Annotated in this window: 43 protein-coding genes and 1 tRNA gene (2 of these 44 cut by a window edge); 19 read left to right on the plus strand and 25 right to left on the minus strand. The window is 29.2% G+C overall.

Features of this window, described 5'->3' with window-relative positions; translation table 11 throughout:
* From MPF13_RS00285 to rimP, 4 genes are all read right to left on the minus strand, one after another.
* A protein-coding gene (locus tag MPF13_RS00285) for a leucine--tRNA ligase (RefSeq protein ID WP_249980222.1) crosses the window boundary here: on the minus strand, positions 1 to 1,567 show its 5' portion. It extends 1,796 nt beyond the left edge of the window; 1,567 of the gene's 3,363 nt are visible here — the first part of the coding sequence; the start codon lies at positions 1,565 to 1,567; its stop codon lies off the left edge, out of view.
* Between the two features lie 147 nt (positions 1,568 to 1,714).
* Complete coding sequence (gene infB / locus MPF13_RS00290) at positions 1,715 to 4,588, minus strand: translation initiation factor IF-2 (RefSeq protein WP_249980223.1); 2,874 nt, start codon at positions 4,586 to 4,588, stop codon at positions 1,715 to 1,717.
* Between the two features lie 60 nt (positions 4,589 to 4,648).
* Positions 4,649 to 5,905, minus strand: coding sequence for a transcription termination factor NusA (gene nusA, locus MPF13_RS00295; RefSeq protein ID WP_249980224.1), 1,257 nt, complete (start codon positions 5,903 to 5,905; stop codon positions 4,649 to 4,651).
* A gap of 11 nt (positions 5,906 to 5,916) precedes the next feature.
* Complete coding sequence (gene rimP, locus MPF13_RS00300) at positions 5,917 to 6,378, minus strand: ribosome assembly cofactor RimP (RefSeq protein ID WP_249980225.1); 462 nt, start codon at positions 6,376 to 6,378, stop codon at positions 5,917 to 5,919.
* A gap of 175 nt (positions 6,379 to 6,553) precedes the next feature.
* Between rimP and MPF13_RS00305 the strand changes: the two genes are divergently transcribed.
* A complete protein-coding gene (locus MPF13_RS00305; protein ID WP_249980226.1) occupies positions 6,554 to 7,381 on the plus strand; it encodes a universal stress protein in 828 nt (275 codons plus the stop codon).
* 88 nt (positions 7,382 to 7,469) lie between these two features.
* Here the strand turns inward: MPF13_RS00305 and MPF13_RS00310 are convergent, their stop codons facing one another.
* The 9 genes from MPF13_RS00310 to MPF13_RS00350 all read right to left on the minus strand — a co-directional run bounded on the left by MPF13_RS00310 (position 7,470) and on the right by MPF13_RS00350 (position 19,499).
* Entirely contained in the window at positions 7,470 to 9,062 is a 1,593-nt protein-coding gene (locus tag MPF13_RS00310; RefSeq protein WP_249980227.1) for an NADP-dependent glyceraldehyde-3-phosphate dehydrogenase, read from the minus strand.
* A gap of 163 nt (positions 9,063 to 9,225) precedes the next feature.
* Positions 9,226 to 10,488, minus strand: a complete 1,263-nt coding sequence (gene ilvA / locus MPF13_RS00315; protein WP_249980228.1) for a threonine ammonia-lyase IlvA — start codon at positions 10,486 to 10,488, stop codon at positions 9,226 to 9,228.
* 56 nt (positions 10,489 to 10,544) lie between these two features.
* Positions 10,545 to 11,015 carry a DUF3592 domain-containing protein gene (locus tag MPF13_RS00320; RefSeq protein ID WP_249980229.1) on the minus strand — a complete coding sequence of 157 codons (471 nt, stop codon included), beginning with the start codon at positions 11,013 to 11,015 and terminating at the stop codon, positions 10,545 to 10,547.
* 142 nt (positions 11,016 to 11,157) lie between these two features.
* Positions 11,158 to 12,633 (minus strand): ketol-acid reductoisomerase, encoded by a 1,476-nt coding sequence (gene ilvC / locus MPF13_RS00325; RefSeq protein WP_249980230.1) that lies wholly within the window; start codon positions 12,631 to 12,633, stop codon positions 11,158 to 11,160.
* A 10-nt stretch (positions 12,634 to 12,643) separates the two neighbouring features.
* Entirely contained in the window at positions 12,644 to 13,174 is a 531-nt protein-coding gene (gene ilvN, locus MPF13_RS00330; RefSeq protein ID WP_249980231.1) for an acetolactate synthase small subunit, read from the minus strand.
* A gap of 1 nt (position 13,175) precedes the next feature.
* Entirely contained in the window at positions 13,176 to 14,909 is a 1,734-nt protein-coding gene (gene ilvB / locus MPF13_RS00335; RefSeq protein ID WP_249980232.1) for a biosynthetic-type acetolactate synthase large subunit, read from the minus strand.
* 12 nt (positions 14,910 to 14,921) lie between these two features.
* Entirely contained in the window at positions 14,922 to 16,598 is a 1,677-nt protein-coding gene (gene ilvD / locus MPF13_RS00340) for a dihydroxy-acid dehydratase (protein WP_249980233.1), read from the minus strand.
* 496 nt (positions 16,599 to 17,094) lie between these two features.
* On the minus strand, positions 17,095 to 18,216 hold the full coding sequence (gene leuB, locus MPF13_RS00345; RefSeq protein ID WP_249980234.1) for a 3-isopropylmalate dehydrogenase: 1,122 nt from the start codon (positions 18,214 to 18,216) through the stop codon (positions 17,095 to 17,097).
* Between the two features lie 107 nt (positions 18,217 to 18,323).
* The gene (locus MPF13_RS00350; RefSeq protein ID WP_249980235.1) at positions 18,324 to 19,499 is read right to left on the minus strand and encodes a 2-isopropylmalate synthase; all 1,176 of its coding nucleotides are present in this window, start codon (positions 19,497 to 19,499) and stop codon (positions 18,324 to 18,326) included.
* A 132-nt stretch (positions 19,500 to 19,631) separates the two neighbouring features.
* On the opposite strand from MPF13_RS00350, the gene MPF13_RS00355 reads away from it, so the two are divergent.
* The 5 genes from MPF13_RS00355 to MPF13_RS00375 all read left to right on the plus strand — a co-directional run bounded on the left by MPF13_RS00355 (position 19,632) and on the right by MPF13_RS00375 (position 28,934).
* Complete coding sequence (locus MPF13_RS00355) at positions 19,632 to 21,191, plus strand: hypothetical protein (protein WP_249980236.1); 1,560 nt, start codon at positions 19,632 to 19,634, stop codon at positions 21,189 to 21,191.
* A 318-nt stretch (positions 21,192 to 21,509) separates the two neighbouring features.
* Positions 21,510 to 23,948, plus strand: a complete 2,439-nt coding sequence (gene thrA, locus MPF13_RS00360; RefSeq protein ID WP_249980237.1) for a bifunctional aspartate kinase/homoserine dehydrogenase I — start codon at positions 21,510 to 21,512, stop codon at positions 23,946 to 23,948.
* A 4-nt stretch (positions 23,949 to 23,952) separates the two neighbouring features.
* Complete coding sequence (locus tag MPF13_RS00365; protein ID WP_249980238.1) at positions 23,953 to 24,882, plus strand: homoserine kinase; 930 nt, start codon at positions 23,953 to 23,955, stop codon at positions 24,880 to 24,882.
* 69 nt (positions 24,883 to 24,951) lie between these two features.
* Positions 24,952 to 26,235, plus strand: coding sequence for a threonine synthase (gene thrC / locus MPF13_RS00370; protein WP_249980239.1), 1,284 nt, complete (start codon positions 24,952 to 24,954; stop codon positions 26,233 to 26,235).
* Positions 26,236 to 26,831: 596 nt separating this feature from the next.
* Positions 26,832 to 28,934, plus strand: a complete 2,103-nt coding sequence (locus MPF13_RS00375) for a thioredoxin domain-containing protein (RefSeq protein WP_249980240.1) — start codon at positions 26,832 to 26,834, stop codon at positions 28,932 to 28,934.
* Between the two features lie 357 nt (positions 28,935 to 29,291).
* Here the strand turns inward: MPF13_RS00375 and MPF13_RS00380 are convergent.
* Positions 29,292 to 29,363 (minus strand) — tRNA-Gln (locus MPF13_RS00380).
* Positions 29,364 to 29,532: 169 nt separating this feature from the next.
* Here MPF13_RS00380 and MPF13_RS00385 point away from each other — a divergent pair.
* Positions 29,533 to 32,610: a glycosyltransferase family 117 protein gene (locus tag MPF13_RS00385; RefSeq protein WP_249980241.1), complete on the plus strand. Its 3,078-nt coding sequence runs from the start codon at positions 29,533 to 29,535 to the stop codon at positions 32,608 to 32,610.
* 42 nt (positions 32,611 to 32,652) lie between these two features.
* Complete coding sequence (locus MPF13_RS00390) at positions 32,653 to 33,261, plus strand: polysaccharide deacetylase family protein (RefSeq protein WP_502924022.1); 609 nt, start codon at positions 32,653 to 32,655, stop codon at positions 33,259 to 33,261.
* A gap of 143 nt (positions 33,262 to 33,404) precedes the next feature.
* On the opposite strand, the gene MPF13_RS00395 is transcribed toward MPF13_RS00390, so the two are convergent.
* Both MPF13_RS00395 and MPF13_RS00400 read right to left on the minus strand, forming a co-directional pair.
* Positions 33,405 to 33,698: a thioredoxin family protein gene (locus MPF13_RS00395; RefSeq protein ID WP_249980242.1), complete on the minus strand. Its 294-nt coding sequence runs from the start codon at positions 33,696 to 33,698 to the stop codon at positions 33,405 to 33,407.
* An 86-nt stretch (positions 33,699 to 33,784) separates the two neighbouring features.
* Positions 33,785 to 35,008, minus strand: a complete 1,224-nt coding sequence (locus MPF13_RS00400) for a metallophosphoesterase (RefSeq protein ID WP_249980243.1) — start codon at positions 35,006 to 35,008, stop codon at positions 33,785 to 33,787.
* A gap of 145 nt (positions 35,009 to 35,153) precedes the next feature.
* Between MPF13_RS00400 and polA the strand changes: the two genes are divergently transcribed.
* The 5 genes from polA to MPF13_RS00425 all read left to right on the plus strand — a co-directional run bounded on the left by polA (position 35,154) and on the right by MPF13_RS00425 (position 41,878).
* Positions 35,154 to 38,003, plus strand: a complete 2,850-nt coding sequence (polA, locus tag MPF13_RS00405; protein WP_249980244.1) for a DNA polymerase I — start codon at positions 35,154 to 35,156, stop codon at positions 38,001 to 38,003.
* A gap of 8 nt (positions 38,004 to 38,011) precedes the next feature.
* Positions 38,012 to 38,398, plus strand: a complete 387-nt coding sequence (locus tag MPF13_RS00410) for a hypothetical protein (RefSeq protein WP_249980245.1) — start codon at positions 38,012 to 38,014, stop codon at positions 38,396 to 38,398.
* 103 nt (positions 38,399 to 38,501) lie between these two features.
* Positions 38,502 to 39,146 carry a hypothetical protein gene (locus MPF13_RS00415; RefSeq protein ID WP_249980246.1) on the plus strand — a complete coding sequence of 215 codons (645 nt, stop codon included), beginning with the start codon at positions 38,502 to 38,504 and terminating at the stop codon, positions 39,144 to 39,146.
* Between the two features lie 91 nt (positions 39,147 to 39,237).
* Positions 39,238 to 40,197, plus strand: coding sequence for an L-threonylcarbamoyladenylate synthase (locus tag MPF13_RS00420; protein WP_249980247.1), 960 nt, complete (start codon positions 39,238 to 39,240; stop codon positions 40,195 to 40,197).
* 10 nt (positions 40,198 to 40,207) lie between these two features.
* Complete coding sequence (locus tag MPF13_RS00425) at positions 40,208 to 41,878, plus strand: RluA family pseudouridine synthase (protein WP_284041115.1); 1,671 nt, start codon at positions 40,208 to 40,210, stop codon at positions 41,876 to 41,878.
* Here MPF13_RS00425 and MPF13_RS00430 read toward each other — a convergent pair.
* On the minus strand, positions 41,875 to 42,411 hold the full coding sequence (locus MPF13_RS00430) for a hypothetical protein (RefSeq protein ID WP_249980248.1): 537 nt from the start codon (positions 42,409 to 42,411) through the stop codon (positions 41,875 to 41,877). The genes MPF13_RS00425 and MPF13_RS00430 overlap by 4 nt on opposite strands.
* A 63-nt stretch (positions 42,412 to 42,474) precedes the next feature.
* Complete coding sequence (gene aat, locus MPF13_RS00435; protein ID WP_249980249.1) at positions 42,475 to 43,101, minus strand: leucyl/phenylalanyl-tRNA--protein transferase; 627 nt, start codon at positions 43,099 to 43,101, stop codon at positions 42,475 to 42,477.
* Positions 43,102 to 43,456: 355 nt separating this feature from the next.
* Here aat and MPF13_RS00440 point away from each other — a divergent pair, with 355 nt between their 5' ends.
* Together MPF13_RS00440 and MPF13_RS00445 are read left to right on the plus strand one after the other, a co-directional pair.
* Positions 43,457 to 44,089 carry a YqaA family protein gene (locus MPF13_RS00440; RefSeq protein WP_249980250.1) on the plus strand — a complete coding sequence of 211 codons (633 nt, stop codon included), beginning with the start codon at positions 43,457 to 43,459 and terminating at the stop codon, positions 44,087 to 44,089.
* 20 nt (positions 44,090 to 44,109) lie between these two features.
* Positions 44,110 to 44,355, plus strand: coding sequence for a DUF1456 family protein (locus tag MPF13_RS00445; protein ID WP_249980251.1), 246 nt, complete (start codon positions 44,110 to 44,112; stop codon positions 44,353 to 44,355).
* Positions 44,356 to 44,439: 84 nt separating this feature from the next.
* On the opposite strand, the gene MPF13_RS00450 is transcribed toward MPF13_RS00445, so the two are convergent.
* A complete protein-coding gene (locus MPF13_RS00450; protein WP_249980252.1) occupies positions 44,440 to 44,808 on the minus strand; it encodes a DUF3127 domain-containing protein in 369 nt (122 codons plus the stop codon).
* 254 nt (positions 44,809 to 45,062) lie between these two features.
* Between MPF13_RS00450 and MPF13_RS00455 the strand changes: the two genes are divergently transcribed.
* Complete coding sequence (locus MPF13_RS00455) at positions 45,063 to 46,214, plus strand: sensor histidine kinase (RefSeq protein WP_249980253.1); 1,152 nt, start codon at positions 45,063 to 45,065, stop codon at positions 46,212 to 46,214.
* Here MPF13_RS00455 and MPF13_RS00460 read toward each other — a convergent pair.
* The 3 genes from MPF13_RS00460 to greA form a co-directional block, all read right to left on the minus strand.
* The gene (locus tag MPF13_RS00460) at positions 46,211 to 46,675 is read right to left on the minus strand and encodes a DinB family protein (protein ID WP_249980254.1); all 465 of its coding nucleotides are present in this window, start codon (positions 46,673 to 46,675) and stop codon (positions 46,211 to 46,213) included. The two genes, MPF13_RS00455 and MPF13_RS00460, sit on opposite strands and share 4 nt — an antisense overlap.
* 4 nt (positions 46,676 to 46,679) lie before the next feature.
* Positions 46,680 to 47,066 carry an HIT family protein gene (locus MPF13_RS00465; protein WP_249980255.1) on the minus strand — a complete coding sequence of 129 codons (387 nt, stop codon included), beginning with the start codon at positions 47,064 to 47,066 and terminating at the stop codon, positions 46,680 to 46,682.
* A 108-nt stretch (positions 47,067 to 47,174) separates the two neighbouring features.
* Positions 47,175 to 47,648 (minus strand): transcription elongation factor GreA, encoded by a 474-nt coding sequence (gene greA / locus MPF13_RS00470; protein ID WP_249980256.1) that lies wholly within the window; start codon positions 47,646 to 47,648, stop codon positions 47,175 to 47,177.
* 107 nt (positions 47,649 to 47,755) lie between these two features.
* Between greA and MPF13_RS00475 the strand changes: the two genes are divergently transcribed.
* The 3 genes from MPF13_RS00475 to purE all read left to right on the plus strand — a co-directional run bounded on the left by MPF13_RS00475 (position 47,756) and on the right by purE (position 49,956).
* Positions 47,756 to 48,181 (plus strand): Rieske (2Fe-2S) protein, encoded by a 426-nt coding sequence (locus tag MPF13_RS00475; RefSeq protein WP_249980257.1) that lies wholly within the window; start codon positions 47,756 to 47,758, stop codon positions 48,179 to 48,181.
* Between the two features lie 53 nt (positions 48,182 to 48,234).
* Positions 48,235 to 49,398 (plus strand): 5-(carboxyamino)imidazole ribonucleotide synthase, encoded by a 1,164-nt coding sequence (locus MPF13_RS00480; protein ID WP_249980258.1) that lies wholly within the window; start codon positions 48,235 to 48,237, stop codon positions 49,396 to 49,398.
* 78 nt (positions 49,399 to 49,476) lie between these two features.
* Entirely contained in the window at positions 49,477 to 49,956 is a 480-nt protein-coding gene (gene purE, locus MPF13_RS00485; protein ID WP_249980259.1) for a 5-(carboxyamino)imidazole ribonucleotide mutase, read from the plus strand.
* A 59-nt stretch (positions 49,957 to 50,015) separates the two neighbouring features.
* On the opposite strand, the gene MPF13_RS00490 is transcribed toward purE, so the two are convergent.
* The 3 genes from MPF13_RS00490 to MPF13_RS00500 form a co-directional block, all read right to left on the minus strand.
* Entirely contained in the window at positions 50,016 to 53,123 is a 3,108-nt protein-coding gene (locus MPF13_RS00490; protein ID WP_249980260.1) for a RemA C-terminal-like gliding motility protein, read from the minus strand.
* A gap of 100 nt (positions 53,124 to 53,223) precedes the next feature.
* The gene (locus tag MPF13_RS00495) at positions 53,224 to 55,689 is read right to left on the minus strand and encodes a RemA C-terminal-like gliding motility protein (protein ID WP_249980261.1); all 2,466 of its coding nucleotides are present in this window, start codon (positions 55,687 to 55,689) and stop codon (positions 53,224 to 53,226) included.
* 180 nt (positions 55,690 to 55,869) lie between these two features.
* Positions 55,870 to 57,671 carry the 3' portion of a RemA C-terminal-like gliding motility protein gene (locus tag MPF13_RS00500; protein ID WP_249980262.1) on the minus strand. It continues 715 nt past the right edge of the window, so only the last 1,802 of its 2,517 coding nucleotides appear in the window; its start codon lies off the right edge, out of view; it ends in the stop codon at positions 55,870 to 55,872.

Here is a 57,671-nt window from a genome sequence, read left to right on the forward strand (position 1 = left end):
TTCCATAACTTGCTAAAACGTAATCTCCAATCCAAATTTGAACTTTTTCTCCAGAAAAAGGATGAATTGCATAAGCACCTGTAAATGCTCCAGAAATGGTTTTTACATCTGCCATTCTATCACGTTCAGAACGTTTTGCTGTAGCTTCTACATAAGCTTCAACTTCTGCTTTTTGTGCTTCTGTTGTAATTTTTGCAACCAATTCATGTTCTGGTGCTAAAGTCATAAAACTAACTCCAAAAATAGTATCTGGTCTTGTTGTAAAAACATCTATTTTGTGAGATTTTTCGACTTCGCTCGAAATGACATTCTGCTTGCTTTGTGTTTGCTCTACTTTTGGAAATTGAATTGCAAAATTAATTTCAGAAACAACTTTCACAACATTTTGTAGAACCTCTTCATTGGTAAAACGAATTACATTGAATCCTTCTTTATGAAAAAACGCTGTTCTTTCTGCTTCATCTTCCTTTCCTTCAAACTCTACAATTAAATTCTTTGCAACACAAACAAAATCTACTAAATAAGAACCTACTGTATATTTTTTTCTAAATTTTGTTGCGCCCTTTTTACCTTTTAATTCATCCCAAAGTGTTGTTTCTGCTTTCGATAAATTTTGACGTAATTCCTTTAATTCTTCTAACTCTTTGTAAGATAATTTTACATCAGAAGAAGTTTTTGTTGCATTATTTTCAACTTCAAAAGAAACCATAGCTCCTTGAGATCTACCAATCCAGTTGGTTTGAGAATCTTTTAAAGGTTGTGGCCAATCTATATTTTCTAAACCATCTAACAAACGTTGTGCATATGCAGAAATTCGCATAGACCATTGTGTCATTTTTTTACGAACAACAGGATGACTTCCACGTTCTGAAACTCCGTTTACAATTTCATCATTTGCTAAAACTGTACCCAATGCAGGACACCAATTTACTTCTGTATCTGATAAAAAAGTTAAACGATATTGTAGTAATATTTCTTCTTGTTCTTTCGTTGAAAAAGCTTTCCATTCATCAGCAGAAAAAACGGTAATATCTTCATCAGAAACCGCATTTACTGTTGCATTTCCTTCTTTTTTAAAGATTTTTTCTAAAGTAGAAATATCTTCTGCTTTATCTGAATCTTTATTATACCAAGAATTAAAAAGTTGAATAAAAATCCACTGAGTCCATTTATAATACTCAGGATTTGAAGTTCTTACTTCTCTGCTCCAATCAAAAGAAAAACCAATATTATCTAATTGTCTTCTATAAGTTGCTACATTTTCTTCTGTAGTTTTTGCAGGATGTTGACCTGTTTGTATTGCATATTGTTCTGCAGGTAATCCAAAAGAATCATACCCTTGTGGATGCAATACATTAAAACCTTTATGACGTTTATAACGTGCATAAATATCACTTGCAATATAACCTAAAGGGTGACCAACATGTAAACCTGCTCCAGAAGGATAAGGAAACATATCTAACACATAATATTTAGGTTTCTCAGAATTATTACTAGCTTTAAAAGTTTGGTTTTCTGCCCAAAATTTTTGCCATTTCTTTTCTATCTCTAAGTGATTGTATTGCATTTGTTTTTCTTTTAGAAGCTGCAAATTTACGTTTATTATAATAAAGATTAAAGTAAATTAATTGTTCATTATTTTGAATTTATTGCATAAAAAAAGTCGAGATTTCAACATTATGAAATCTCGACTTATATTTAAGTTTAGAAATTATTATTTTAATTTCTTTTTAACTGCTACTTCAGTATAAGCTTCAATTATATCTCCTTGAGCAATATCATTGTAGTTCTTAATTTGAATACCACAATCAAATCCTTTTTTAACTTCTCTTACATCGTCTTTAAAACGTTTAAGAGCTGTTAAAGAACCATCATGAACAACAATTCCTTCTCTAATAATTCTAATTTTAGAATCTCTTTGAATTTTACCAGACATTACCATACAACCTGCAATGTTACCAACTTTAGAAATTTTATAGATCTCTCTAATTTCTACGTTACCAGTAACTTCTTCTTTCATTTCTGGAGATAACATTCCTTCCATGGCATCTTTAAGGTCATTAATAGCATCATAAATAATAGAGTATGTTCTAATATCTACTTCTTCTTTGTCTGCTATTGTTCTTGCATTTCCTTGAGGACGTACATTAAATCCAACAATAATTGCATCTGAAGCTGTTGCTAATAACACATCACTTTCAGTAATTGCTCCTACACCTTTATGTAAAATATTTACTTGAATTTCTTCAGTAGATAATTTTTGGAAAGAGTTTGTTAATGCTTCTACAGAACCATCTACATCTCCTTTAAGAATAATGTTTAATTCTTTAAAGTCCCCTAAAGCAATTCTACGTCCAATTTCGTCTAACGTTAATGTTTTCTGAGTTCTTACAGATTGCTCACGTTGTAATTGAGATCTTTTTGATGCAATTTGTTTTGCTTCACGTTCATCATCAAATACATTAAATTTATCTCCTGCTTGAGGTGCTCCATCTAAACCTAAAATTGATACTGGAGTTGATGGTCCAGCTTCTTTTAAGTTATTTCCTTTATCATCAAACATGGCTCTTACTTTACCACTGTTTTTTCCTGCAAGAATATAGTCTCCAATTTTTAAAGTACCTGCTTGTACCATTATTGTAGATACATAACCTCTTCCTTTATCTAAAAGCGCTTCTACAACTGTACCAACAGCATTTTTATTAGGATTTGCTTTTAATTCTAAAATTTCGGCTTCTAATAAAACTTTTTCTAATAACTCATCAATTCCTTGACCAGTTTTTGCTGATATATCTTGAGACTGAATGCTTCCACCCCATTCTTCAATTAATAAATTCATTGAAGATAATTGAGTTTTTACATTATCTGGATTTGCATTTGGTTTATCAATCTTATTAATTGCAAAAATAATTGGTACACCTGCTGCTTGAGCGTGAGAAATTGCTTCTTTAGTTTGTGGCATAACATCATCATCTGCTGCTGCTACAATAATTACTAAATCTGTAACTTGTGCTCCACGTGCACGCATTGCTGTAAAGGCTTCGTGACCTGGTGTATCTAAAAATGCAATTTTTTGATCTCCTACATTTACAGAATAAGCACCAATATGTTGTGTAATTCCTCCACTTTCACCATCTACAATATTTGCTTTTCTAATATAATCTAATAAAGATGTTTTACCATGATCTACGTGACCCATAACTGTAATAATTGGTGCACGATTTACTAAATCTTCTGGTTTATCAATTACTTCTTCAATAGATTCTTCTACTTCAGCACCAATAAACTCTACTTTATGATTAAATTCTTCAGCAACTATAACTAGAGTTTCTGCATCTAAACGTTGGTTCATTGTTACCATCATTCCTAACATCATACAAGATGAAATAATGTTGGTTACAGGAACATTCATCATTGTAGCAACTTCACTTACAGTAACAAATTCTGTTACTTTTAAGATTTTGCTATCTAATGCTTGTGCTTCTAATTCTGCTTCTGTATGCTCTCTATGTGCATCTCTTTTGCTTCTTCTGTGTTTAGCACCTTTACCTCTAGAAGATTTACCTTGCAGTTTTTCAAGAGTTTCTCTTACTTGCTTTTGAATTTCTGCTTCTGTTGGCTCTTCTTTTTTAACTGCTGCTGGTCTTTGGTTTCCTCTACCACCTCTAAATCCTGGTCTATTATTTCCTGGACCTCTGTTGTTTCCTCCTCTATTACCTGGACCTCTGTTATTATTAGAGTTTGGTGTACCTGGTTTACTAATACGTTTACGCTTTTTCTTAGCATCTGCATTAGCATCTTTTTTAACCTCTGGTTTCTTCTTCTTAGGTCTTTCAAATTGCTTTAAATCAATTTTTTTACCTGTAAAGTTAGGACCATCTAATTTTTTATACTGAGTTTTAATCGCTTCAGCATTTTCTGGAGTAACATCTTCAGTTTTATCTTCAGATTTTACACCTTCTTTTTTATTAACCTTAGGTTTTTCTACAACTTTAGAAACTACTTTTTCTATTTCTGAAACTGTTTTTTTAACTTCTACTTTTGGAGTTTTTGGAGCTTCAACAACAGGAGTTTCTTCAACAACTTTTTCTACTTTAGGAGCTTCAGGTTTTGGAGCTTCAACTACAGGAGTTTCAACTACAACTTTAGGCTCTTCTGCTTTTGGTTCTTCTGCAACTACCTTTGGTTCTTCTTTAACCTCTTCTGCTTTGTCTGAAGCTTTTTTACCAATATTGTCAATATCGATTTTACCTACAGTTTTAAACTCTAATTTATCTGCTTTGGCTTTTAAAACTTCTTCTTTTTTAAGCTCTTCAGCTTTTTTCTTCTCTAACTTAGCTTCTAACTCTAAACGAATTGCTTCTTTCTCCTTACGTTTTTCCTCTCCAACTTCTTTAGATGCTGCTTTTTTATTAGCATCTGTTTCAAAGCCATCAAGTAAAACTTGATAGACGTCTCCTGGAATTTTAGTGGTTGGTCTTGCTTCTATTTCATGACCTTTATCCGCTAAATATTCAACTGCTCTATCAAGAGAAATATTTAATTCTCTTAAAACTTTATTAAGCCTCATTGTTTTGCCTACAGACATATATTCTTTTTAACTTTATAATTGTAAAAATATACTTTTTACTTTACTTCTATACTATACTTAGTCCTCGAATTCTTCTTTCAAAATTCTTTGAACATCCATAATTGTTTCTTCTTCTAAATCGGTTCTTTTTACCAATTCTGCAACACTAGTTTCTAATACGCTTCTTGCAGTATCTAAACCAATCTTTTTGAATTCTGTAATAACCCAATCTTCAATTTCGTCAATAAATTCTGTTAACTCTACATCTTCTTCTTCTAAACCTTCTCTTTGAACGTCTATTTCGTAACCAGTTAACTCACTTGCTAAACGAATATTTACACCACCTCTACCAATTGCTTTAGAAACTTCTTCTGGTTTTAATAAAACGCTTACACGTCCTTTTTTACCATTTTTTTCTTCTTCGAACATTTCTATTTCCATTGAAGTCACTTTTGCAGGACTTAATGCTCTAGAAATAAATAATTGTTCGTTTTTGGTATAGTTAATTACATCTATGTTTTCATTTCCTAATTCACGTACAATTCCATGAATTCTTGATCCTTTTACACCAACACAAGCTCCAACAGGATCTATTCTATCATCATAAGAATCTACAGCTACTTTTGCTTTTTCTCCAGGAATTCTTGCAACTCCTTCTACAGTAATTAAACCATCGAATACTTCTGGAATTTCTTGTTCGAATAATTTAGTTAAAAATGCAGGAGATGTTCTTGATAAAATTATAGCTGGTTTATTACCTCTTAATTCTACTGTTTTTATAACACCTCTAACAGAATCTCCTTTTCTAAAGAAATCTGAACGAATTTGCTCGCTTTTTGGTAATACTATTTCATTACCTTCATCATCTAACAAAATAATTGCATTATGACGAATATGATGTACTTCTGCACTGTATAAATCTCCTTCTAAGTCTTTAAATTGCTTAAAAATATTAGTGCTATCGTGTTCGTAAATTTTAGAAATTAAGTTTTGACGTAATGCTAAAATTGCTCTTCTTCCTAAGTCAATTAATTTAACTTCTTCAGATACATCTTCTCCAATTTCAAAATCTGGTTCAATTAATCTTGCTTCAGCTAATTCTATCTCTTCATTATCATCTTCAGAAAATCCATCTGCAACAACAACTCTATTTCTCCAAATTTCTAAATCTCCTTTATCTGGGTTTATAATAATATCAAAATTATCATCAGAACCAAACTTACGTTTTAAGGCAGCTCTAAAAACCTCTTCTAAAATAGACATTAATGTTACTCTGTCTATACTTTTATTATCTTTAAATTCTGAAAACGAATCAATTAATGCTATATTCTCCATTACATTTTTGCTTAAAATACAATCTTAACTTTTGTTTCTTTAATATCTTTATAGTCTAAAGTTACCGATTTTTGAACCGTAACTTTTCCTTTTCCTATTGGTTTTGGCTCTCTTGCTTTCCAATTCAAAACAATTTTATCTTCATCTGCTTCTACTAAAGTTCCTTCAAATTCTTCTTCTGAAGTTTTTACTTTTAATATTCTACTGATGTTTTTTATATATTGTCTTTTAACTTTTAGTGGATGTGCAATATCTGGAGTGGTAACTTCTAAAGAAAAATCTTCTTCCTCTCTATCAAAATTACCATCTACACTCCTACTTATTCTTATACATTCACTTAAAGGAACTCCTTTATCTCCATCTACAGTAACTTGAATTTTATTATTTGCAGAAATAGTTAAATCTATTAAAAACAAAGAATCATTCAGAGCTATTGCTTCATCTACTAAATCTTTTACTTTAGTGTAGTCCATTTTTAATCTTAAAATAAAGTATAAAAAGAGGGGACTTTTTAGTCCCCTTCCTTCTTCATTTATTGTAAATTTCGCTGCAAATATACTAAATGTTTGGGATTTACCAAACTAAGTTTAAGTCAATTATTTTTTGTAACTTTAGATATACTGATATTAATTTTTAAATTTTTGTGAGATGAAAAATATTTTAGTTCCTATAGATTTTTCGAAATCCTCTGAATATGCATCAAAAGTGGCTTCTAAAATAGCAAAAAAAACAGGTGCAACTATTTATTTAATTCATTTAATAGAATTACCAAAAGGAGTAATTGACATAGCTTCTAGCAGTAAATTTAGCATTCCTGAAAGCATGTTATATTTAAGAAAAATTAGAGAGAAAATTTTATTATTTAGAGATCAGTTTTTTAACAAATCTATAAAAGTTGAATATTTCATAAAATTAAATAATCCACTTGATGGTATTATAAAATATGCTGATAAAATTGATGCAGATATAATTATAATGGGTTCTAAAGGATTATCTGAACTAGAAGAAATTACTATTGGATCTAATACCGAAAAAGTAGTAAGAACCTCTAAAAGACCTGTTATTGTTGTAAAAAAAGATTTTGAAAAATTTAAATTAAAAAACCTTGTATTTGCTTCAAACTTTAAAGAAGAAAACAAAGAAGTGTTTGACAAATTTGTACATTTTGCAAACACCTTTAATAGTAAAATTCATTTATTAAAAGTAAATACTCCCGCAAATTTTCAGGTTACTTCTGAAACGAAACAAGAAATTCAAAATTTTATATCAGATTTTAATTTAAAAAAACACAAAATAAATGTTTACAATGATGTTTCTGTTGAAAAAGGAATTTTAAATTTTTCTAAAGAAATAAATGCAGATTTAATTGCTTTAAGCACACATGGTAGAAGTGGTTTAGCCCATTTATTTACTGGTAGCGTTACTAAAACACTGTCTAAAAACGCATTAAAACCTATGTTTACTATTAAAGTTTAAAAAATACAGACTACTATTTAAATAAGTGTAAATAAAAAAAAAGCTTCCTTAATTGGAAGCTTTTTTTATGAATTAATGTTGTTACTGTTTATAAAAGATAATCAGTACTTATAAAGTTTGATGCTTTTTTTTCTAATAACTCTTTTAAAATATCATTATTATATGGTGTGTCTTTAGATGCAACAAATGTTCTTATAGAAAATGCCCTTAAAGCATCGTGTACACTTAAAGTAGAAACAGCAGAATCTTTTCTACCCGTAAACGGATAAACATCTGGTCCTCTTTGAGCAGCACTATTTAAGTTTACCCTACACACTAAATTAACTAAAGCATCTATTAAAGGGGCTAAAGTTTTTACCTCGCTACCAAAAACACTTACTTGTTGTCCGTAATTAGAATCTGCCATATCATCTAAAGGTTCTTGAATATTTTTAAAAGAAACTACAGGAGTTACTGGTCCAAATTGTTCTTCTTTAAAAACTCTCATCTCTTTTGAAACTGGAAACAAAACAGAAGGAAAAATATAATTATCAGTAGTTTCTCCACCTTTTTTGTTAATTACTGCAGCTCCTTTTTCTTTTGCATCATCTATTAGTTCTTGTATGTAAGCTGGTTTTCCTGGTTCTGGTAAAGGAGTTAACTTCACTCCATCTTCCCAAGGATTACCAAATTTTAACGCATCTACAGCTTCTGCAAATCTTTTATTAAACTTATCTACAATATGTTCATGTACATATAACACTTTTAAAGCTGTACATCTCTGTCCATTAAATGAAGTAGCTCCAGATAAACATTCACTTATAGCTAAATCTAAATCTGCATCTGGTAAAACAATAGCTGGGTTTTTAGCTTCTAAACCTAAAACCAAACGTAATCTATTTTTAAAAGGATGATTTGCTTGAATAGCATTCGCAGATTTACTATTACCAATTAAAGCCAAAACATCTACCTTACCAGTTTTCATAATAGGAGTTGCTAAAACACGACCTCTACCATAAATAACATTAACTACACCTTCAGGAAAACTATTTTGAAAAGCCTCCATTAATGGTGATAACAATAAAACTCCATGTTTTGCAGGTTTAAAAACAGCTGTATTCCCCATAATTAATGCAGGGATTAACAATGCAAAAGTTTCATTTAAAGGATAATTATAAGGCCCCAAACACAATACAACCCCTAAAGGTCCACGTCTAATATGTGCATGAACTCCGCTGTTTTTTTCAAACTTTGCAGAATTACGATCCATTTGCTTATAATCTTCAATAGTGTCGTAAATATATTCTATTGTTCTGTCAAATTCTTTTTCAGAATCAGGCAAAGATTTACCAATCTCCCACATTAACAATTTCACTACCTCTTCACGTTTGGTTTTCATTTGCTCTGCAAACTCCTCCATACATTCAATTCTATCTACAACCCTCATTGTTGGCCATAAACCTTGACCTTTATCATATGCTCTATATGCAGAACTTAAAGCCTCTAAAGCTTCATTTTCTGTTAAATCTGGCACAGTACCTAATAAGGTTGGTTTATATTCTTTGGTTGATGATATTGTAGAATAAACCTCAGCCATTTTTCCTTTCCACTCTCTTAATTCACCACTAACTAAATACGTTTTTTGATGTAAAAGTGATTGTATTTTATAAGCTTCTGGTATTTCTTTAACTTGTTTTTTCATAAATTATATTGTCGTAAAAACCTTAAAACTAATTTTAGTTCTCAAATTTTTATAAAATAATAAGTTCAAATTAACAAAAAATAAGACTATATTATCTTATAATTTAAATCTATTCACGAAAAGGTTTTCGATATTTTTATCTTTAGTCTTTATTAAAAGACTTTTATACTAAAAATTGAAATAAATCTGGTTTGTCATTTAAGTAGTCGCCAAAAAAATTATTTTCTTTCATCCTTTGAATTAAAGGAGCTAAATCTTTAGAAGATTTTAATTCTAAACCAACCACTGCTGCACCATTTGTTCGATTATTTTTCTTGGTATATTCAAAATGTGTAATATCATCATTTGGACCCAAAATGTCAGCCACAAACTCTTTTAATGCTCCTGCTCTCTGTGGAAACTTTACAATAAAGTAATGTTTTAAATTTGCATGTAGCAATGCACGTTCTTTAATTTCTGCAGTTCTAGTTATATCATTATTACTTCCACTAACAACACAAACTACGTTTTTCCCTTTTATATCTTCTGCCATTAAATCTAAAGCAGAAATACTTAATGCACCTGCTGGCTCAACTACAATTGCATCTTTATTATATAAATCTAATATAGTTTGACAAATTTTCCCTTCTGAAACAGTAATTACATCATCTAAATTCTTAAGACAAATAGCAAAATTTAAATCGCCTACTTTTTTTACTGCAGCTCCATCAACAAAAGGGTCAATTTTTTCTAAAGTTGTATTTTTTTTGTTGTTTAAAGAAGTCAACATTGAAGGTGCTCCTTCTGGTTCTACACCTATAATTTTTGTTTCTGGAGATAAATTTTTAAATACAGTTGATAAACCTGATGACAAACCTCCTCCTCCAATAGGCACAAATACATAGTCTATTTTATCTGATGCTTGTTCTAATATTTCTAATCCAACAGTTGCTTGACCTTCTATTACTTTTTGATCATCAAAAGGATGAATAAATGTTTTGTTTTTTGAATCGCATTCTTGTTTTGCAGCATTATAGGCATCATCAAAAGTATCTCCACCAATTACAACTTCAATAAAATTTTCGCCAAACATTTTTACTTGGTTAATTTTTTGATTAGGAGTTGGAGAAGGCATAAAAATTGTTCCTTTTATCTTTAGCAATTTACAAGATAATGCAACTCCTTGTGCATGATTACCTGCACTAGCACAAACAATTCCACATTGTTTTTCTTCATTACTTAAAGAAGACATTTTATTAAAAGCTCCTCTAATTTTATAGGAACGAACTACTTGTAAATCTTCTCTTTTAAAGAAAATATTTGCTCCTAATTCTTTAGATAGATTAAAGTTTTTATTAAGAGGTGTTTTAGTTGCTACATCTTTTAAATTTTCAGCAGCAGTTCTTACACTTTGTATACTTGGAAAATAAATTGGTTTTGTTTGCATTATAAAAATGAATTCTACAATTTTAATATTTAGTTTTATCTATAATAAAGAAAAGATCAAACACTTTTAGATTTTCTGATAAAAACAACTGTTAAGAAAATAAAAAAGATATTTATAAAAGTGAATATTATTTTCACTTTACTAACACCTTCACTACCTTTTTCTAATACAACCTGCTTTATGTTTTTTGGGTTGTAGTATACTGAAACTTTTTTATTAACAGGATAATATTTTTGTTTTATTAATAATTGTTGCTTATTAGTACTTTGAGTTTTAAAGGAAATTGTATTACCTATATATTCATAATCATTAACCTTATATTTATATTTTAATATTAATTTACTCCTTACCATATTACCCAAATTTTCAGTATCTAATGAATACTCTGAAGTTTCTATTTGACTATATGTTATAACACCTTGGGTTTTATTCCAATTATTAGAATTATTAGCAACTATATCAGTAACCCAAAGCTTGTAAACAATATATATTAAAAATATTGAAACAAAGCCTGTAATGCAATACATTTGTTTAAATGTTTTTTTCGACATTCTTCTTAAAAGCTATTTTATTAATAATATTAATTCAAATCAGGATATTAATATAAAAAGAAAACCTGTCAGAAAGTGAATTCTGACAGGTTTTTATAAAATTTAAAAACTTACTTAATTATGCAGTTTTTACTACTTTCATTGCTGTCATAGACTCTCTTAACCAATCTCCCACTTTTTCTACTGGGTGGTTTCTAATAATTTTATTAATTCTTATTAATTCTTGGTTATCAACACCGTTTTCAGAACTAAATGGCTTACCAATTACGTTTGTAGAAACTGTTTTCATAAAATCTGTTAACAAAGGCTTACAAGCGTGATCGAATAAATAACATCCATACTCAGCAGTATCAGAAATAACACGATTCATTTCTGCTAACTTCATTCTTGCAATTGTATTTGCAATTAATGGAGTTTCATGTAAAGATTCATAATATGCAGAAGCATCAATAATTCCAGATTCAGTCATTGCTTCAAAAGCTAACTCAACACCAGCTCTTACAAAAGCAACTAATAAAGTTCCATGATCAAAGTATTCTTGTTCTGGAATTTCTTGGTCTGTAATAACTTGTTTTTCAAAAGCAGTTTCTCCTGTAGCTGCTCTCCAAGTTAATAAGTTTTTATCATTATTAGCCCAGTCTTCCATCATTGTCTTAGAAAAATGACCAGTCATAATATCATCCATATGCTTTTGGAATAATGGACGCATAATATCTTTTAATTCTTCAGATAATCTAAATGCTTCAACTTTAGCAGGATTAGATAATCTATCCATCATGTTAGTAATACCTCCATGTTTTAAAGCTTCTGTTACAGTTTCCCAACCATATTGAATTAATTTAGCTGCATAACCAGCATCAATTCCTTCTTCAACCATTTTATCAAAAGATAAAATTGCACCAGTTTGTAACAAACCACATAAAATAGTTTGCTCTCCCATTAAATCAGACTTTACCTCAGCAACAAAAGAAGATTCTAAAACACCTGCTCTATTACCACCAGTTGCAACTGCATATGCTTTAGCTTGTGCCCAACCTTTACCTTGAGGATCATTTTCTGGGTGAACCGCTGTTAATGTTGGTACACCAAACCCTCTTTTATATTCTTCTCTAACCTCAGACCCTGGAGACTTAGGAGCCACCATAATTACAGTTAAATCTTCACGAACTTTCATTCCTTCTTCTACAATATTAAAACCGTGAGAATAAGATAAAGTTGCTCCTTCTTTCATTAAAGGCATAACTGCTTTTACAACATTTGTGTGTTGTTTATCTGGAGTTAAATTAATTACCAAATCTGCTGTTGGTAACATTTCTTCATACGTACCAACCTCAAAATTGTTTGAAGTTGCATTGATATAAGAATCTCTTTTTTGATCGATAGCAGATTGTCTTAAAGTATAAGAAATATCTAAACCAGATTCTCTCATATTTAAACCTTGGTTTAAACCTTGTGCTCCACAACCTACAATAACAATTTTCTTTCCTACTAATGCTTCTACTCCGTCTTCAAATTCTGAAGCGTCCATAAAACGACATTGTCCTAATTGCTCTAATTTCTCTCTTAATGTTAATGTGTTAAAATAATTTGACATTTTTATTTATTTAGTTGTTGTATGTTTCTAATAATGTTGAAATTTTCATTTCTTCTTTTGTAATAGCTATTCTTCCTGAACGTGTATATTGCATAATACCAAATTCGCTTAATTGTTCGTGTAAACCAACAATTTCTTCTTTTTTTCCTGATTTTTCAAGAACAAAAAACTCTTTATTTACAGTAACAATTCTTGCATTACTTTCTTTAATTATATTTTGAATCTGACGTTCTTCAAATAACAATTCTGATTTAATTTTAAACAAACCAGAAATTTGATAAATTGTTTCATCATCATTATGGTAGTAAGCCTTAATAACCTCTACTTGCTTTTCTAATTGACCAATAATTTTCTTAATATTTACCTCAGTCATTTTTACAACAATTGTAAATTTAGAAACCCCTACAATTTCAGATGGAGATGTATTTAAACTCTCTATATTTATGTGCCTTCTTTGGAAAATTGCTGAAATCCTATTCAACAACCCAATATTGTTTTCAGTATATATTGATACTGTAAAAAGTTGTTTTTCTGTACTCATCTTATTCTAATCTTATATCTGAAACACTTGCTCCTGAAGGAATCATTGGAAATACGTTATCTTCTTTTTCTACACAAACCTCTAAGAAATAAGCCTCTTTACTTTCCATCATTTCTTTAACAGCCTCTGCTAATTCTTCTCTTTTTGTTACTTTTTTTGCTTTAATATAGTAACCTTCTGCAATAGCAACAAAATTAGGATTTGTCATTTCTGTAGAAGCATACCTTTTATCAAAAAACAATTGTTGCCACTGACGAACCATCCCTAAGAAATCATTATTTAAAACCACCACTTTTACAGCTGCTCTTTGCTGAAAAATAGTACCTAGTTCTTGAATTGTCATTTGGTAACCTCCATCACCAGATATAGAAACTACTTCTCTTTCTGGGGCAGCCATTTTTGCTCCAATAGCCGCTGGTAAACCAAAGCCCATTGTTCCTAATCCTCCAGAAGTAATATTACTCTTAGATTTATTAAACTCTGCATATCTACAAGCAATCATTTGATGTTGTCCTACATCTGATACAATTGCAGCTTCTCCTTTACTTTGAATGTTAATTTCTTTTAAAACCTCTGCCATTGTTATACCCTCTTTAGTAGGATATAAATCATTTTTTATAACTTTTTCGTACTCAATATTATATAAGTCAGTAAATTTCTGACGCCATTCTGTATGAGTATTTTTGTTTATCATTGGTAATAAAGCCTCTAAACTAGCTTTTGCATCACCTAAAACAGCTACATCTGTTTTTACATTTTTATCAACTTCTGCAGGATCAATCTCAAAGTGAATAACTTTAGCTTGTTTTGCATATGTATCTAAACTACCAGTTACACGATCATCAAAACGCATCCCTATTGCAATTAAGGTATCACATTCATTTGTTAAAATGTTTGGAGCATAATTACCATGCATACCAACCATACCAACATTTAATGGATGAGAAGTAGGAATTGCTGAAGCACCTAAAATTGTCCAAGCAGCAGGAATTCCTGCTTTTTCAATAACTGCTTTTAACTGCTCTTCTGCCTCACTTAAAATTACACCCTGACCCCAAACTACTAAAGGTTTTTTTGCTTCATTAATTAATTTAGCAGCAGCTTCAACAGAAGCAATTTCTGTTTTTGGAACCGGATTATAACTTCTAACTCCTGTACATTTTTCATAAGAAAAATCGAACTCTTCAAACTGAGCATCTTTTGTAATATCTACCAAAACAGGACCTGGCCTACCACTTTTTGCTATATAAAAAGCTTTTGCAATAGCTTCAGGTATCTGAGAAGCTTTTGTTACTTGACAGTTCCATTTAGTAACTGGTGTAGAGATACCTACAATATCTGTTTCTTGAAATGCATCTGAACCTAATAAATGAGAAGGAACCTGACCTGTTATACACACCATTGGTGTAGAATCTATTTGAGCATCTGCAATACCTGTAATTAAATTTGTTGCTCCAGGACCAGAAGTGGCTATTGCCACACCAACTTTTCCAGAAATTCTTGCATAACCTTGAGCAGAATGTGTTGCTCCTTGTTCATGACGTGTTAATACATGGTGTATTTTACCTTGATATTTATATAACTCATCATAAACTGGCATAATTGCTCCTCCAGGATATCCATAAATGATATCTGCTCCTTCTTCAATTAAACATTTTACAATTGCCTCACTACCAGAAATACGTTCTGTAGTTTTTGTAGTTGAGTTACTATTTTTTATGGTTTGTGCTTCCATATTTATATTTTATTAAGCATCAGTTACACATCCTTTAGATGCTGATGCTACTGATTTTGCGTATTTATATAAAATTCCTTTATTATGTTTTAAAGCTGGTGCAGTCCAATTAGCTTTTCTTGCAGCTAATTCTTCTTCAGAAATTAAAACATTTATAGAATTGTCTTCTGCACTAATTCTAATTTTATCTCCAGTTTCAAGAATACCAATGGTTCCTCCTGATTGTGCTTCTGGAGTAATATGTCCGACCACAAAACCATGTGTACCTCCAGAGAAACGACCATCTGTAATTAAAGCTACAGATTTTCCTAAACCTGCTCCCATAATTAGTGAAGTTGGTTTTAACATTTCTGGCATACCTGGTCCTCCTTTAGGCCCAACATACCTAATGACGACTACATCTCCTTTTTCTACTTCTCCATTAGAAATACCTGTATTTGCTGCTTGTTCACCATCATAAACAACTGCTTTTCCTTCAAACAATAAACCTTCATTTCCAGATATTTTTGCTACAGCACCTTCTTCTGCAAGGTTACCATATAAAATTTGCAAGTTACCCGAAGATTTTAATGCTTTATCTGCAGGAAAGATTACATCTTGTTCTTCAAATTCCATAGCTTCAACATCTGCTAAATTTTCAGCCAATGTTTTACCTGTAACAGTCATACAATCTCCATGTAAATATCCATTTTCTAATAAATATTTCATAATTGCTGGTGTACCACCAACTCCATGAACATCTTCCATTAAGTATTTACCAGATGGTTTTAAATCTGCAATTAAAGGTGTTCTATCTGAAACTCTTTGAAAATCTTCTAAAGTAAACTCAATATCTGCAGCATGTGCAATTGCTAAAAAGTGCAACACAGCATTTGTAGAACCACCCAATGCATTAACTAGTGCAATAGCGTTTTCTAAAGATTTTTTAGAAATAATATCTAAAGGTTTTAAATCCAATTCTAATAAATTTTTAATTGCCAAAGCAGTTCTTTCTGCTTCAGACAATTTATTTGGATTTTCTGCTGGAATAGATGAATTATAAGGCAATGCAAAACCCATACACTCAATAGCAGATGCCATTGTGTTTGCAGTATACATTCCTCCACAAGCTCCTGCTCCTGGAATTGCTCTTTTTATTATTTCTCTATATTCGTCTTCTTCTATTTCTCCTGCTACTTTTTGCCCTAAAGCTTCAAAAGCAGAAACAATATTTAATTTTCTTCCTTTGTAATTTCCAGAAGCAATTGTTCCTCCATACATCATTATAGAAGGACGATTTAAACGTAACATTGCAATTACAGCTCCTGGCATGTTTTTATCACAACCTACTACAGAAACTAATGCATCATAACTTTGAGCGTTCATTACAGTTTCTATAGAATCTGCAATTATATCTCTAGATGCTAAAGAATAATTCATACCAGAAGTTCCCATAGAAATACCATCTGAAACTCCAATTGTATTAAAACCTAAACCGACTAAACCTGCAATTTTGCTTTCTACCTTGACCTCTGCAGCCAAATTATTTAAATGCATATTACATGGGTTACCATCATAACCAGTACTCGCAATTCCTACTTGCGCTTTCTGCATGTCTTCATCAGTTAAACCTACTGCATACAACATTGCTTGTGATGCTGGTTGAGATTCATCTTGTGTTAATCTGCTACTGTGTTTGTTAAGTTTCATTTAATGTTCTGTTCAATTTGTTGACTAAATTACTATGTTTCTCTATTTTTATTAAATAATACTCAATACTATTCTTTAAATTCAGGTGTTAAAAAAACAACATAAACATCTTATTATCAATTATTTAATTGTTTTTATTTATGACATTCAAGTATTAAAATAAATCCATAAAAAAACCTTCCATTTTACAAGAAGGTTCTATTTAAAATTATATTATAAATATCACTTCCTTATCAAGACGTAATTATTACGTTGACTATGATAATAGAAATTATATTTACAAATTGTTTTTTCATTGTTCAAATATTGTGAATTTTTATTTAGAAAAGCAACTATTTTTATTTTTTTATGAAAATCTACAAACAAAGTTAGCTCAGATTAACCCCTCTTTTATATTTCTTTTGAGTCATAGAATTCCCTAGGTTTGAAATGTTTTTTTGAGTTTTTTAAAGCAATAAAAGCGAGTAATGAAAGCTGGAAATAGCTTCTAAAAAAATTAAATAATAGTACTTTGTCCCATATAAATATTCTTGAAATTCATACTACTATCTTCTTGATTTTGAATATAATCTGCAATAAAATCTCCTACTTTAGAAGTAGATGCAGAGTACTGCCCAACTCCTTTTAAATCTTTTGTTGTTAACCCTAGATCTAAAGATTTTTCTACTGCTCTATGTATTGCATCTGCTTCATCTAACAAACCTAAATGCTCTAACATCATTGCTGCAGATAAAATTGAAGCCAAAGGATTTGCTATGTCTTTACCTTTTGCTTGATGATAAGAACCATGAATTGGCTCAAACATTGCATTTTTTTCTCCTATTGAGCTAGAAGCTAACACTCCTATTGAACCTCCAATAGCACAAGCTACATCTGACATTACATCTCCTAAAAGGTTTTCTGTTAAGATAACATCAAACTGTTTTGGATTTAAAACAATTTGCATTGCTGCATTATCTATTAACAAAACTTCTAATTCTACATCTTTATATTGCTTTGCAATTTCAACAACGGTTTTTCTCCATAAACGAGAAGTTTCTAAAACGTTTGCTTTATCTACAAGGGTAACTTTTTTCTTTCGTATTTGAGCAGCCTCAAAAGCAAGATGTGTAACTCTGGTTATTTCATCTACAGAATAAGCACAAGCATCATAGGCTTGTTTACCATCTTTACTTATTTCTTTTCTTCCAAAATAAATACCGCCAGTTAACTCTCTAAAAATTGCGATATCTGTACCAGAAATAATTTCTTTTTTAAGTGGAGAATTTTTTAATAGTTTAGGATATGCTTTAATTGGCCTAACATTACAAAATAAATCTAACTCTTTTCTTAGATTTAAAAGACCTTGTTCTGGTCTTATTCTTAATGTTGGGTCATTGTCATATTTTGCATCTCCAATTGCGCCAAATAAAATTGCATCTGCATTTCTACATATTTCAATAGTTTCTTTTGGTAAAGGATCTCCAGTTGCATCAATTGCACAAGCTCCCATTTGAGCTTCTTTATACAAAAAAATATGATCATATACTTCAGCTACAGCTTCTAAAGCTTTTTTAGCTTGAGTAGTTACTTCTGGCCCAATACCATCTCCAGGAATTACTGCAATTGTATATTTCATTTGTATTATATCTTAAATTTATTCTGTAATCTAAGGTAGTTGATTCAATTAATAGTTGACTTAAAATTCACAACTACCTAAGAAGACAAAGTTAACTTTAAATATTTTTATGCTGTAGCAATTTTTGATGTTTTACTGACTTCTTTCATAATATTATGAATATCCTCGTCTTTAACTTCTTTTTGCTTATCTGCTGTTTCTAAAAAAGCAGTATAAGCAACATCTAATTGTACTTTTGTAAGCTCATAACCTATCTTTTTTGCTCTATAAGCTAAGGCTGCTCTACCACTTCTTGCAGTTAAAACAATTGCACTTTCTGTAACACCAACATCTTCAGGATCCATAATTTCATATGTTTCTCTGTTTTTAATAACTCCATCTTGATGAATACCAGAACTGTGTGCAAATGCATTTGCACCTACAATTGCTTTATTTGGTTGTACTGGCATTCCCATGCTTTCACGAACCATTATACTTGTATCATACAATAGTTTTGTATTGATGCTTGTTTCTAAATTTAAATACGGATGTTGTTTTAAAACCATAACAACCTCTTCTAAAGCTGTATTTCCTGCTCTTTCTCCAATACCATTAATTGTACACTCTATTTGACGTGCTCCATTAATAACTCCTGAAATTGAGTTTGCAGTTGCCATTCCTAAATCGTTATGACAGTGACAAGAAAGAATTACATTATCTATCCCTTTTACGTTTTCACGTAAATATTTCATTTTTGCTCCATATTCTTCTGGCAAACAGTAACCTGTTGTATCAGGAATATTTAACACTGTAGCACCAGCTTTAATAACTTCTTCACAAACTCTTGCTAAGTATTCATTATCTGTTCTTCCTGCATCTTCTGCATAAAACTCTACATCTTCTACAAAAGACTTTGCATAAGAAACTGCTTTAACTGCTCTTTCTATAACTGCTTCTCTAGAAGAATTGAATTTAAATTGAATATGAGAATCACTAGTACCAATACCTGTATGAATTCTAGGATGCTTTGCGTATTTTAAAGCTTCTGCAGCTACTTTTATATCGTTTTCTACAGCTCTAGTTAAACCACAAACTGTAGCATTTTTAACAATTTTTGAGATTTGAGTTACCGAATTAAAATCTCCAGGGCTAGATACAGGAAAACCTGCTTCTATTACATTTACACCCAATAAGTCTAATCTTTCTGCAATTACTAATTTTTGTTTAGTATCTAACTTACATCCAGGAACCTGTTCTCCATCTCTCAATGTTGTGTCAAAAATTTGTACCTTGTTATCTTGCATAATTTCTGTAAAGATTATCTTAATTAATAATCAAATGTATATATAGAGATTAAAATAAATAGTTATTTTTACCAATTCATACGATTTCTAATATCATTTAAGAAAACTTAAATATTTGAATATCAATTTTTTATGAGTAAAAGCATTACATCAGCCAATCATCAAAATGATGCTCTTTTTGTTTTAATTAAGTCTTTAACTAAATCAGAAAAGAGACAATTTAACTTATATGTAGGTAGATTAGGAGGGAATATTGATGCCAAATTCTTCTCTCTTTTTAAGTTTTTAGAACGATTAAAAAGTTATGATGAGAAGATTATTATAGGAAGTGGTATTGTTTCTAAACAACAACTTTCTAATTTAAAAGCACACCTTTACAAACAAATATTAATAAGTCTTCGTTTAAACCCTGCACATAAAAATGTTCGTATTCAAATTAGAGAACAATTAGATTTTGCAACTGTTTTATATCAAAAAGGACTTTACAAACAAAGTTTAAAATTGTTGGAAAAAGCCAAAAATATGGCTTTAGATAATGAAGAAAAAAACATTGCTTATGAAATTGTAGAACTTGAAAAAGTAATTGAAACTCAATATATAACTAGAAGTTTAAGCAACAGAGCTGACCAACTTTCTATTCAAGCTAAAGAATTAAGTCAGCAAAACGTAATTGCAAGTAAACTTTCTAATTTGTCTTTACAATTATATAGTCATTTAATTCAAAATGGGTATGTAAAAAATAGTGATGAACTAAAGTTTGTAGATAAATACTTTAATGATAGGATGCCTAAATACGACTATCAAACTTTAGGCTTTAGAGAAAAATTATGGTTATTTAAAGCTCATTTATGGCATAGTTTTTTAGTACAAGATTTTTTATCGAGTTATAAATATGCTTTAAAATGTGTAAACTTATTTGACAATCAAAAGTTAATAAATTTACATCCTGTATTTTATTTAAAATCTAAAAACTACTTATTAGAAGCCTCTTTTTTGGTGAAAAAAGTTTCTACATTTAAAAAAGAACTAACTCATTTTGAAACTGAAATTGATGAAAAATCAATTCCAATGAATACAAATACAGAGTTATTAATCTTCTTATATTTTTATTCTAACAAATTGCATTTACACTTTTTAGAAGGTTCTTTTGAAAAAGGAGAATATTTAGTAGAAATTATAAACAGTAAAATAGAAAAATACAAAAACAGGTTAGACAATCATTACGTAGTTTTATTATATTATAAAATTGCTTGCTTGTATTTTGGAATGGGTAAAAACAAGCTATGTATTGCCTATTTACAAAAAATAATACGCTCTAAAAACATAAGTACTGCAGAAGATTTACAATGTTTTGCTCGTATTTTAAATTTAATTGCTCATTATGAATGTGGATTAGATTACGACCTTGAAAGACAATTTTTAGACACTTATAAATTTTTACTTAAAATGGAAAATTTACAAGAAGTTCAAAAAGTGTTTTTAGAATCTATTAGAGATTTAAGCGATGTTTTTCCACATGAAATTAAAAACGAATTCAAAAAAATTCACACTAAATTAAAGGTTTTCGAAAATCATCCTTATGAAAAAAGAGCCTTTTTATATTTAGATATTTTATCTTGGTTAGAAAGCAAAATTCAAAACAAACCTATTGCTTTAATAATTAAAGAAAAAACAAATCAACTTGCAAAATAATAGCAAAACAATATTTGAAGCGAGTAAATTTTAACAATACTGCATAAATCAGTTAAAATCACGAAATAATCTCTATAGAAAGGCTTAAAATTAAATAATACTATTATTTTTGCCTTGTGAATTTATCTAATACACATATTAAATCTACAAAAACTACAAACGTGGTTTGTATTTCTATGCGCACAATTATTCGCACATCTACAACAATTACCCTTTAGGGGTTCTACTATATTCATATCACCATAGGTCATATATTGTTTCGTATAATACAGAAACAAACTCAATAAAATATTAAATTACACAAACTATTCATTAAAAATGAAAGTATTAAAATTTGGCGGTTCATCTGTCGCAAACACAGAAAACATAAAAAAAGTCTTAGCAATAGTTAAGGAAGCTTCTAAAAACCAAAAAGTTGCAGTAGTAGTTTCTGCTTTTGGCAAAACAACCAATAATCTTTTAGCTGCTGCAGAAGAAGCTTTAGAAGATATAACTACTTCAAAAGATATTTTAGCAAAAATTAAAGAATTACATTTTACTGTAATTGATGATTTAGTTATTAAAAATAAAAAAGAAGTTTCTGAAGAAATAACTTATTTGTTTGAAAGATTGCAAGCTATTTATGAAGGTATTTTCTTGTTACAAGAATTATCTGACAAAACTTTAGCAAAAGTTTCTAGTTTTGGAGAAAGACTTTCTTCTTTTGTAATTGCAAATGCTGCAAAAGAATTAATGGACGCTACTCACAAAGAAAGCAGAGATTTAATTATTACAAATGATAACTTTTTAAACGGACAAGTAAACTTTGATGTTACTAACAAAAATATTGTTTCTTTTTTCGAAGAAAACAAACATCAAGTTACACTTTTAGGTGGGTTTATTTCTTCTAATATTGCAGGAGAAACTACAACTTTAGGTAGAGGTGGTTCTGATTTTTCTGCATCTATTTATGCTGCTGCAGTAGATGCTGATGAATTATTGATTTATACAGACGTAAGTGGAATGTTTACAGCAAACCCTAGAGTTGTTAAGCAAGCTTTTCCTATCTCTGAAATTTCTTATGAAGAAGCAATGGAATTATCACACTTTGGTGCAAAAGTTTTATACCCACCAACAATTCAACCTTCATTAAGAAAAAACATTCCTATTAGAATTAAAAATACTTTTGAACCAGAAAACTTTGGAACTTTAATTTCTAATGACCCAAATAACGGAAATGAAGTTAAAGGAATTTCTCATATAGAAGACATTAGTTTAATAACATTAGAAGGTGGTGGAATGATTGGAATTCCTGGGTTTTCTAAACGTTTGTTCGAAACGCTTTCTGTTGCAAAAATAAATGTTGTGTTTATTACACAAGCATCATCAGAACATTCAATTTGTGTGGGTGTTTTTGAAAATGACGCTGCAAAAGCAAAAGAGCTTTTAGATGATGTATTTAGCATAGAAATAGACAAGAAAAAAATAAAACCAGTAATTGTAGAAAACGATTTGGCAATTATTGCTGTGGTTGGAGAAAGCATGAAAAACTACCAAGGTTTAAGCGGACAAATGTTTGCTGCTTTAGGTAGAAACAATGTTAATGTAAGAGCAATTGCACAAGGTTCATCAGAAAAAAACATATCTGCAGTAATTAACAAATATGATGCTGACAAAGCTTTAAATACTTTGCACGAACAGTTTTTTGAAGAAAAAACAAAGCAATTAAACTTATTTGTTACTGGTGTTGGTAATGTTGGAGAACGCTTTTTAGCACAGATTAATCAACAAAAAGAATTTTTAAAAGAAAATCTAAAACTTAATATTAAAGTAGTTGGTATTGCTAATTCTAGAAAAATGCATTTTGATACCAATGGAATTGATTTAGAAAACTGGAAAGAAAGTTTAGAAAACGGAGAGCCTGCAACTTTAGAGAGTTTCCATATTAAAGTAAAAGAAAGCAACTTAATTAATAGTGTTTTTGTTGATAATACAGCAAATCAAGCAGTTTCTGAAGTATATGAATCTTATTTAAGAGAAAGTATTTCTGTGGTTACTTGTAATAAAATTGCTTGTGCATCTAATTTTGATAACTATAAAACTTTAAAAGAAGTTTCTAGAAAATACAATGCATCTTTCTTATTTGAAACTAATGTTGGTGCAGGTTTACCAATTATAGATACACTTAAAAACCTAATCAGTTCTGGTGATAGAGTTCATAAAATTCAAGCTGTATTATCTGGAAGTTTAAACTTTGTATTCAATAATTTTGATGAAAATTCAACTTTTCATGATGTTGTTGCTGCTGCTCAAAAAGAAGGATATACAGAACCAGATCCAAAAATTGATTTAAGTGGTGTTGATGTAGCAAGAAAAATTTTAATTCTTGCAAGAGAAAGTGGTTACAAAATGGAATTGGAAGATATTGCAAACAATTCTTTTTTAACTGAAGAAAGCTTAAAAACTGACAATAATGATGACTTTTATGCTTCTTTAACAAAGAACGAAGCTCATTTTCAACAAATTTTTAAAGAGGCAAATGACAAAAATTGTCGTTTAAAATATGTAGCAGAATTTATTGATGGGAAAGCAAATGTAGGTTTACAACACATCCCTTCTGATCATCCTTTTTACAATTTAGAAGGAAGTGATAATATTGTTTTATTCTTTACAGACAGGTATCCAGAAAACCCATTATTAATAAAAGGTGCTGGTGCTGGTGCAGATGTAACTGCTTCTGGTATTTTTGCAGATGTAATTAGAATTGGAAATCAATAGAACTATGAAATATCTAAAAATATTTGCTCCTGCAACTGTTGCCAATGTTTCTTGTGGTTTTGATTCTCTAGGTTTTGCTGTTGATGCTGTTGGTGATGAAATGACATTTACAAAAACAGCAGAAAAAGGAGTAAAAATTACAAATATTACTGGTGCAAATTTAACTTATGATGTAGATAAAAATGCTGCAAGTGCTGTAGTTAAAAAGATGTTGATTGAAGCAAATGCAGATTTTGGAATTGAATTAACAATACACAAAGGGTTTTCTCCAGGAAGTGGATTAGGTAGTTCTGCTGCAAGTGCTGCTGGTGCTGCTTTTGGCGCAAATCAACTTTTAGGAAACATATACTCTGAATTAGAGTTGACAAAATTTGCAATGTTTGGAGAAGAAGTTGCTTGTGGAACTCCAATTGCAGATAATGTTTCTGCAGCCATTTATGGTGGATTTGTTTTGGTAAGAAGTTACAATCCTTTAGAAATTATAAAATTACCTGTTCCTAACGAATTACGAGTTGTAGCAATTCATCCACAAATAGAAGTAAAAACAAAAGATGCAAGAGATGTTTTACCTACTGAAATAGCTTTAAAAGACGCTGTAACTCAATGGGCAAATGTTGGAGGATTAATAGCTGGTTTATATGCAGATAATTACGAACTAATCAGCAATTCTTTAGTAGATATTATTGTAGAACCTGTTCGTAAAACGTTAATTCCTCATTTTGATGATGTAAAAAAAGCTGCTTTAAATGCAGGAGCTTTAGGTGCAGGAATTAGTGGTTCTGGACCAACAATTTTTGCGCTTTGTAAAGGTGATGCTATTGCAGAAGATGTTTACAAAAGCATACAAGAAAGTTATAAAAATACAGGCATTGACTTTGAAATGTTTATTTCTAAAGTGAATCCTAATGGAATGAAAATATTAAATAGTTATTAGTTTTTAGTGCTTAGTTGTTAGTTAAAACACAACTCAGAACTCAAAATTTAAAACTCAAAACTTTAAAAAATGAACTACTATAGTTTAAATCATAAATCGCCAATATCAACTTTTAAAAATGCAGTTGTAAACGGAATTGCACCAGACAGAGGTTTGTATTTTCCAGAATCTATTACACCTTTATCAAAAGATTTTATTGAAAATATTGGTAATTATTCAAATCACGAAATTGCTTTTGAAGTAATTAAACAATTTGTTGGTAATGAAATTCCTACAGATAAATTACAAGAAATTATTGCAGAAACGGTTTCTTTCGATTTTCCTGTTGTTCCTGTTGATGACAATATTGGTTCTTTAGAATTGTTTCATGGACCAACCATGGCTTTTAAAGATGTTGGCGCAAAGTTTATGGCAAAGTGTTTAGAATACTTTAACCAAGGTAATAAAGAAGAAGTTACAGTATTAGTTGCAACTTCTGGAGATACTGGTGGTGCTGTTGCTAACGGATTTTTAGGTGCAAAAGGAGTAAATGTTGTTATTTTATATCCTTCAGGAAAAGTAAGTGATATTCAAGAAAAACAATTAACAACATTAGGGCAAAATATTACAGCTTTAGAAGTAGATGGTGTTTTTGACGATTGTCAAGAAATGGTAAAAACTGCTTTCTTAGATAAAGAAATTACAAGAACATTAACCTCAGCAAACTCAATTAATGTTGCACGTTGGTTACCTCAAATGTTTTACTTTTTCTTTGCTTACAAAGAATTACAAAAGAAAAATAAAGACTTAGTAGTTTCTGTACCTAGTGGAAATTTCGGAAATATTTGTGCAGGAATCATGGCTCAAAAATTAGGTTTACCAATTAAACATTTTGTTGCTTCAACAAACGTAAATGATACAGTTCCTAATTATTTAAAAGACGGAGTTTACAATCCTAAACCATCTAAAGCAACAATTTCTAATGCTATGGATGTTGGTAACCCAAGTAACTTTATCAGAATTCAAGAATTGTTTAACAATGATTTAAAAGCGCTTAAAAGTGCATTTTCTTCTTACAGTTTTTCTGATGATGCTACTCGTAAAACTATGAAAGATATTTATGCTAATTCTGGTTATGTTTCAGATCCTCATGGAGCAGTTGGTTATTTAGGATTACAAAAACACGGTTTACAAGATAACGAATATGGAATCTTTTTAGAAACTGCACATCCTGTAAAGTTTTTAGATGTAGTAGAAGAAACTTTACCAGTTACAGTTGAAATTCCAGCTCAAATTCAAAAAGTAATGAACAACACTAAAGTAGCTATTAAAGCAAGTTCTTATGAAGATTTAAAAGCTTTTTTATTGAAGTAAACTAAGTCAAATTATAAATTTAAAAATCCTAACAATAGATTTGTTGGGATTTTTTGTTTTTAACTGGGTATTTAAAATCTAAACATATAAGACTTCCAGTTTCTTTATTAATACCAAAGGTTTATAATCCCATCTTGCCCAATCATTTTGAGTCTATTATCACCAAAATACCATACAACTTCTGCATCTCTAGCCAATAATTAAATTTCCAATAAAACTTTGTATCTAATCTCATTGTATTAAGAATTTTCTTCTTGTTATTTGTGACTAAGAAATCTATTTTATTGATATGTTGTGAATAAATTTGAAATTTAAAAAAGGTTTATCTTGATTGTTTTCACTAATTTCTAAGTAATTAAAACTAATGTTTACCTTATTTCATTTTTATAACTTACCTTCTATTTTGTTTTGAGAAATTAAAAATTAAATTCTGAGTTAAGAACAATTAAGAAAGAATTAAATTTACAGAAATACTAAATTGATGAATAACAAAAAACGAGCAAACTCTAAAACAAATAATGTAAGCGAGTGTTTTATTATTAGCATACAATAAGATATAAAAATAATATTATTACATTTCGGTTTTAAACAAAAAAATGAAACAACTAATTTTTAATTTACTGTTAAGCCTTTTTCTTTTTATTTCTTGCTCAAAAAATAAAGTTGCAACTATTGGAAATGAACTTTCATTAGAAACAAGTCCTTACTTACTACAACATGCTAAAAATCCAGTTAATTGGAAAGCTTGGAATGAAAAGACATTAAATACTGCACTAAAAGAAAACAAATTAATAATTGTTTCTATTGGTTATTCTGCATGTCATTGGTGCCATGTAATGGAGGAAGAAAGTTTTGAAAACGACAGTATTGCTAAAATAATGAATGAAAACTTTATAAACATAAAAGTTGATAGAGAAGAAAGACCAGATGTAGATAATATTTATATGAATGCAGTGCAATTAATGACTGGTAAAGGTGGTTGGCCACTTAATTGTATTACCCTGCCCAATGGTAAACCAATATTTGGTGGCACTTATTTTACCAAAAATCAATGGAAAAAAATCTTAAACGACATTTCTAAACTTTATAAAGAAAATCCAAAGAAAGCAATTGAATTTGCTGATAAACTTACAGATGGAATTCAACAATCTGGATTGATTAAATTAAACGAAGACGAGGTTAACTTTAATGATATTGATATAAAAAATAGTATAAAAAAATGGCAAAAAGACTTTGACCTTTCTTATGGTGGAGCTAAAGGAGAAATAAAATTCCCATCTCCAAACTCTTTAGAATTTTTATTAAGATATAGTCATCAATTTGAAGATGAATCAGTAATGAATCATGTAACAAATACCTTAACAAAAATGGCTTATGGTGGTATTTACGATCATATAAATGGAGGCTTTTCAAGATATTCTACTGACAAAAAATGGCACATTCCACATTTTGAAAAAATGCTTTATGATAATGCTCAATTGGTAAGTTTATACTCTAAAGCATATCAAAAAAACAAAAACGAACTCTATAAAACTATTATAAAAGAAACATTAAATTTTGTAAAAAATGAATTAACTGCAGAAAATGGAGCTTTCTTTTCTTCTTTAGATGCAGATAGTAAAAATATTAAAAATGAATTAGAAGAAGGTGCCTATTATTATTGGTCTGAAAACGAATTAAAGAGTTTAATTACTGAAAATTATGCTCTTTTTAAAGATTATTATAATATTAACGAATTTGGTTTGTGGGAAAAAGACAGATACGTTTTAATTAGAAATACCTCTAATAAGGAATTTTCTAAAAAGCACAATATAAGTTTAGAAACTCTTTTAACTAATGTAAAAAACTGGAAAACTACACTTAGAAAAGCTAGAAAAAATAAAAATAAACCAAATTTAGATGACAAAGTATTAACCTCTTGGAATGGCTTAATGCTTAAAGGATATGTAGATGCTTACAAAGCCCTTAAAGATGAAAGCTATTTAAATGTAGCCTTAAAAAACGCGAATTTTATTTTAGACAATCAGCTTCAAAAAGATGGTAGTCTTTATCGAAATTATAAAAATAATAAAAGCTCAATAAATGCATATTCTGAAGATTATGCAATTGTAATTGAATCTTTTATGAGTCTTTATGAAGTAACTTTTGATGAGAAATGGCTAAAACATGCTAAAAGTTTGATGGATTTAACTATTGTTAATTTCTTAAACAAAGACAACAACATGTTCTATTTTACCTCTCATAAAGACAATATTTTAATATCCAAATCTATAAAAGTAGTAGATGAAGTAATTGCTTCACCTAACTCCATTTTAGCAAATACCTTATTTAAACTAGATCTTTATTATACAGATTCTAACTATAAAGAAATAGCTTATCAAATGCTTAAAAACCTTAAAAATGATGCTTTAGAAACTCCTTCTGGTTATAGTAATTGGTTGCAGTTAATGGTAAATTACACAAGGCCTTACTTTGAAATTGCTATTTCTGGAAATGATGTAAACACTATTAAAAATGAACTTTTAGACTATTATATTCCAAATATAATTATAGCTGGTTCAGAAAAAGAGAACTCTAATATACCCTTATTACAAAATAAGTTTATAGAAGGTGAAACTTTTATCTACGTTTGCAATTTAGGCACTTGTAAGCTCCCTCAAAAAAATACTAAAGAAGCTATTAAGTTAATTTCTAAATAACTTTTTAAATTTATCTCATAAATAAAAAAAGGGTAAACTCTAAAATTGTATTTCATACAGATGCTGATAAAATTTGAAATAATAAAGACAATCTTTGATTAGATGAATAAAGACTGGAAAAGTACCAAAAAAATAAAACCCTATTTGACTTTCATACCATCAAGTGAAAATGACTTTATTTTTTTTATCAAGTAGATACTTCAAATATTGATTTTAAATAGTATATTTTATATATATAACAAACTTCAGAGTTATATTATTTACTTAAAAAATATAGTTGCGGGTACACATAAGGGTGCTAAAAAAAAACAAATCCTTTCAAACTTAGCGTTTGAAAGGATTTTGAAGTTGCTTTTGTTGGCCTACAAGGACTCGAACCTTGAATGTCGGTACCAAAAACCGGTGTGTTGCCAATTACACCATAGGCCAATGCTTCTTAGCGGATGCAAATTTAATGCAAAGTTTTAAACTTGCAAACTTTTTTTGATAATTTTTACCTTTAACAAAGTTTTAAGATGATATTATTGTTTTTAAATGCCTATCACAACTATTTTTATTCATATTTATTAGTAAATTCGCCACACATTATTTATTAACTATGACGTCAGCAAACTTTAATAAATGGAATATCATCTTAGGATGGGTTACATTTGCCATTGCTTTAATTACTTATTCTTTAACATTAGAACCTACAGTAAGTGCTTGGGATTGTGGAGAATATATTTCTACCTCTGTTAAACTAGAGGTTGGACACCCACCTGGAGCACCATTATTTCAAATGTTAGGAGCATTTTTTGCAATGTTTACATCTAGTTTAGATCAAATTGCTAAAATGGTAAACTTCATGTCTGCATTAGCTAGTGCGTTTACAATTCTATTTATGTTTTGGACCATTACTAATTTAGCAAAAAAATTAGCATTAAAAACTGGCGAAATTTCAGAAGGTAAATACATTGCTATTCTAGGAAGTTCTATTATAGGCTCTTTATCTTACACATTTTCTGATAGTTTTTGGTTTAGTGCTGTAGAAGGAGAAGTATATGCAATGTCATCTTTTTTAATGGCTTTGTTATTTTGGTTAGGCTTAAAATGGGAAAGCGAAATACATACAGCAAGAGGTAATAAGTGGTTAATCTTAATTAGTTTTGTAGTTGGTTTATCATTTGGTGTACACATCTTATCTTTATTAGTAATTCCAGCAATTGTAATGTTGTATTTCTTTAGAACTTATAAAGAAATAAATCTAAAAACTACAGCAATTGCATCTGTAGTATCTGTAATCGTTTTAATGTTTGTATTTAAATTTTTATTTCCATTTACATTAAAATTCTTTAGTGCATCAGAATTGTTTTTTATCAATTCTATTGGAATGCCATATAACTCTGGAAGTATCATTGCTGCACTTATTCTGGTTGCTTTATTTTATTTCGGACTTAACTATACTCGTAAGAAAAATAAAATTCATACAAACACATTAATTTTATCTGTTATGTTTATTATGATTGGTTTTTCATCTTGGATGATGTTACCAATTAGAGCAAATGCAAACACTACAATTAATGAAAACGACCCATCTAGTGCACGTGAATTATTAGCATATTATGAGCGTGAACAATATGGTGATGCTAACGTTTTTTATGATACTTATTACTCTAATTCTTATCAAAGAGAACAAGATGCTAATAAACCTTATAAAGATGACAAACCAAAGTATGAAAAAAGAAATGGTAAATACGAAATTGTAAATAACTACAAAGGTGTTGTACCTAATTGGTCTGATAAACACAAAGGTTTTATACCAAGAATGGTAAATTCTGCATCAGAAAAAATGTACAAACAAATTGCAGGAATACCACAAAACAGTAAACGTAGACCAACATTTGCAGAAAACATAAAGTTTATGATGAGTTTTCAGTTTGGTTATATGTATGGTCGTTATTTTATGTGGAACTTTGTTGGAAGACAAAATGATATTCAAGGAAATTTAGACCTTTTTAATGGAAACTGGATTAGCGGAATTGATGCTCTTGATGAAATTAGATTGGGTTCTCAAAAAAGTTTACCATCTCAGGTTTTAGATAATAAAGGAAGAAATAAATATTACTTTTTACCATTAATACTAGGTATTATTGGTTTATTATTTCAAATAAAATGGGACAAAGAAAATTTTTATACACTATTATTATTTTTCCTATTTACTGGTGCAGCAATTATTTTTTACACAAACCCTAGACCTTTTGAACCTAGAGAAAGAGATTATGCTGTTGTAGGAAGTTTTTACATTTTTGCTATATGGATTGGTTTTGGTGTACTTGCTTTGTATGAGTATCTAAAGAATTTTGGACCTAAAAAAGCAATGGCTATTGCAATAACATTTGTTTGTTTTGTAGCTGTACCTTCTTTAATGGCTTCAGAAAATTGGGATGATCATGATCGTTCTAACAGATATACAACTCATTTAAATGCACAAGCTTATTTAGAAAGTTGCGATAAAAACGCAATAATGTTTACTATTGGAGATAATGATACTTTTCCTCTTTGGTACATGCAAGAAGTAGAAGGTATTAGAACCGATGTAAAATTAGTAAATACATCTCTTTTTGCTACTGATTGGTATATAGATCAAATGAAACGTGCAACTTATGATGCACCTCCTATTCCTTCTCAACTAGTACATGACCAATATAAATACGGAACCTTAGATGTTGCATATTCTCTAGATCATCCTCGTTTTAAAGACTCTATAATGACCATAAAAAACTTTATGAGATGGATAGCTTCTGATAGTGATGTAACGTATGTTGAAACAGAAAACGATTCTAAAGAAAAATTTTATCCTACCAATAAAATCAGAATTCCTGTTAACAAGCAAAAAGTTTTAGAAAACGGAATTGTAGCTCAAAAAGATGCAGATAAAATTGTACCCTATATTGATATAGAAATTGATGACAGAGCACTATTTAAAAATAGAATTTTAATGTTAGATATTCTTGCCAATAATGATTGGGAAAGACCTATTTACTTTACTGGAGGTGCAAATGCAGATGAAGAATACCTTTGGTTAAAAGATTACTTACAATTAGATGGTTTATCTTATAAATTGGTACCAATTAAAACCCCAATGGCTAAAAAGAGCTTGTTTGATATGGGGCGAATTGATCCAGAAAAAATGTACACTAATATTCAAAAATGGAATTGGAGAAACATTAACGATGGTAAAATTTATTTAGACGAACAAACTAAAAGAAACACTATTTCTATGCGAAATGCATTGCTACGTTTGTCTGAAACTTTTGCTAAAAAAGGAGATACTCTTAAAGCAATAGAAGTTTTAGATTTATCTTTAGAAAAAATGCCTATAAAAGACTTTGATCATTATAGTTTATCTATTGGCTATCCTGAAGCATACTATAGGCTAAACAATACCTTAAAAGCTAGAGAAACAACCAAAACATTAGTTACACTTTTAACAGAAAAGTTAATTTGGTTAAGTACATTTGATACAAACGATGTAGAACTTATTTTTGAAGACATAGACACTACATTATATATGTACAGAAATATTGTTACACAAGCTCAAGAAGGAGAAGTTGACAAAGAATATTTAGAAAACTTACAAACAGAATTTGTAAATACTGTAAAACTATTTAGTCATTTAATACCAAGTGAAGAATAGTTAATTGTAATGAAAACTTATTTCCCCAGAACGCCACGTCTTATGATGAGAATTTTCTCAAAATATACGTGGCGTTTTCCATCTAATAAAAAAGAAATATTTTTAACTTTTGATGATGGACCAACTCCAGAAATTACTGAATTTGTATTAGATGAGTTAAAAAAGTACAATGCAAAAGCTACTTTTTTTTGTATTGGAAAAAACATAAAAAATCATCCTGATATTTTTGATAAAATTGTTTCTGAAGGTCATTCTATAGGAAACCATACACAAAACCATTTAAAAGGATGGAAAACAAATTCTAAAAATTATATTGAAAATGTTTTAGAGTGTGAGAATATTATTTTGAGTGAAGTTAAGAAATCTCAACAATTTAAACTCTTTAGACCTCCTTATGGAAAAATTAAAAAAAATCAAGCTAAGAAATTATTAGAAAAAAAATATAAAATTATTATGTGGGATGTTTTATCAGCAGATTTTGATACTACTATTTCTAAAGAAAAATGCTTGCAAAACGTTTTAAAAAACACAACTAAAGGAAGCATCATTGTTTTTCATGATAGTATTAAAGCTGCAGAAAAAATGCAATATGCTTTACCAATTGTTCTAAAAGAATTTTCTGAAAAAGGTTTTATTTTTAAAGCTATTTAATACTTACTTAGTTATTTGAAACAACCAATAATTTGCAAACAAGTTTAGCCCTGATGGAACTATTTGTTTGAGCTCTTTTTGTTTTACATTTTTTAGTAAAACAAAAAAGCGAGTAGTGAGAGCAGGATAAAGCTTCTAAAAAATTAAACGTACTGTTGCACTAAGTTAATTAAAGTGTGTGCATCTTGAAAACCTGTTTGACGCCATTTCATTTCACCATTTTTATAAATCATAAAGGTTGGATTACCTTTTACACGAAGAGCTTCTGCAAGAATTTCGTTCTTTTTAATATCTATCTTAATTACTTTTGCTTTATCTCCTAAAGCTACAGTAACATCTCTTAAAGTATGAACGGTTTTTTCTAAATCGTTATAATCAAAATAAAAATCGATAAGCACTGGTTTTTCAACATTAATTAAGTCGCCAAATTTTGCCATTTTATAAAGTTTTTTAAGGGGGAAAAACGTTAAATTTTATTTTATTTGTAACAAATATAAACAAAACTAAGCAAACGTGCTGATTATCAACCTTTTTTAAGTTCTATAACCGTTATTTCTGGCCAAATACCAACTCTACCAGGAAAAGCATGATACCCAAAACCTCTGTTTACATTTATGTATCTACCATACTCTTCATACAAACCTGCCCATTGTTTGTATACAAATTTAGAAGGGCTCCATTTTATCCAACCAGGAATTTCAATTCCCATTTGTAAACCATGTGTATGACCACTTAGAGTTAAATGGTAATTAAATTCGTCTTGTTTTACTTTATGTTCCCAATGACTTGGGTCGTGAGACATTAATATTTTAAAATCTTCTTTTTTAATTTCTTTAGACGCTTTTTCTAAATCGCCTTTTTCTTTAAAACCTCTACCCCAATTTTCTACACCAACAAGGGCTATTTTTTGTCCGCCTTTTTCTAAATAGCGATGTTCATCTAACAATAAATCGAATCCTATTTTTTTATGAATATCTTTTACTGCTTTAAAATTATCTATTTTTTCTTGTTTGTTGCTCCAGTCCATATAATCTCCATAATCATGATTACCAAGAACAGAATATTTTCCTTCTTTAGCTTCTAATTGAGCAAAAACATCAATCCAATTATCCATTTCATCAGCTTTATTATTTACAATATCACCAGTAAATAACATTAAGTCAGATTTTTGTTCGTTAATTAAATCTACACCATATTGTATTTTCTCTTTATTGGTAAAACTACCAGAATGTATGTCTGAAATTTGGGTAATTGTATAACCATCAAAAGCATCTGGCAAGTCTTTAAAACTTAATTGATATTTTAAAACTTTGTAGTTGTATTTACCTTGAATAATTCCGTAAATAAAAGATGCAAAGGGTATTGCTGCCAACCCTAATGCAATTTGTGAAATAAATTTTCTTCTACCTGCTAGTGGCTTTGTTTCATTGTTAGAAATTGCAGATATCAGTTTTAAAATCCATCTATAAATATCTTCTCCAAAAAGTAAAATAATAATTACTAATTTAGGTATAGAAACTGTTAGCAATAAACCCATTGCCATTTGAAACTGTGGTGTTTGCCCATCACTTCTAGAATAAGTAAAAACAGTAATAAAAAAATTAATATAAACAACTATACTTACCAACAAAAAAGAATAACGAACAATTTTACTTTTAGAAACTGTTTTAAAAGCTTGAAAAGTGTAAATCTCTACAAGTGTTATAATTACAGTTAAAATAATTAGAGGAAAAACCCAACGTGGCATAAAAATAATTTAAAATGTTAGCAAAGATAACTGTTTAAATATCATATGATTTTAACGTCTTGTTAAAGTTTTGTACCTTTCTCGAATATCTAAAACATCTTTTTAGATTACAATTTTTCAACACTTTAATCACTGAATCAATAGAATGTCAGACCAAAAAAGACTTTTTTTAGTTGATGCTTATGCATTAATTTTTCGAGGATATTATGCTTTTATAAAAAACCCAAGAATAAACAGCAAAGGTTTAGATACCTCTGCAATAATGGGTTTTATGAACTCTTTATTAGATGTTATAAAACGTGAAAGACCAGATCATTTAGCAGTTTGTTTTGATAAAGGAGGCTCTGTAGACAGAGTAGAAATGTTTGAAGCTTACAAAGCCAATAGAGATGCAACACCAGAAGCCATAAAATTAGCTGTTCCCTATATTTATGAGATTTTAAAAGCAATGCACATACCAATTATGGTAAAAGAAGGGTTTGAAGCTGATGATGTTATTGGAACCCTTTCTAAACAAGCAGAAAAAGAAGGCTATAAAACTTTTATGGTAACACCAGATAAAGATTTTGCTCAATTAGTTTCTGAAAATATATTTATGTACAAACCACGTTTTGGAGGTGGTTATGATATTTGGGGTGTACCAGAAGTAAAAGAAAAATTTGGAGTAGAAACTCCAGAACAAGTCATCGATTTTTTAGGAATGATGGGAGATTCTGCAGACAACATACCTGGTTTACCTGGAGTTGGAGAAAAAACTGCAAAAAAGTTTTTAGCTGCATATGGTTCTATGGAAAACCTTTTAGCCAACACACATGAGTTAAAAGGAAAAATGAAAGAAAAAATTGAAGCAAATGGAGAATTAGGTTTGCTTTCTAAACAACTTGCAACAATTATGCTTGATGTTCCTGTTACTTTTGATGCTGATGATTTTACCTTAGATCAACCAGATAAAGAAAAAGTAACTGAAATTTTTAACGATTTAGAGTTTAGAAATTTATTGACTAACTTTTTAAGAACTTTTAATACAGAAACTACAACTGATAAAAAAGAAGCTATCACTTCAAACGCAGTCGAGAAATCTCAATCTCAAACAAAAAAAGCAACTTCAAACACAGAAGGTCAATTCGATTTGTTTGCTGCTCCAGGAACTGGTTCTGTTTCTGAAGAAGAAAGTTTATCGGGTTTTAAAACTATAAAAAATACCAATCATTTTTATCAACATATAGATACTCCTTTATCTAGAAAATTATTTTTAAAGAAATTAATGCAACAAAACTCTGTTTGTTTTGATACTGAAACTACAGGTTTAAAAGCTTTAGAAGTAGAATTAATTGGTATTGCTTTTTCTTGGGAAAATGGTAAAGGGTATTATATTTCTTTTCCTGAAGACCAAAATGAAACAGCATCAATTTTAGAAGAATTTAGACCATTTTTTGAATCTGATATCGAAAAAGTTGGACATAATTTAAAATACGACATCAAAGTTTTATCAAACTATAATATGCCTGTAAAAGGTAAATTGTTTGATACCATGATTGCACATTATTTAATTAATGCAGATATGCGTCATAATATGGATGTTTTAGCAGAAACGTATTTAAATTATCAACCTGTTTCTATCACAGAATTGATTGGTAAAAAAGGGAAAAATCAACTTTCTATGAGAGTGGTTCCTATTGCAGATCAAACAGAATATGCAGTAGAAGATGCAGACATCACTTTTCAATTAAAAGAACATTTTACTAAAGAATTAGAGAGTGGAAATCTTACCAAGCTTTTTAACACCATAGAATTGCCTTTGGTTTCTGTTTTAACAGCTATGGAAATTGAAGGTATAAATGTAAATACAGATTTCTTAAAAGAATTGTCTATTGCATTAACCGAAGACATTCATCAACTAGAAAAAGATATTTACGAACAAGCAGGAGAAGAGTTTAATATTGCTTCACCTAAACAATTAGGTATTGTTTTATTTGAAAACATGAAACTAGTTGATAAGCCTAAAAAAACCAAAACAGGTCAATATAAAACAAGCGAAGACATTTTATCTTTCTTAGCAAAAGACCATAAAATTATTAGAGATATTCAAGAATATCGTCAGTATAAAAAATTACTAAGTACTTATGTAGATGCATTGCCAAATGAGGTAAATCCTAAAACAGGAAGAATACATACAGTGTATGCTCAAGCTGTTGCTGCTACTGGTAGATTGAGTTCTAACAATCCTAATTTACAAAACATTCCTATTAGAACAGAACGTGGAAAAGAAGTAAGAAAATCGTTTGTTCCTAGAGATGAAAATCATGTTTTATTAGCTGCAGATTATAGTCAAATTGAATTAAGAATTATTGCTGCTTTAAGTGAAGAAGAAACAATGATAGAAGCTTTTAAAAATGGTGAAGATATTCATGCTTCTACTGCTGCAAAAGTTTTTAATGTTCCTTTAAGTGATGTTACTCGTGAACAACGTAGCAATGCAAAAACAGTTAATTTTGGAATTATTTATGGAGTTTCTGCTTTTGGCTTAAGTAACCAAACAGATTTATCTAGAAGTGAAGCAAAAGAATTAATTGAAACGTATTATGAAACCTATCCTAAATTAAAAGCATACATGTCTGCTCAAGTAGATTTTGCTAGAGAACATGGTTATGTAGAAACGGTTTTAAACAGACGTAGATATTTAAAAGACATCGATTCTAGAAATGCAATGGTAAGATCTGGAGCAGAAAGAAATGCCGTAAATGCACCCATACAAGGTTCTGCTGCAGATATTATAAAATTAGCAATGATTAACATTTACAATCGTTTTGAAAAAGAAGGTTTTACATCTAAAATGTTATTGCAAGTGCATGATGAATTGGTTTTTGATGCTCATAAAGACGAGTTAGAAACAATAAAACCAATTATTAAAGAAGAAATGGAAAATGCTTTTAAAATGAGTGTTCCATTAGATGTAGAAATGGGAATAGGAGAAAATTGGTTACAAGCACATTAAACTTTTAAATGGAAATAGATTACCTTGAAAATATAGACGGACATGAACAAAACATTGTTCGTTTGTATAACTTTAATAAAACAGAAGCAATATTATTTAGAGATTTATTGATTGATACTGTAATTATAAAAAAGCAAAAATTAAACTTAGCAGAAGTAGACTTTATTACTCCTAGAAATTGCAATTTAATTTTTGGTTTATTTAAAACTGATGAAGGAATTTTAACAAAAGATAATGAAACTTTTTTCTGTGTTTTAACTTTAGAAGGTTTTACAAATATGATTAAGTTGATAGAACCTTTTTGTAAGAAAGAATCTAGAGGATTTCAATATTTATATGACATAGACAATCCTATTGACTTATTATTTTGTCCTTCTGCAAGTTTTGATGAATAATAGATTTATAAAAGGTTAAATGCAAATACGAATTACAAGGCTTTCTCTTTTTTTGTTTATTTTTTTTACATTTTATAATTGTTCTACACTAAACAATTTACTAATGAAAAAGACAACTCCTTTTGTAGAAAATTTTGAAAATTTAAACTCTTTTAATATACATTGGGAAGACAATTCTTGGAAAAGTCCTGCTTCTTACACCTTAGAAAATAAGCAACTAAAAATAACCACCAGACCTAATTCTAAAGACAGAGTAAAAGTAAGAACTAAAAGAAACAACTTTACAACTGGTATTTATGAATGGCGCATTTTTATACCCAAATTTAAATTGTTTGACCAAGTTAGTATTGGTGCATTTTTATATCATAATAAAAAAGAAGAATTCGAATTTGATTTCGAAATTGGTTCTGGGCAAAAGTTAGATAGAGAAAAAATAAATTTAAAAAATGATGAAGCTATTGTTTATTGTGTTTCGCAATTTTCACCATCAAACTCAAGTCATTTTTCTGTAAAAACAAATGAATATTCTACCTTTAAAATGGAATTAATAGATGTTAACGGACTTTATTTAGTAAAATGGTATATAAATAATAGTTTGGTAAAAGAACTACAAACACAGGTTAAGAGCAATATTAAGTTTAGAGTTCATAATAGTTTAGAAAACTTAAAGTTTATGGGTAATCATAAAACTACTTCAATAAACTATGTCCTTTTTGATTCTTTTAGCTATAAAAACAATTCTTTTTAGTGATTTGAAACATTTATAAAATGTAAGAAATATTCTCTTTTTATTTACTTGCATAAAAATTGAATTTTATCCGTAATTTTGCATCCGAATTATGAGCATTATTTCTAAAGACATACAAAAAGCTATACAACTGTTAACTGATGAACAATTGGTAGCAATACCTACTGAAACAGTTTATGGTTTAGCAGGAAATATTTTTAGCGAGAAAGCAATAAAAAGTATTTTTTCTACAAAAAAAAGACCTTTTTTTAACCCACTAATTGTGCATGTTCCTTCTGTTAGTTCTTTAGAAAATATTGTAACACATATTCCTAAAAAAGCAAAGTTGTTAGCAGATGCTTTTTGGCCTGGGTCTATGACTATGGTCTTAAAAAAGAGTTCTAAAATTCCAGATTTAATAACTGCAGGTAAAGATACTGTTGCTGTACGTGTTCCTAATCATAAGGTAACTTTAGAACTTTTAAAACAATTACCTTTTCCTTTAGCAGCTCCAAGTGCAAATCCTTTTGGAAGCATCAGTCCTACTAAACCTACACATGTAGAATCTTATTTTAAAGATGATATAAAAATGGTTTTAGATGGTGGTTCTTGTACAAATGGTATAGAATCTACCATTATTGGTTTTGAAAATGATGAACCTATTATTTATAGATTAGGTGCATTAGCTTTAGAAGATATTGAAGCTGTTGTTGGTAAAATTTCAATCAAAAATAAAAAAGAAGTCAGTCCAGATGCTCCAGGAATGTTAGCAAGACATTATGCACCTTCTACTAAAACTTTTTTAGTTGATGATGTTGCTCTAGAAGTAACAAAACATCAAGGAAAAAAAATTGGTGTTTTGGTATTTAATCAGTCTTTAAACAATGATTCTTTAACAGAAATCATTTTATCAGAAGAAAAATCTATGCAAAAGGCTGCTTCTAAATTATATGATTCTTTACACGAGTTAGATCATTTAAATTTAGATGTAATTATTGCTGAAAGGTTTCCAGATAATGGATTAGGGAAATCTATTAACGATAGATTACAAAGAGCTACTTTTAGTCTTTAAAAAAATTAATTTGACTTATTTCCAAAATTTTAAAGCAAATATTTCTAACATAAAGCTTCCAGAAAAATTTACTTTTCCTTTTTATTATGAACCTCATTTGTTAGCAGAAATTGCAACAAAAGAAGTGCAAGAATATTTAGAAAAACAAACTGATTTTGAGCATAATTTCGGAATAAATTCAGATAATAAATCTACAGCTATTGGTAAAATGTTTGGGGTTTTAGTTGTTAAAAACCAGCAAAATGAATTAGGTTATTTAGCAGCATTTTCTGGAAAACTAGAAGACAATAGTTTTCCTGATAAATTTGTACCTCCTGTTTTTAATATGAGAACTGAAGGAAGTTTCTTTTTAAAAGGTGAAGAAGAAATTAATGAAATAAACAAACGTTTATCTACTATTAAAAATGATAAAAACTATTTATCAATAAAACAATCTTTTAAAAAAACATTACAAGATATAAACCAAGATTTATCATTTGAAAAAGAAAAGTTAAAGCTTCAAAAAAAGGATAGAAAATTAAGAAAGCAAATTGGTAAAGCTACCTTAAATAAAGTCGACTTTAATTCTTTAAATAAAAAACTGGTACAAGAAAGCTTTAATGATCAGTTTTACATAAAAGAACTTCAAGAATATTATGATGATAAACTTGATGAAATTAGAGTAAAACTCACACTTTTTGAAGACGAAATTTCATCATTAAAAAGCAAAAGAAAAGAAATATCAAACCATTTACAACAAACTTTATTTAAAAATTATTCATTCTTAAATAAACTAAAAGAAAAAAAGAATTTATTAGATATTTTTAAAGATCCAGCAATAAAACCACCTGCAGGTTCAGGAGAATGTTCTGCTCCAAAACTTTTGCAATATGCTTTTTTACATGATTTAGAACCTGTTTGTATGGCAGAATTTTGGTGGGGAATTTCACCCAGCTCAGAAATTAGAAAACATAAAAACTTTTATCCTGCTTGTCAAGGAAGGTGCAAACCTATTTTAACCCATATGTTAGATGGAGTTGAAATGGATGACAATTTATTGTTAGAAAATTTAGCCGAAAAACAAGAGCTAGAAATCATTTTTGAAGACGATGTTTTAATTGTGGTAAATAAGCCTGCTGAGTTTTTATCTGTTCCTGGAAAAAATATTACAGATTCTGTTTACACTCGTATCAAAGAAAAATATCCACAAGCTACAGGTCCATTAATTGTACATCGTTTAGACATGTCTACCTCTGGAATTTTGTTATTAACCAAAACTAAAGAAGCAAATAAGGTTTTACAAAGTCAATTTATAAAAAGAACTGTTAAAAAACGTTATGTGGCTCTTTTAGATGGAATTGTAAAAGATAAAAAAGGAACAATAAAATTACCTTTAAGAGTAGATTTAGATGATAGACCTAAACAATTGGTAGATTTTGTACATGGAAAAAATGCTGAAACTCTTTGGAAAAGTATAAAGACAGAAAATGGTAAAACACGTATTCGTTTTTATCCAATAACAGGAAGAACACATCAATTAAGAGTACATGCAGCTCATAAAGATGGATTAAATACTCCTATTATTGGAGATGATTTGTATGGTAAAAAAGAAAATAGATTGCATTTACATGCAGAATTTATTGAATTTTCTCATCCTATTACAAATGAAAAAATGAGTTTTACTGTTCATCCAAATTTTTAAAAGAAAGAAAAGCCTAATCCTAAAGAAACACTGTCTAATCTATTATTATCAAAGCCAATAATTCCTTTTCTATGAAAATCTAAGCGAATTATAGTGTTCCATCTTTTTGCTCCTTTTACTTGGGTTCCAAATCCTACTCTGTAATAATTTCCATCAGGATAATTTGAAGATGGACGCCACATTTTTCCATAACTAACTTCTGTAAAAAAGTTATCTCCTTGATCTTCTGTAATATTGTACTTTAAACTAAAATACGTTGGAAAAGCACTTACAGCATAATTCCAATGATAATCAAAACCACCATTTACACTTATTGCTATTCGTTTTTTAAATTCGTATCCAAAACCCATTCTTAAAAAAATAGCATTTGGCACTAAAAAAGGTTCTCCATCATCTGGATCTAAAGTATAATGTTCGTTTACAGCAAAAGTTACATTTCCTGAGCCAGTAAAAAAAGGTTTACCTATTTTTTCTTGTGAAAAAGAGAAGGATGAAATTGCTAAAAAAGTAATTAAAAGTAATAATGGTTTCATATTGATAGTTTTGGGTTGCTTGAACTGAAACAATAATTATTCCATTTTTTTATAATTAAGAAATTAAGTTTTAAGAATATCTAAAAAATATTCTCTTTTTATTTCTCTTGCACCCAAACTTGCTAGGTGTTCATTATAAATTTGACAATCTATCAATTTATATTTTTTATTTTTTGCTAAGTGAATAAAAGCTAATTTTGAGGCATTAGATATTTTACTAAACATACTTTCTCCACAAAAAATATTATTTATTTCTAAACCATATAAACCTCCTACCAATTCATTTCCACTCCACACTTCTATAGATTTTGCAACACCTAAATTATGCAAATTTATATATGCTTGTTCCATATCATTAGTAATCCATGTTCCTAAACCATCACTCCTATCAATATTTTTACAATTATAAATTACCTCTTTAAATGCTTTGTTTTCTGTAATTGTAAATTGGTTTTTATTGATAATTTTTCGCATCGACTTTGAAACCCTTATTTCATCAGGAAACAATACCATTCTTTCAAAAGGGCAATACCAAACTATAGGTTCTCCTTCAGAAAACCATGGAAAAATTCCGTTTTTGTAGGCAAAAATTAACCTGTTTTCAGACAAATCTCCTCCTAAAGCAATAATACCATCTTCTGTTGTAAATTCATATGGTGGAAATTCTATGTTTTCTGAAAGCCAAATCATTCTGCAAAAATAAGTAACAAAAAAGCCTCATCAAAAATTGATGAGGCTTATATCCAAAATTAGAAGACAAATTTAAATGTTGAATAATATTTTATTGAGCAAATAACTCTGCTTGTATTGTTAAAAGTATAATGAATGTCAAAAAATAATTAACCATCGAAAATCTTTTTTTTGTAATTGTTTTTAGGGAAAATAATATTGCTTTCATAAAAAGATATTTGGTTAACCAGATTGGTTAACCAAATATAAGCATTATTTTTTATATAATAGTTCTTAAAATTATATTAATCTACATTTTTTATTGGTATTTATATATTAGAAGTCACTATTTTTGCAAACTGTTTAATAAAATTAAATGTCTAGAATAACAAAGAGAAAAAGAATAAAAACTAAAAAAGAGAGGGCTAAGTTAATGCACAGCTACTACTCTAGAACTGGTTTTTATATGTTTATTTGGGAAAGTCTAAAAAAAGCTTTTGTACCAATAGTAACTGTTGTTATAGGTCTTTTTTTAATAAACAGATATGTTTATAATATAAATGAGGGTTTAGAATCTATTACAGAAACATTTTCTAGACCAGGAATTTTTTCGTTTTTCTTTACTTCAGAAACGCTTTTAGGGTTAATACCACCAGAGATTTTTATTGCTTGGACTAAGAAAACTACAGAACCTATATTAAACTTATCTATACTTGCAACTTTATCTTACTGTGGAGGTCTTGTATCTTACTTTATTGGAAAAACTGCTTTAAAAATAGAAACTGTAAAAAACTATTTAGAAGTAAAAATGGCAAAACACTTAAAAAACTCTAAAAAATGGGGAGGTTTTTTAATATTAGTAGGTGCATTGTTACCTGTTCCTTTTTCTATTTCTTGTACTGCAGCTGGTATGATAAAATATCCTTTTAAAAATGTAGTTTTATTTGGGTTATTTCGTTTTGCAAGATTTGCAATATATGCTTGGGCCATTTTTAAAGTAGTAGATTAAAAAATAATTACATTTGCCTTATGGGATTAACAAACAACGACGTTTTTAAAAAATTAAGAGTAGCACATAAATTTCGTGATACAGATATTATAGAAATTTGTGCTTTAGTAGATTTTAAAGTAACAAAAGGAGAAATAGGTTCTATTTTTAGAAGTGAAGATCATCCTAAATATATGGAGTGTGGAGATCAGTTTTTAAGAAATTTTTTAAATGGATTGGTTATTCATATGAGAGGACCAATGCCTAAAAAAGGAGAAAAGAAATAGGTTGTTTAACAACTTATTTATTAGAAAAAAAAGAGAGAATACATTAAAAGTATTCTCTCTTTTTTTATTCAAGAAATCTAATTTCTAGAATGGTAAATCATCTGGTTCTGCATCAGAAACATTAGATGCTGGTTGAAACTGATCAACTGGAGGTAAATTACTTGGAGCTGCAGCTTGAGATAAGTTTTCGATTCTCCAACCTACAATAGAATTAAAATATCTAGCTTCTCCTTGTGGGTTAATCCACTCTCTACCTCTTAAATTGATAGAAACTTTTACATCTTGTCCAACAGAATAATTGTTTAATAAATCACATTTATCTTGATGAAACTCTACATTAATCATTTGAGGATATTGATCATCAGTTGTAACTACCATTTCTCTTTTTTGAAAACCGTTAGCTCCAAAAGTTTGAACCTCACCAATTAATTTTATTTTTCCAATAACTTCCATAATTTCTATTTTAATAAAAGTACTTTTATTGTACTTTCTACATCATTCATTTATAATACTGTTGGGCAAATGTATGTTATTTTATGGGTTTTAATCAAATAATCTGTGTATGTTCTTTACCAAAGTTATTAACAGTTTTCTTCAAAAACAATAGTTAATAAGACTTTTGAAACAGTAATTATAATATAAATAGGGTTGCTAATACTATGCTTTAAATAAATGAGTTATATACAAGAAACCTTATATTTGTTTTGATGAATTTTTTAACAAACAACATTCTTTTTAAGCGCTTTGCAATAATAATTTCTTTAATTATTGTTTCTTTAATATTATGGAATACCTATATTTTCTTTCAAAAATTTAAACAAGAAGAGCGTATTAAAATGGAAATTTTGGCAACTGCTCAAAAAGAAATTGCTACTAATACAGATTTAAACGCAAATGTAGATTTACCCCTAAAAGTCATTGAGAATAATAACAATATTCCTATGATTTTAGTAAATGCAAAAGGAGAGATCGAATATTTTCAGAATCTTGATTCTAAAAAAGCTGAAAATCCTAAATATTTAGAAAACCAATTGGCAAAAATGAAAACAGAAAATGAGCCAATTGAAGTTAGTTATAAAGGTAAAAACAGACAGTATATTTACTATAGAGATTCAGATTTATTAAACAAGCTTTCTTATTACCCTATAGCTTTAATTCTTATTCTATTCTTATTTTTAAGTGTTATTTATATGTTTTACAACTCTAACAAAGCTGCTGAAACTAATAAATTATGGACAGGAATGGCAAAAGAAACGGCTCATCAAATAGGCACACCTTTGTCTTCTCTTTTAGGATGGATTGCAATTTTAAAAATGGAAAAAATTGATGAAACCTACGTAAATGAAATAGAAAAAGATGTACATAGATTAAATACAATTGCAAATAGGTTTTCTAAAATAGGCTCTATTCCAGAATTAAAAAAAGAAAACATAGTAGATATAACTAAACAGGCTTTTGATTACTTAGAATCTAGGAGTTCTAAGCAAATATCTTTTTCTTTTAATACGATAAACAATGAAATTTACACCAATTTAAATACAGAGTTATTTGGTTGGGTAATAGAAAACCTCATTAAAAATGCAATTGATGCAATGTTGGGTAAAGGAGAGTTAATACTGAAGATAGAAAATACATCTAAAAAAGTAAAAATTACCATTTCTGATACTGGAAAAGGAATGCCAAAAAAACTTTTTAAACAGATTTTTAAACCTGGTTTTACAACCAAAAAAAGAGGTTGGGGATTAGGATTATCTCTATCTAAAAGAATTGTTGAAGATTACCACAAAGGAAAAATATTTGTACAAAAATCTGAAATAGGAAAAGGTACTACTTTTGAAATTTTATTAGAGAAAGTCTAATCTATAAGTTTATTTATCAAAGAAATTTGAACTAAATGATAGTAACTATGTTCTATCATTCCTTCAATATTTCTATAATAAGTTCCATATTTTTCATCAACAAAAACACTTTCTAACTCTGTTTCAGATAGACTTTCTATATAGTTTGCAAATTTTTCTGCATTTGTAAATAGCGTATTTTTTAATGAAATCCATTCACTTTCTGAAGTTATCTTAGGTGCGTCAAAACTATATTTATCTCTAATTTCTAATTTTCCCCCTTCAAAAACATTTAAAACTCCAGCAACATAATAATTAATATGAAAAGTTAAGACAGCAATAGTATTTAAAGAATTTACTTTTGTAGTTGCTTTTTTATATGAAATAGCCTCTAAAACCTTTTTGTAGTTTGTATTAGCTACCCAAGTACCATCAAGAAAAACTTCTCTAAATCTATTTGCTAATTCTTTGTTTTTTTTCACTTAGTTAAAAATTTTCAGAAATCTTATTAGCCAAAGCAACAAACTCTTCATTTGTTAATTTTTCTTTTTTGGTAAACTGCATATCTGCCATTGCATTTGTTGGCACTAAATGAACGTGTACATGAGGTACTTCTAAGCCAATAACACTCATACAAACTCTTTTACAGTCAACTGCTTTTTCTAATGCTTTTGCAACTCTATAAGAGAAATCCATTAGACTTAAATACTCTTCTTTAGATAAATCGAATAATTTATTTTCTTCTTTCTTTGGTACAACTAAAGTGTGTCCTTTTGCATTAGGATTGATATCTAAAAAAGCAATAAAATTATTGTCTTCTGCAACTTTGTAACAAGGAATTTCTCCGTCAATTATTTTTGTAAATATGCTCATAATATCAATCTTAAGTGTATTTTTTTTGATGAGTAGTAAATATAAAAAAGAATTCGGGTTTCAGCAATGCCAAAACCCGAATTTATAATTTAATCTGTTGAATAAAATCTATCTTGAAATATCTACAATTTCAAATTTCATAATTCCATTTGGTACTTTAATTTCAGCAATATCACCAACTTCTTTACCTAATAAACCTTTTCCAATAGGAGAGTTTACAGATAGTTTTCCATTTCTAACATCTGTTTCAGAATCTGCAACTAATGTGTAAGAAAACTCCATACCATTTGCAGTATTTTTAATCTTTACAATAGAATGTATTAATATTTTAGATGTATCTAATTGAGATTCATCTATGATACGTGCATTTGCTACTACATTTTTTAATTTAGCAATTTTAAATTCTAAATGAGATTGTTCTTCTTTAGCTGCATGATATTCTGCATTTTCACTTAAATCTCCTTTATCTCTTGCATCTGCAATTTCTTGTGTTACTCTAGGACGTTCAACTTGCTCAAGTTGCACCAATTCATCCTTCAATTTCTTTAATCCTTCTGCTGAATAATACGATATGTCGCTCATAGTAATATAATTTAAAAATCCCATTACCTAAATAGGAATGAGATTGTCTTACAAATGTACAAAATAATTGTAAATTGCCATCGTTCTTTTAGTATTGAAAGATAATTATGATTAAAAAAACATTACTCTTATTTTCGTTTATATTCTTTATAAATTGCTCTAATAATGACGATTTAGATAGCTGTATACAATCTTTACCTTTAAGTTATACTTCCGATTTAAATAACCCTCAATTAATTAATGCTTTGGTTCCTGGTGGATATGTAGAATTGAATGCTGGTTCTAAAGGAATTTTATTAATGAATGTTAATGGTAGTGATTTTGTTGCTTACGATAAAATTTGTCCTGCAAGAGATTGTAATTCTCCTATGACTTTCGAAAAAGGTATTGTTTTAAAATGCCAATGTGATGGTAGCGAATATGGTGTAGGAAAAGGTATTGGAGGAGCTCCACAAACTGAAGGTTTTATTTGTCCTGCAATAGAATATAGAGTTACTAAAATTGGTACAGTTTTGCGAATCACAAATTTTTAATAGCATACATACTTTAAGTTGCTTATTTTTGCAGAAACACAACATTAAGCAACGTGAAAAACTATTTTTCTTCAAATTTTAAACTAGGTGTTCTTGGAGGAGGACAATTAGGAAGAATGCTTTTAGCAGAAACTCAAAAATTCGACATTCATACTTCTATTTTAGAAAATAATAAAAATGCACCATGTGCAGAAATTTGCAACACATTTGTTGTTGGAGATTTATTAGATTTTGATGCTGTTTACAACTTCGGAAAAACTGTAGATTTATTAACTATAGAAATTGAAAATGTAAATTTAGATGCTTTAGATAAATTAGAAGACGAAGGCTTAACAATTTATCCAAAACCTCAAGATTTACGAATAATACAAAGTAAAGCAAGACAGAAAAATTTTTATGTAGATCATCAAATTCCTACTGCAGAATTTTCTCATTATGCATATGTAGAAGAATTAAAACATTCTTTTGAAAATAATATCATTGATTTTCCTTTTGTTTGGAAAGCTGCACGTTTTGGTTATGATGGAAATGGTGTTAAAATTGTTAGGAATACAGATGATTTAAACAGTTTACCAAATGTAGAATGTATTACAGAAAAATTAATTCCGTTTAAAAACGAATTGGCTGTAATTGTAGCAAGAAATGCAAATGGAGAAACAACAACTTACCCTGTAGTTGAAATGGAATTTCACCCAGAAGCCAACCAAGTTGAGTATGTTATTTGTCCTGCAAGAATTGATAGTAAAGTAGCAGAAAAAGCAAGAGAAGTTGCTTTAAAGGTTGTTAGTGATTTAGATTTTGTTGGTTTATTAGCTGTAGAAATGTTTCAAACAGTAGATGACAAAATCTTAGTAAACGAAGTTGCTCCAAGACCACATAATTCTGGACATTATTCTATAGAAGCAAGTTATACCAATCAGTTTGAACAACATTTACGTTCCATTTTAAACCTTCCTTTAGGAAATACAAACAGTAAAGTTGCTGGAATAATGGTAAATTTAGTTGGTGATGAAGGTTTTTCTGGTGATGTTGTTTACCAAAATATAGAAGATATCTTAAAAATTGATGGAGTTACGCCTCATATTTATGGGAAAAAAGAAACAAGACCATTTAGAAAAATGGGACATGTTACTATTGTAAATTCTGATATTGGTAAAGCTAGAGAAATAGCGCAAAAAGTTAAAGAAACAATTAGAGTAATAAGTAAAAACAATTAACAATAATTCAATAAACAATTATCATTAAGTATATGCTACTTTTAAAATGATAACTGTTTACTGATAACTGAAAGTAATATGGTAGGAATAATAATGGGAAGTGATTCTGATCTTCCAATAATGCAAGAAGCAATAGATATTTTAGAGAGTTTTGATATTAAAATTGAAGTTGATATTGTATCTGCTCACAGAACTCCAGAAAAATTAGTAGACTACTCTAAAAATGCCCATAAAAGAGGTGTACAAGTAATTATTGCTGGTGCAGGTGGTGCTGCTCATTTACCAGGAATGGTTGCAAGTATGAGTCCTTTACCTGTTATTGGAGTTCCAGTAAAAAGTAGAAACTCTATTGATGGTTGGGATTCTGTTTTATCTATTTTACAAATGCCAGGGGGCGTACCTGTTGCTACTGTAGCTTTAGATGGAGCAAAAAACGCTGGTATTTTAGCTGCTCAAATTATTGGTGCATCTAATGAGTTAATTTTAAATAAAATTATAGCTTATAAAGAAGAGTTAAAATTAAAAGTTAACAAAGCTTCAGAAAGAGTTAGAAAATAAATTTTCTAAAAAAAGCTCAAAACTAAATAAGTTTTGAGCTTTTTTTAATAGGTATTATCCTAATTAGTAATTACTATTTTTTTTATTCGTTTTTTATTATTGTCTAAACTTGCTTTTACAATATAAACTCCTGTTTCTAAATTAGAAACATCTTTACTATCATTAATAGAATAACTTTTTACTTCTGATCCTAAAATAGTATACAAAGTCACTTTTTTAATTTGATCTAAGTTTTTATAATTTATAATCAATTCTTTTGATGAGTTTACACTAACAAAAAAACTATTATCCTTTAAAACCTCATCATTAATTGTAAGTGTTTCTTTCTTTTCTTTAGAATAGATAATTTTAAATCTTGTATTATTTGTTCCTATAGTATTTATTAAAAATGAATACGATTGTTTTCTTAAATCTGTAATCGTATTTTCTTCAGTATCTTTTAAATAAATATTATAATTTTCATTAATATATTCATCTTTAATACTAATTGTATGCTCTCCTGTTTCATCAATTACAAAACCAAGCTGAATTACTTTTTCATCTTCTTCAAGTAATGGTAGTCCTTGAATTGTTAAACGAGTATCTTCTTCTGCAATAGAATAAAAACCTAATTTTTCTTGATTTATATCAAACAAACCATCATAAATTCTATCATAATCATTTGTAGCACCATCTACAAAACCAATTAACAGCGTATTTATTTTATTTCCGTTAGAAAACTGAAACCAAGATCTTCCTAATTTATTAGCTGTAACTGTTGTTTTTTCTGATTTATAAAATTCAGTATTGTCTCCAGCTACCTGATGAGTTGGTTTTAATTTTAAAGTTGTTGCTGCAGTAGTTTTAACAAAAAAAGCTTGAGCTGTTCCTATTTTACCAGTAACCCCAGGTGATGAACCTCCAGTATTGTTATACTGTAAATAATCAGAAACATTATTATCTCCAGCATTTGCAGATTGTTGATTCCAAAAATAGATAGTACCCTCTATATTTTGATTGTCTGTATCTTCTATTATTAAACCCCAATCTATGGCAGATGCATATGGATTTCCAATTAAATTATCTCCTTCTTCAGACCAAATATTACCTGTTTCTCCTTGATCTTCATTTGTACTAAAATACAATGTTAAATCTGTACCTGCTTCATTTATGGTTCCTGAAAAAGTACGTACTTGTCCTCCAGTACCTTCGTTTTGAATAGCATATCCAACACCTTTTTGCATAATACCACCAACTCCAATCCAATTAGCGTCATCTGAACTAGCATCAAATAAATAAATTTCTTCAGCATCTGGAAAAACGGAACTTGTTGTTTCTCCTATCACAGGCGAACTCCAATATGAAAAGAAATTATCATCACCATAAGTAGGAGTATTTCTAATTACATCAAAAGTACCAGAACCAGTAATAGCACTATTACAATTATGATAAATTAACGCCCCTCCATCTTCAATAGTTATGGTTCCGTTATTATCTAAGCCATAATAAACATTTAAAGTTGCTCCACTTTCTATTATTAATTCTACGCCAGAATTAATTGTTAAAAAGCCAACACTGATTTCTGTTGTTAAAACTGGGTCAAAAGTACCTCCATCTGGTATGGCTACTTTTTGTTTTCTTGTGGCATCAGGAGCTATATCTGACAACCAATTTGTTGTTGTAGACCAAACATCAGAATCACTACCATCCCAAGTAATTAACCCTGCTGCATCTTCTGTAGCAGTTATTGAACTTCCTCCATTTGGTTGGTAATTCATTTGAGTCCCACTTTGGTAAGCTACTAAATCTGTTTCAGAAGTAATTAAAATTTCTTTATTGGTATCTATTTCAGTTTGTGTTCTTGCAACATTCCAAATTCTAAAAAGATCGAAATCACCAGAAAAATTATATGCAGATCCATCAGAATTTACAGCATCTTCATAATATTCTCCACCAACAGTTCCTGCATTCCATCCTAATACTAAATCATTTGGAAATCTAATACTACCTCCAGATCTTCCAATATTTATATCTCCAGAATGATTATCAACTGTTAACCCTGTTCTAGAGTCTTGCTCTACTCCATCTAAAAACCATTTTAAAGTTGTTCCAGATTCTAAAGTTATGGCCACATGATACCATTGGTTAAAGACCACATCTCCAATATCTGACCTAAAAAATTTTCTATCTCCTGTAACTCCTGCATTATTTCTATAAACACCAAAATAAAATTGTCCACCATCTATAAAAGCGGTTATAGCATTTACATTTCCTCCTTCTTCATAAAGTACTTGTCTAGATGTCATATCTGTAGCTCTAAATCGAAACTCTACAGTTCTATCATTAGTGTCTTGTAGATTAATAGCATCTGTATTTGGAATTGTTGTGTATTGAGTACTGATAGAAACAAAGGCAGTTAAAGAAATTTCGTCTTCACCATTTGGTTCATAATAAATTCGATCTTGATCTGAATAAGCTACCAGATTAGTTTCATTGGTAATAAAAGTAGATTTATTATCATCTACTTCTGCATCTGTTCTAGTATCATCCCAAATTCTAAAAAGAGAAATATCTCCAGAATAATACAATGCAGTAGTATCACCACCAGTAAAAGCACCATTGTAAGTTTCAGAATCTTCTCCTCCACTTGCAGACCAATCAACATCTGCTAAACTATTTGGAAACCTTAAACCATCTCCATTTCTACCAAATGTTATAGAGCCTGAATGTGTATTAACTTGTAGACCATCTTGTGTATCTTGTAAAACTCCGTTTAAATACCATTTTAAAGTTAGGTCTGGAATTGCTGTATCCTCTAAAGTTAGAGCAACATGATACCAATTGTCTACTTCTATTACACTTGCTACAGATCTAAAAAATCTTTTATCAGCTGCTGCTGTTCCATCATTTCTATAAGCTCCTAAATATATTCTACCTCCTTCTAAATATATTATAAATGCATTTACTGTACCTCCTTCTTCATAAAGTACCTGTTTTGTAGTAATATCGGATGTTTTAAACCATAATTCTATGGTTTTATTTCTTGTATTCTGAAGATTTATAGCGTCTGTATTAACTAAAGTAATAAAGTCATCTGCACCATTTAATGAAGTACCTGTAGAACAAGGAATTTGTGCAAACAGTATGTTTGTAAAAAACAATAAAATTAAGGGGAATGCTTTTTTCATCTTATTATACGTAAATAATAAGTAAAGCTAAAAAAAGAATTTTAATTTAAAAAACAAATGTGATAGTTAAACAAAATACTAAAATTTACAATTGTTATTCTTAATTTGTGATTATAATTTTTTTGTTAAACACTCTATTGTCTTTTAAAACAGCTATCACAACATAAACCCCTCTTGATAAGCTAGATACATCTTTCTTTTGAGCACCATTAAATAAAGCTACTTTTTTACCCTGGATATTAATCAATGCTATTTCTTTAATATTATCTTCATCAAAATCGTATTCTACAATTAATTCTTTTGCTCCATCAACATAAACAGTAAAATCTTTAGAGTCTATTTCCTCTACAGTATAAGATTCTTTACCTGTATTTTTTTGAGTAGCATTTCTTTTCTTTTTTGTATAAATAACTTTGAACCTTGTATTATTTTCACCTATAGAATCTATAGTAAAGCTATAATCTCTTTGTCTTAAATCTACAGTTATTTTCTTCTCTGTATCTCTTAAATAAATATAATAATCTTCATCTATTTGTTCATCTTGAATACCTATAGAATAATTACCTACTTTATCTACAATAAAACCTAATTTAACTACTTTTTTATCTCTTTTTAATATTGGCAACCCTTGTATTGAAGCTTTATCTACACCTTTTACCAAAGAGTAAAATCCTAAAGATTTTTCGTTGATATCATACTCTGCATCATATAATCTATCAAATCTATTTGTAGCTCCATCAATAAAACCAACTAGTAAAGTATTTGTTTTACCCTCATGATTAAAAGCAAACCAAGATCTACCATCTTTTTTCTGAGTATTTACTATTGATTCTCCTTTAAAAAACTGTGTGTTATTTGCAACAATTTGATGTGTTGTTTTAAATGTAATTTTACTATCTACACTCGTTTTTACAAAAAATCCTTGACCTGTACCAATTTTACCTGTGGCTGTATTAGATACACCACCTGTTTTATTATATTGTAAATAATCAGATACGTTATTATCTCCATTTTCTGCAGTATTTTGATTCCAAAAATAAACAGTTCCATCAATATCAGAATTGTCTGTATCTTCTATAATTAAGTCCCAATCAATTGCAGAGGCATATGGATTACCTACTAAATTATCGCCAGCAAGAGACCAAACATTATTTGCATCTGTACTTGCTAAATTTGTATTATAATAAACATTTACTTCTACATCTCCTTCATTAATTTTTCCTGTAAAAGTTCTTAATTGTCCACCTAAGCCTTCGTTTTGAATTGCATAACCTAAACCTGTTTTTAAATTAGCAGAACCATTATACACCCAATCTGCATTAGACACTCCTGCACCAAAAGAATATATTAATTCTGCATCTGGAAAAATTGAACTAGGGCTAGAGTCTGATTCTATGATTGGAGAACTCCAGTATGAATAAAAATCATTACCTGCATAAGTTGGAGTTTGTCTTTTTATGTTAAAATCTCCAGAACCTTGAATGGTAGAATTACAAGAATGAAAAATTAAAGCCCCACCATCTTCAACAGTTATGGTTCCATTATTTGTTAATTCATAAAAAACATTTAATGTACCTCCACTTTCTACAATTATTTCTGCACCTGCATCTACTGTTAATCTTCCAATAACTACTTCTGTTAAAATTTTAGGGTCATTTGTTCCGCTATTTATAATTACTGTTTGTGTTTTTGTAATATCTGGTGAATTTGCAGACCAATTAACATCATTTGTAAAATCTGTTGATGTTCCTCCTGTCCAAGTATAACTTGTTGCACTTCCGTTTGCAGAAGCGTTTGCATTTATAGTAGTATCATTATTAGAATCATACTCCATATTATCTCCATCTTGAAATGCCACTAAATCTGTTCCAGCATTTAAAAATGTAGATTTATTATCATCAATTTCTGTTACATTTCTGGCAACATTCCAAATTCTTAACAATGCAATATTTCCTTCAAAATTATGATTATTTCCATCTTGACCTCCAAAAGTTCCATTATAAGTTCCTGTTCCACTTCCTCCCCAATTTGTATCTGCTAAACTAGTTGGATACCTTACATTACCCCCATTTCTACCAATAGAAATATTACCAGAATGTTGACTAACTTGTAAACCATCTTGAGTATCTTGTAAAACACCATCTAAATACCATTTAAAAGTAATATCTGGATTTGTTGTATCTTCTATAGTAAAAGCTATGTGAGTCCATTTATCTACTGCAATGTCTCCAATAGCAGATCTAAAAAAACGTCTTCTTGTAGCATTATCTGCATTATTTCTATATCCACCAACATAAACTCTACCTCCTTCAATATAAAAAAGAATAACGTTTACTTGTGCTCCTTCTTCATATAATACTTGTTTTGTTGTAACATCTGAGGGCTTAAACCAAAATTCTACTGTTCTATTTCTGGTATTTTGTAAGTTAATTGCAGCTGTATTTGGTATGGTAATAAAATCATCATTCCCATTTGCATTAAATCCAGATGTACATGGAATTTGAGCCACAATAAACTGAGAAACAAATAGCAATGTAATTAATAAATGGTTTTTTAATGTCTTCATATTTTTACTTTTATATTTTCACTTCGTAAAATGAGTGTATACAAAACTAATACCGAAGACAGTTTTTATTTTTAAAAATTCGTTAAAACGAATTCTTATATCGATAAATGGAAGATTATTAGATATTTATAACTTACAAACACTAAAAAAAGTGAATCTATCTTATTTAGATTAGAGCTTTTAATTAGTAATTAAAACTTTTTTAGTTAACGTATTGTTGTCTTGAAGTTTTACACTTATAATATAAACACCTGTAGAAATTTTAGAAACATCTATTGTTTGATTATTCATAAAAGTATTCATTTTTCTACCTTGAATGTTATATAAAGAAATATCTTTTACACTATTGTTGTCATTACTATACTTAACAATTAATTCTTTTACATTGTTTACATAAACGTTTAATAAACTAGAGTTTAAACTTTCTATAAATGTTTCGTTACTTAAGGTGTTCTGTTTGGTATACACAATTTCGAATCTATCATTATTTTCTCCAATTGTATCAACATTAAACTTATAACTTCCTTGTCTTAAATCTGAGGTTATATTCTGTTCTTTATCTCTTAAAAAAATATTATATTCTTCATTTATAAACTCACTTTGAATGCCAATAGAATACTCTCCAATTTCATCAATTACAAAACCTACATTTACTTTTACCTCATCAGATTCTAATGTTGGAAGCCCTTGTATAGTTGCTTTTTTATCACCGTTAACTAATGTATAAAAACCCATAGATTTTTGGCTAACATCAAAAGGTGCATCATACAATCTGTCAAATGAGTTTGTTGCTCCATCTACAAAACCAACAAGCAACGTATTTGTTTTCTTTTTATGATTAAACGTAAACCAAGATCTATTAATAGTTTTATCTGTTTTAGCAATATTATTACTTTTATAAAAAGTACTATTATTTGCAGCTACTTGATGCGTTGTTTTAAAAGTAATTGTACTAGCACTCAGTGTTTTTATAAAAAATCCTTGACCAGTTCCTATTTTACCATTAGTGGTAGTTGATGCTACAGATGATCCTGTAATGTTATATACCACATATTCATCAACATTATTTTCTCCTATTTCTGCATTTTGCTGATTCCAAAAATAAATTTCACCACTCAATCCTGGATTATCTGGGTCAGTAACAACTAAATCCCAATCTATAGCAGCAGGATAAGGGTTTCCAACTAAATTATCTCCTTCTGTAGACCATTCATTTCCATCACTACCTTCTCCTTCTAAATTAGAAGTATTGTATATATTAACTGTAATATCTCCAGAATTTACGGCTCCAGAAAAAGTTCTTAATTGACCTCCTGTTCCTTCATTTTGAATAGCGTAACCAATTCCTTGTTCAAAATCTGAAGTGCCATGAAAAGCCCAATCTGAATTATTTGCACTAGCATTAAAATGATAAATAAGTTCTGCATCAGGAAAAACAGAAGCAATATTAGAATCTCCACTTATAACAGGAGAACTCCAATAAGAATAAAAATCATTACCTCCATAAGTTGGTGTTAGTCTTTCTACATTATAAACTCCTGATCCTCCTAAATCTTTCTTTTCTCTTAATACTAAACTTCCACTTTCTTCAACATTAATAGTACCATTATTAATAATATCATAACTTACCTCTAGAGTTCCACCACTTTGTACTGTAATACTTGCACTTGAATTAACTTGTAAGTCTCCAGCAACTACATGAGTTCCAGAAGTTATAATAGGATAATTTGTTGAAGCTTGAATTTCTACAGCTTCCTTTGTTAGTACATTTGGTACAGTACCTCCAACCCAATTAGAACCAGTGTTCCAATCTGAAGATGCAGCAGTAGCACTCCAAATAATAGTAGTTACAGGAGAAACTGTAGCTTCAGATGTTGTAGAATTATCATTTGTACTTAAATATGTAAATGTATCACCATCTAAAATTGCAACTAAATCATCTGTACCAACTGTTGTAATAATATCTGCTTTATAATCGTCTA

The organism is Polaribacter sp. Z022, assembly GCF_023555495.1.
Taxonomy (GTDB): Bacteria; Bacteroidota; Bacteroidia; order Flavobacteriales; family Flavobacteriaceae; genus Polaribacter.

Bases quoted from the DNA above. Each gene is read 5' to 3' on its own strand.
- MPF13_RS00465 (WP_249980255.1), bottom strand. From the start codon at position 47,066: ATGAGCATATTTACAAAAATAATTGACGGAGAAATTCCTTGTTACAAA.
- MPF13_RS00445 (WP_249980251.1), top strand. From the start codon at position 44,110: ATGGGATTAACAAACAACGACGTTTTTAAAAAATTAAGAGTAGCACAT.
- MPF13_RS00365 (WP_249980238.1), top strand. From the start codon at position 23,953: ATGAAATATCTAAAAATATTTGCTCCTGCAACTGTTGCCAATGTTTCT.
- nusA (WP_249980224.1), bottom strand. From the start codon at position 5,905: ATGGAGAATATAGCATTAATTGATTCGTTTTCAGAATTTAAAGATAAT.
- ilvN (WP_249980231.1), bottom strand. From the start codon at position 13,174: ATGAGTACAGAAAAACAACTTTTTACAGTATCAATATATACTGAAAAC.
- ilvD (WP_249980233.1), bottom strand. From the start codon at position 16,598: ATGAAACTTAACAAACACAGTAGCAGATTAACACAAGATGAATCTCAA.
- thrA (WP_249980237.1), top strand. From the start codon at position 21,510: ATGAAAGTATTAAAATTTGGCGGTTCATCTGTCGCAAACACAGAAAAC.
- MPF13_RS00400 (WP_249980243.1), bottom strand. From the start codon at position 35,008: ATGCCACGTTGGGTTTTTCCTCTAATTATTTTAACTGTAATTATAACA.
- MPF13_RS00450 (WP_249980252.1), bottom strand. From the start codon at position 44,808: ATGGAAGTTATTGGAAAAATAAAATTAATTGGTGAGGTTCAAACTTTT.
- MPF13_RS00490 (WP_249980260.1), bottom strand. From the start codon at position 53,123: ATGAAAAAAGCATTCCCCTTAATTTTATTGTTTTTTACAAACATACTG.
- polA (WP_249980244.1), top strand. From the start codon at position 35,154: ATGTCAGACCAAAAAAGACTTTTTTTAGTTGATGCTTATGCATTAATT.
- thrC (WP_249980239.1), top strand. From the start codon at position 24,952: ATGAACTACTATAGTTTAAATCATAAATCGCCAATATCAACTTTTAAA.
- MPF13_RS00355 (WP_249980236.1), top strand. From the start codon at position 19,632: ATGAGTAAAAGCATTACATCAGCCAATCATCAAAATGATGCTCTTTTT.
- MPF13_RS00440 (WP_249980250.1), top strand. From the start codon at position 43,457: ATGTCTAGAATAACAAAGAGAAAAAGAATAAAAACTAAAAAAGAGAGG.
- MPF13_RS00430 (WP_249980248.1), bottom strand. From the start codon at position 42,411: ATGAAACCATTATTACTTTTAATTACTTTTTTAGCAATTTCATCCTTC.
- greA (WP_249980256.1), bottom strand. From the start codon at position 47,648: ATGAGCGACATATCGTATTATTCAGCAGAAGGATTAAAGAAATTGAAG.
- MPF13_RS00390 (WP_502924022.1), top strand. From the start codon at position 32,653: ATGATGAGAATTTTCTCAAAATATACGTGGCGTTTTCCATCTAATAAA.
- ilvC (WP_249980230.1), bottom strand. From the start codon at position 12,633: ATGTCAAATTATTTTAACACATTAACATTAAGAGAGAAATTAGAGCAA.
- MPF13_RS00310 (WP_249980227.1), bottom strand. From the start codon at position 9,062: ATGAAAAAACAAGTTAAAGAAATACCAGAAGCTTATAAAATACAATCA.
- infB (WP_249980223.1), bottom strand. From the start codon at position 4,588: ATGTCTGTAGGCAAAACAATGAGGCTTAATAAAGTTTTAAGAGAATTA.
- MPF13_RS00395 (WP_249980242.1), bottom strand. From the start codon at position 33,698: ATGGCAAAATTTGGCGACTTAATTAATGTTGAAAAACCAGTGCTTATC.
- aat (WP_249980249.1), bottom strand. From the start codon at position 43,101: ATGATTTGGCTTTCAGAAAACATAGAATTTCCACCATATGAATTTACA.
- MPF13_RS00305 (WP_249980226.1), top strand. From the start codon at position 6,554: ATGAAAAATATTTTAGTTCCTATAGATTTTTCGAAATCCTCTGAATAT.
- MPF13_RS00385 (WP_249980241.1), top strand. From the start codon at position 29,533: ATGACGTCAGCAAACTTTAATAAATGGAATATCATCTTAGGATGGGTT.
- MPF13_RS00455 (WP_249980253.1), top strand. From the start codon at position 45,063: ATGAATTTTTTAACAAACAACATTCTTTTTAAGCGCTTTGCAATAATA.
- leuB (WP_249980234.1), bottom strand. From the start codon at position 18,216: ATGAAATATACAATTGCAGTAATTCCTGGAGATGGTATTGGGCCAGAA.
- MPF13_RS00420 (WP_249980247.1), top strand. From the start codon at position 39,238: ATGAGCATTATTTCTAAAGACATACAAAAAGCTATACAACTGTTAACT.
- MPF13_RS00415 (WP_249980246.1), top strand. From the start codon at position 38,502: ATGAAAAAGACAACTCCTTTTGTAGAAAATTTTGAAAATTTAAACTCT.
- ilvA (WP_249980228.1), bottom strand. From the start codon at position 10,488: ATGCAAACAAAACCAATTTATTTTCCAAGTATACAAAGTGTAAGAACT.
- rimP (WP_249980225.1), bottom strand. From the start codon at position 6,378: ATGGACTACACTAAAGTAAAAGATTTAGTAGATGAAGCAATAGCTCTG.
- MPF13_RS00475 (WP_249980257.1), top strand. From the start codon at position 47,756: ATGATTAAAAAAACATTACTCTTATTTTCGTTTATATTCTTTATAAAT.
- MPF13_RS00350 (WP_249980235.1), bottom strand. From the start codon at position 19,499: ATGCAAGATAACAAGGTACAAATTTTTGACACAACATTGAGAGATGGA.
- purE (WP_249980259.1), top strand. From the start codon at position 49,477: ATGGTAGGAATAATAATGGGAAGTGATTCTGATCTTCCAATAATGCAA.
- MPF13_RS00320 (WP_249980229.1), bottom strand. From the start codon at position 11,015: ATGTATTGCATTACAGGCTTTGTTTCAATATTTTTAATATATATTGTT.
- ilvB (WP_249980232.1), bottom strand. From the start codon at position 14,909: ATGGAAGCACAAACCATAAAAAATAGTAACTCAACTACAAAAACTACA.
- MPF13_RS00375 (WP_249980240.1), top strand. From the start codon at position 26,832: ATGAAACAACTAATTTTTAATTTACTGTTAAGCCTTTTTCTTTTTATT.
- MPF13_RS00410 (WP_249980245.1), top strand. From the start codon at position 38,012: ATGGAAATAGATTACCTTGAAAATATAGACGGACATGAACAAAACATT.
- MPF13_RS00495 (WP_249980261.1), bottom strand. From the start codon at position 55,689: ATGAAGACATTAAAAAACCATTTATTAATTACATTGCTATTTGTTTCT.